Annotated in this window: 50 protein-coding genes and 1 pseudogene (2 of these 51 cut by a window edge); 27 read left to right on the top strand and 24 right to left on the bottom strand. The window is 33.3% G+C overall.

The window, feature by feature from the left end:
- From ACGK9U_RS13035 to ACGK9U_RS13005, 7 genes and pseudogenes are all read left to right on the top strand, one after another.
- Window positions 1-2,685, top strand: the 3' portion of a protein-coding gene (locus tag ACGK9U_RS13035; protein WP_394466822.1) for a DUF3857 domain-containing protein. Its footprint begins 1,065 nt before the window's first position; 2,685 of the gene's 3,750 nt are visible here — the last part of the coding sequence; its start codon lies beyond the left edge, outside the window; it ends in the stop codon at window positions 2,683-2,685.
- A 235-nt stretch (window positions 2,686-2,920) separates the two neighbouring features.
- Window positions 2,921-6,808 carry a two-component regulator propeller domain-containing protein gene (locus ACGK9U_RS13030; RefSeq protein WP_394466821.1) on the top strand — a complete coding sequence of 1,296 codons (3,888 nt, stop codon included), beginning with the start codon at window positions 2,921-2,923 and terminating at the stop codon, window positions 6,806-6,808.
- Window positions 6,809-6,919: 111 nt separating this feature from the next.
- Window positions 6,920-7,057 (top strand): hypothetical protein, encoded by a 138-nt coding sequence (locus tag ACGK9U_RS13025; RefSeq protein ID WP_394466820.1) that lies wholly within the window; start codon window positions 6,920-6,922, stop codon window positions 7,055-7,057.
- 100 nt (window positions 7,058-7,157) lie between these two features.
- Window positions 7,158-8,861 carry a hypothetical protein gene (locus ACGK9U_RS13020; protein WP_394466819.1) on the top strand — a complete coding sequence of 568 codons (1,704 nt, stop codon included), beginning with the start codon at window positions 7,158-7,160 and terminating at the stop codon, window positions 8,859-8,861.
- 116 nt (window positions 8,862-8,977) lie between these two features.
- The gene (locus ACGK9U_RS13015) at window positions 8,978-9,082 is read left to right on the top strand and encodes a T9SS type A sorting domain-containing protein (RefSeq protein WP_394466818.1); all 105 of its coding nucleotides are present in this window, start codon (window positions 8,978-8,980) and stop codon (window positions 9,080-9,082) included.
- Between the two features lie 42 nt (window positions 9,083-9,124).
- Window positions 9,125-9,190, top strand: a pseudogene (locus ACGK9U_RS13010) (hypothetical protein); the annotation flags it as partial.
- Between the two features lie 44 nt (window positions 9,191-9,234).
- Window positions 9,235-10,182 carry a hypothetical protein gene (locus tag ACGK9U_RS13005; RefSeq protein ID WP_394466817.1) on the top strand — a complete coding sequence of 316 codons (948 nt, stop codon included), beginning with the start codon at window positions 9,235-9,237 and terminating at the stop codon, window positions 10,180-10,182.
- Here ACGK9U_RS13005 and ribB read toward each other — a convergent pair.
- The 8 genes from ribB to tpx form a co-directional block, all read right to left on the bottom strand.
- The gene (gene ribB, locus ACGK9U_RS13000; RefSeq protein WP_394466816.1) at window positions 10,179-11,339 is read right to left on the bottom strand and encodes a 3,4-dihydroxy-2-butanone-4-phosphate synthase; all 1,161 of its coding nucleotides are present in this window, start codon (window positions 11,337-11,339) and stop codon (window positions 10,179-10,181) included. The genes ACGK9U_RS13005 and ribB overlap by 4 nt on opposite strands.
- A gap of 16 nt (window positions 11,340-11,355) precedes the next feature.
- The gene (locus ACGK9U_RS12995; protein ID WP_394466815.1) at window positions 11,356-13,326 is read right to left on the bottom strand and encodes an LptF/LptG family permease; all 1,971 of its coding nucleotides are present in this window, start codon (window positions 13,324-13,326) and stop codon (window positions 11,356-11,358) included.
- A gap of 55 nt (window positions 13,327-13,381) precedes the next feature.
- On the bottom strand, window positions 13,382-14,020 hold the full coding sequence (locus ACGK9U_RS12990) for an outer membrane lipoprotein carrier protein LolA (protein WP_394466825.1): 639 nt from the start codon (window positions 14,018-14,020) through the stop codon (window positions 13,382-13,384).
- 10 nt (window positions 14,021-14,030) lie between these two features.
- Window positions 14,031-16,421 (bottom strand): DNA translocase FtsK, encoded by a 2,391-nt coding sequence (locus ACGK9U_RS12985; RefSeq protein WP_394466814.1) that lies wholly within the window; start codon window positions 16,419-16,421, stop codon window positions 14,031-14,033.
- Window positions 16,422-16,519: 98 nt separating this feature from the next.
- Window positions 16,520-16,843 (bottom strand): hypothetical protein, encoded by a 324-nt coding sequence (locus ACGK9U_RS12980; protein ID WP_394466813.1) that lies wholly within the window; start codon window positions 16,841-16,843, stop codon window positions 16,520-16,522.
- Window positions 16,844-16,991: 148 nt separating this feature from the next.
- Window positions 16,992-17,942: a hypothetical protein gene (locus ACGK9U_RS12975; protein WP_394466812.1), complete on the bottom strand. Its 951-nt coding sequence runs from the start codon at window positions 17,940-17,942 to the stop codon at window positions 16,992-16,994.
- Window positions 17,943-17,959: 17 nt separating this feature from the next.
- Window positions 17,960-18,322: a diacylglycerol kinase family protein gene (locus tag ACGK9U_RS12970; RefSeq protein ID WP_394466811.1), complete on the bottom strand. Its 363-nt coding sequence runs from the start codon at window positions 18,320-18,322 to the stop codon at window positions 17,960-17,962.
- Between the two features lie 13 nt (window positions 18,323-18,335).
- Window positions 18,336-18,839 (bottom strand): thiol peroxidase, encoded by a 504-nt coding sequence (tpx, locus tag ACGK9U_RS12965; protein WP_394466810.1) that lies wholly within the window; start codon window positions 18,837-18,839, stop codon window positions 18,336-18,338.
- A gap of 172 nt (window positions 18,840-19,011) precedes the next feature.
- Between tpx and ACGK9U_RS12960 the strand changes: the two genes are divergently transcribed.
- Together ACGK9U_RS12960 and katG are read left to right on the top strand one after the other, a co-directional pair.
- Complete coding sequence (locus tag ACGK9U_RS12960; RefSeq protein WP_394466809.1) at window positions 19,012-19,590, top strand: fasciclin domain-containing protein; 579 nt, start codon at window positions 19,012-19,014, stop codon at window positions 19,588-19,590.
- Window positions 19,591-19,793: 203 nt separating this feature from the next.
- Window positions 19,794-21,998, top strand: coding sequence for a catalase/peroxidase HPI (katG, locus tag ACGK9U_RS12955; RefSeq protein ID WP_394466808.1), 2,205 nt, complete (start codon window positions 19,794-19,796; stop codon window positions 21,996-21,998).
- 115 nt (window positions 21,999-22,113) lie between these two features.
- Here the strand turns inward: katG and ACGK9U_RS12950 are convergent, their stop codons facing one another.
- The 4 genes from ACGK9U_RS12950 to nhaC all read right to left on the bottom strand — a co-directional run bounded on the left by ACGK9U_RS12950 (window position 22,114) and on the right by nhaC (window position 25,085).
- Window positions 22,114-22,371 carry a DUF6952 family protein gene (locus ACGK9U_RS12950; protein WP_394466807.1) on the bottom strand — a complete coding sequence of 86 codons (258 nt, stop codon included), beginning with the start codon at window positions 22,369-22,371 and terminating at the stop codon, window positions 22,114-22,116.
- Window positions 22,352-22,666, bottom strand: coding sequence for a thioredoxin family protein (locus ACGK9U_RS12945; protein ID WP_394466806.1), 315 nt, complete (start codon window positions 22,664-22,666; stop codon window positions 22,352-22,354). The genes ACGK9U_RS12950 and ACGK9U_RS12945 overlap by 20 nt, the downstream gene beginning before the upstream one ends.
- Before the next feature lie 92 nt (window positions 22,667-22,758).
- Window positions 22,759-23,403 (bottom strand): peroxiredoxin, encoded by a 645-nt coding sequence (locus ACGK9U_RS12940; protein WP_394466805.1) that lies wholly within the window; start codon window positions 23,401-23,403, stop codon window positions 22,759-22,761.
- Window positions 23,404-23,606: 203 nt separating this feature from the next.
- Entirely contained in the window at window positions 23,607-25,085 is a 1,479-nt protein-coding gene (gene nhaC, locus ACGK9U_RS12935) for a Na+/H+ antiporter NhaC (RefSeq protein ID WP_394466804.1), read from the bottom strand.
- Between the two features lie 92 nt (window positions 25,086-25,177).
- On the opposite strand from nhaC, the gene ACGK9U_RS12930 reads away from it, so the two are divergent.
- Window positions 25,178-26,200 (top strand): metal-dependent hydrolase, encoded by a 1,023-nt coding sequence (locus ACGK9U_RS12930; protein WP_394466803.1) that lies wholly within the window; start codon window positions 25,178-25,180, stop codon window positions 26,198-26,200.
- A 3-nt stretch (window positions 26,201-26,203) separates the two neighbouring features.
- On the opposite strand, the gene ACGK9U_RS12925 is transcribed toward ACGK9U_RS12930, so the two are convergent.
- The gene (locus tag ACGK9U_RS12925; protein WP_394466802.1) at window positions 26,204-27,403 is read right to left on the bottom strand and encodes an aminotransferase class I/II-fold pyridoxal phosphate-dependent enzyme; all 1,200 of its coding nucleotides are present in this window, start codon (window positions 27,401-27,403) and stop codon (window positions 26,204-26,206) included.
- A gap of 158 nt (window positions 27,404-27,561) precedes the next feature.
- Here ACGK9U_RS12925 and ACGK9U_RS12920 point away from each other — a divergent pair, with 158 nt between their 5' ends.
- The 4 genes from ACGK9U_RS12920 (at window position 27,562) to ACGK9U_RS12905 (ending at window position 30,153) form a co-directional block, all read left to right on the top strand.
- The gene (locus ACGK9U_RS12920; protein ID WP_394466801.1) at window positions 27,562-28,020 is read left to right on the top strand and encodes an Lrp/AsnC family transcriptional regulator; all 459 of its coding nucleotides are present in this window, start codon (window positions 27,562-27,564) and stop codon (window positions 28,018-28,020) included.
- A 136-nt stretch (window positions 28,021-28,156) separates the two neighbouring features.
- Window positions 28,157-28,657: a hypothetical protein gene (locus tag ACGK9U_RS12915; RefSeq protein ID WP_394466800.1), complete on the top strand. Its 501-nt coding sequence runs from the start codon at window positions 28,157-28,159 to the stop codon at window positions 28,655-28,657.
- A 3-nt stretch (window positions 28,658-28,660) separates the two neighbouring features.
- Window positions 28,661-29,365, top strand: coding sequence for a hypothetical protein (locus tag ACGK9U_RS12910; protein WP_394466799.1), 705 nt, complete (start codon window positions 28,661-28,663; stop codon window positions 29,363-29,365).
- Window positions 29,341-30,153: a sensor histidine kinase gene (locus ACGK9U_RS12905; protein ID WP_394466798.1), complete on the top strand. Its 813-nt coding sequence runs from the start codon at window positions 29,341-29,343 to the stop codon at window positions 30,151-30,153. The genes ACGK9U_RS12910 and ACGK9U_RS12905 overlap by 25 nt, the downstream gene beginning before the upstream one ends.
- 203 nt (window positions 30,154-30,356) lie before the next feature.
- Here ACGK9U_RS12905 and ACGK9U_RS12900 read toward each other — a convergent pair whose 3' ends face one another.
- From ACGK9U_RS12900 to ACGK9U_RS12890, 3 genes are all read right to left on the bottom strand, one after another.
- Window positions 30,357-31,058 carry an RluA family pseudouridine synthase gene (locus ACGK9U_RS12900; RefSeq protein ID WP_394466797.1) on the bottom strand — a complete coding sequence of 234 codons (702 nt, stop codon included), beginning with the start codon at window positions 31,056-31,058 and terminating at the stop codon, window positions 30,357-30,359.
- Between the two features lie 41 nt (window positions 31,059-31,099).
- Window positions 31,100-31,918: a 3-methyl-2-oxobutanoate hydroxymethyltransferase gene (gene panB / locus ACGK9U_RS12895; protein WP_394466796.1), complete on the bottom strand. Its 819-nt coding sequence runs from the start codon at window positions 31,916-31,918 to the stop codon at window positions 31,100-31,102.
- 98 nt (window positions 31,919-32,016) lie between these two features.
- Complete coding sequence (locus ACGK9U_RS12890; protein WP_394466795.1) at window positions 32,017-33,345, bottom strand: glycoside hydrolase family 28 protein; 1,329 nt, start codon at window positions 33,343-33,345, stop codon at window positions 32,017-32,019.
- 223 nt (window positions 33,346-33,568) lie between these two features.
- Here ACGK9U_RS12890 and dnaK point away from each other — a divergent pair, with 223 nt between their 5' ends.
- From dnaK to ACGK9U_RS12860, 6 genes are all read left to right on the top strand, one after another.
- Window positions 33,569-35,476, top strand: a complete 1,908-nt coding sequence (gene dnaK / locus ACGK9U_RS12885; protein WP_394466794.1) for a molecular chaperone DnaK — start codon at window positions 33,569-33,571, stop codon at window positions 35,474-35,476.
- Window positions 35,477-35,699: 223 nt separating this feature from the next.
- Entirely contained in the window at window positions 35,700-36,263 is a 564-nt protein-coding gene (locus ACGK9U_RS12880; protein ID WP_394466793.1) for a hypothetical protein, read from the top strand.
- A gap of 115 nt (window positions 36,264-36,378) precedes the next feature.
- Window positions 36,379-37,326, top strand: coding sequence for an NAD(P)H-dependent flavin oxidoreductase (locus ACGK9U_RS12875; RefSeq protein WP_394466792.1), 948 nt, complete (start codon window positions 36,379-36,381; stop codon window positions 37,324-37,326).
- 152 nt (window positions 37,327-37,478) lie between these two features.
- Window positions 37,479-38,474, top strand: a complete 996-nt coding sequence (locus ACGK9U_RS12870; protein WP_394466791.1) for a fasciclin domain-containing protein — start codon at window positions 37,479-37,481, stop codon at window positions 38,472-38,474.
- A 412-nt stretch (window positions 38,475-38,886) separates the two neighbouring features.
- Complete coding sequence (locus ACGK9U_RS12865) at window positions 38,887-39,876, top strand: aldo/keto reductase (RefSeq protein WP_394466790.1); 990 nt, start codon at window positions 38,887-38,889, stop codon at window positions 39,874-39,876.
- A gap of 20 nt (window positions 39,877-39,896) precedes the next feature.
- Window positions 39,897-41,558 carry a DUF5060 domain-containing protein gene (locus ACGK9U_RS12860; protein WP_394466789.1) on the top strand — a complete coding sequence of 554 codons (1,662 nt, stop codon included), beginning with the start codon at window positions 39,897-39,899 and terminating at the stop codon, window positions 41,556-41,558.
- Between the two features lie 133 nt (window positions 41,559-41,691).
- Here the strand turns inward: ACGK9U_RS12860 and ACGK9U_RS12855 are convergent, their stop codons facing one another.
- Window positions 41,692-42,693: an NADP-dependent oxidoreductase gene (locus tag ACGK9U_RS12855; protein WP_394466788.1), complete on the bottom strand. Its 1,002-nt coding sequence runs from the start codon at window positions 42,691-42,693 to the stop codon at window positions 41,692-41,694.
- Window positions 42,694-42,696: 3 nt separating this feature from the next.
- Window positions 42,697-43,503 carry an SDR family NAD(P)-dependent oxidoreductase gene (locus ACGK9U_RS12850; RefSeq protein ID WP_394466787.1) on the bottom strand — a complete coding sequence of 269 codons (807 nt, stop codon included), beginning with the start codon at window positions 43,501-43,503 and terminating at the stop codon, window positions 42,697-42,699.
- A 133-nt stretch (window positions 43,504-43,636) separates the two neighbouring features.
- Between ACGK9U_RS12850 and ACGK9U_RS12845 the strand changes: the two genes are divergently transcribed.
- The gene (locus ACGK9U_RS12845; RefSeq protein ID WP_394466786.1) at window positions 43,637-44,014 is read left to right on the top strand and encodes a winged helix-turn-helix transcriptional regulator; all 378 of its coding nucleotides are present in this window, start codon (window positions 43,637-43,639) and stop codon (window positions 44,012-44,014) included.
- 151 nt (window positions 44,015-44,165) lie between these two features.
- Here ACGK9U_RS12845 and ACGK9U_RS12840 read toward each other — a convergent pair whose 3' ends face one another.
- Window positions 44,166-44,738 carry a GNAT family N-acetyltransferase gene (locus ACGK9U_RS12840; RefSeq protein WP_394466785.1) on the bottom strand — a complete coding sequence of 191 codons (573 nt, stop codon included), beginning with the start codon at window positions 44,736-44,738 and terminating at the stop codon, window positions 44,166-44,168.
- A 110-nt stretch (window positions 44,739-44,848) separates the two neighbouring features.
- On the opposite strand from ACGK9U_RS12840, the gene ACGK9U_RS12835 reads away from it, so the two are divergent.
- From ACGK9U_RS12835 to mnmE, 6 genes are all read left to right on the top strand, one after another.
- Window positions 44,849-45,274: a PaaI family thioesterase gene (locus ACGK9U_RS12835; protein WP_394466784.1), complete on the top strand. Its 426-nt coding sequence runs from the start codon at window positions 44,849-44,851 to the stop codon at window positions 45,272-45,274.
- A gap of 3 nt (window positions 45,275-45,277) precedes the next feature.
- Window positions 45,278-46,393, top strand: coding sequence for a chorismate-binding protein (locus ACGK9U_RS12830; protein WP_394466783.1), 1,116 nt, complete (start codon window positions 45,278-45,280; stop codon window positions 46,391-46,393).
- Window positions 46,394-46,444: 51 nt separating this feature from the next.
- The gene (menD, locus tag ACGK9U_RS12825; protein WP_394466782.1) at window positions 46,445-48,205 is read left to right on the top strand and encodes a 2-succinyl-5-enolpyruvyl-6-hydroxy-3-cyclohexene-1-carboxylate synthase; all 1,761 of its coding nucleotides are present in this window, start codon (window positions 46,445-46,447) and stop codon (window positions 48,203-48,205) included.
- Between the two features lie 105 nt (window positions 48,206-48,310).
- Window positions 48,311-48,652 carry a DUF2853 family protein gene (locus tag ACGK9U_RS12820; protein WP_394466781.1) on the top strand — a complete coding sequence of 114 codons (342 nt, stop codon included), beginning with the start codon at window positions 48,311-48,313 and terminating at the stop codon, window positions 48,650-48,652.
- A 247-nt stretch (window positions 48,653-48,899) separates the two neighbouring features.
- Window positions 48,900-49,730: a S1 RNA-binding domain-containing protein gene (locus tag ACGK9U_RS12815; protein ID WP_394466780.1), complete on the top strand. Its 831-nt coding sequence runs from the start codon at window positions 48,900-48,902 to the stop codon at window positions 49,728-49,730.
- 1 nt (window position 49,731) lies between these two features.
- Complete coding sequence (gene mnmE, locus ACGK9U_RS12810; protein ID WP_394466779.1) at window positions 49,732-51,129, top strand: tRNA uridine-5-carboxymethylaminomethyl(34) synthesis GTPase MnmE; 1,398 nt, start codon at window positions 49,732-49,734, stop codon at window positions 51,127-51,129.
- 142 nt (window positions 51,130-51,271) lie between these two features.
- Here mnmE and ACGK9U_RS12805 read toward each other — a convergent pair whose 3' ends face one another.
- The 5 genes from ACGK9U_RS12805 to ACGK9U_RS12785 all read right to left on the bottom strand — a co-directional run.
- Complete coding sequence (locus ACGK9U_RS12805) at window positions 51,272-53,323, bottom strand: beta-N-acetylhexosaminidase (protein WP_394466778.1); 2,052 nt, start codon at window positions 53,321-53,323, stop codon at window positions 51,272-51,274.
- A 26-nt stretch (window positions 53,324-53,349) separates the two neighbouring features.
- Complete coding sequence (locus ACGK9U_RS12800) at window positions 53,350-53,799, bottom strand: lipocalin family protein (RefSeq protein WP_394466777.1); 450 nt, start codon at window positions 53,797-53,799, stop codon at window positions 53,350-53,352.
- Window positions 53,800-53,802: 3 nt separating this feature from the next.
- Complete coding sequence (nagB, locus tag ACGK9U_RS12795; RefSeq protein ID WP_394466776.1) at window positions 53,803-55,731, bottom strand: glucosamine-6-phosphate deaminase; 1,929 nt, start codon at window positions 55,729-55,731, stop codon at window positions 53,803-53,805.
- Window positions 55,732-55,823: 92 nt separating this feature from the next.
- Window positions 55,824-57,401, bottom strand: a complete 1,578-nt coding sequence (locus ACGK9U_RS12790; protein WP_394466775.1) for a RagB/SusD family nutrient uptake outer membrane protein — start codon at window positions 57,399-57,401, stop codon at window positions 55,824-55,826.
- A 4-nt stretch (window positions 57,402-57,405) separates the two neighbouring features.
- A protein-coding gene (locus ACGK9U_RS12785) for a SusC/RagA family TonB-linked outer membrane protein (protein ID WP_394466774.1) crosses the window boundary here: on the bottom strand, window positions 57,406-57,671 show its 3' end. 2,845 nt of this gene lie beyond the right edge of the window; 266 of the gene's 3,111 nt are visible here — the last part of the coding sequence; the start codon falls outside the window, past its right edge; its stop codon occupies window positions 57,406-57,408.

The following is a 57,671-nucleotide window of genomic DNA, read 5'->3' as shown; positions in this document are numbered from 1 at the left end:
AGTTACTGCTTGGTAAACACGTATTTAAGAAATTCAAAATACGAAGAAGCAAAAAATGTTTTAAAGCCATTCTATGACAAGTATCCTAAAAGTTCTTTAATAAGAAAAATGCTGATTCAAGCTTATTCAGTAGAAGGTGACGCTACATCTTTTAATGAATTGAAAAAGAATATGGAATTGGATGATCCAGATTATTATTTACCACTTGTTTATAAAGTTATAGATTTTAGCGAGTTAAACAGAATGACTTTAACTGAGCTGAAAAGCTTTTTAGAAAAGTTTAAAAATTCAGTAGATAATAAAGTGCTTGCACACATGTCGGACTTTGTATATAATTCAAGGAAAGAAGATTTGGAGGCATTAAAACAAAATTTAGAAGACTTACTTATAGTCTCTAAAGATAATGTGAGGATGTTATTACGTTGCGCCCCATTATTCGGGTCTCTTTTAAATGAAGATGATAAAACAGTAAAACTACTTGAAGAAATAAACTCTAATTATTTTAATTATTCAGGGATAACTACCTTATCAAAATATTACGCCAATAGAAAGGAGAAGGATAAATCTTTAAAAATTATTTCAAAAGATATAGAGAATTTGTCTTTTGATAATACTTATATCATTCCAATAATTGAAAAACTACACACGTATCAAAAATACTCAGAGTCCTTAGAATATATAAATATGGGTCTAGAAAATTTCCCATATTCATTTAAACTAATGGAATTAAAGGGTGATGCTCTTTTAAAATTAGATGATAAAAAAAGCGCCTTGTTAGCCTATGAAAACTCATTAAAACATGATAGTGCCAATAGTACGCTAAGAAATAAGATTAGAGATTTAAAAAATGAAAGCAATGTTTTAAACGAAATTTCTTTTAAAGATGCCTACAATTTCATCAAATCTAACAGAGGGAAAATATCAACTAATAATTACGGCTATAATATTTTAAGTGACGATTCTAATTTAGAGTTGTTTAACGAGGGCGGGGGGAAATTTCGTTTTATTTACCTGTACGAAGTTACCTCAAATAGCGGTATAGAGTTTTTTAAAGAATATGATTTAGGTCTATCGGGTAACTACCATTTTATAAAATCTGAATTAGTTAAAACAGATGGTAGCATTGTACCTGCCGATAAAAGTGGTTCGAATTTGGTGTTTAAAGGATTGTCTATTGGAGACGTTGTTTATATAGATTACGAAGGATCATTTTCCAGTACAGGACGTTTTTATAAAGATTATACTGATAGTTTTATGTTCGATTCGTTCCACCCAATATTACAATCTTCATTAAAAATTATAGTGCCAAAAAACCACAAGCTGTTTTACAAGTCAGTTAATGGTAAGTTAGATCCAAAAATTTCCAAGTTGGAAAATTATGACTTGTATGAATGGAAAGTAGAAAATTTACCAGAAATACCACAAGAAGAATATTATATGCCAAATACGGTTGACGTTGCTAAATATTTACATATTAGCACCATTCCTAGTTGGAATGATATATCTATTTGGTATTCCGATTTGGTAAGATCTAATATAGAGGTAGATACAAGAGTTAAAGATGTTTTTGAGACATTGTTTCCAAAAGGCTATAAGCACCTAAAAGATGAAGAAAAAGCCAAAATAATTTATAATTACATAAAAAACAATTTCACTTATAGCTCAGTGAGTTTTAGGCAAAGTGGCTATGTACCACAAAAACCTTCTAAAACAATTAAAACTGGTTTGGGTGATTGTAAAGACTTTTCAACTTTGTATGTAACCTTGGCAAATATGGCAGAGCTTAAGGCTAACTTGGTGCTTGTATTGACTTCGGATTATGGTAGAAATGAAATGGTGTTGCCAAATACAGATTTCAACCATTGCATTGCTAAAGTTGAAATTGATGGAAAAGAACAGTTTTTAGAACTTACTGATAAATATTTACCATTTAAGTCGTTGCCTGTATCGTTACGAGGTGCATCTGTTTTAGAAATTCCATTTAATTTTGATGAAAACAAAAAATACGATTTATTTAAGTTAGATAATGTACTTAGAGAACCATCTGTATTTACTAATGATGTTACAATCAATATAAATAATGATAAAGTTACAATGGGCATCAACACTAAATTTACGGGTCATATTAACTCATATTATGCAAGTGTTTTTGATGAACCAAACTTAGAAGTTGTAAAAAAATCTATTCATGACGATTTAAAAAATCAAATTAAAGATGATTTTATTTTAGACGAATTGATAAACATAGAAAGATTGGACAATGACAAAATTATTCAGTACACCTCTAATATTTCATTGGATAAGAAGATAAATAAAATTGGTTCTATAAATATCTTTCAATTGCCTGTAGTTTCTCATCCATATACAAGTGATATTGTAAGTTTAGAAAATAGAAAATATCCAATAGAGTATATCCAATACGAAAATTTAGACGAGTATTTTAATACCTATAATTTGTTTATAAATGAAGGAATGAGTTTTGTTGAAATTCCAAAAAATCAAAAATTTACTTTCAAAGAACATCTATATGAAATATCTTATTCTAAAGTAAAAGAAAACCATTTGCAAATAAACATGCATGCAAAACCATCTTTAGAAGAAGTTAATATTGAAGAATATCCAGCGTTCAAAACATATGTGAAGTCAATTTTAGATGCTGAAAATGAGTTTATTGGGTATAAGTAGTATGACAATTAAACGAAGTTTATAAATCTTTAAATCATCTAAATCTGGATGCAAATATCAAATCTTTTGAATGATTTAAATGTTTATTGGTAAAAATATTTCCTGTTTAATAAAACTATCTTGGACAGAAGAGCATCTAAAAGAACGGACAAGCAAGATGGTTTCCATTATAGAATCATTAGTAATTTCGTAATTAACAATTTTTATTACCTTTAAAGGAGTAAATTGTTTGTTAATGAGTCGATTAAAAATATTATTTTTTTTTCTTTTGCCAATAGTTGTTTATTCGCAAACTGGTAAAAAACAATTTGCTTTTGGATCACTTAGCATAAAAGAAGGACTTTCTCAAAATAGTGTTATAAGTATAGCCCAAGATAGTATAGGTTATTTATGGTTGGCAACACAAGATGGATTAAATAAATATAATGGTAAGAGTTTTACAGTTTTTAATAAGCAGTTTGAAGATATAACCAGACCTACCTTTAGTAAGTTGGGGAAAGTTTATATAGACAAGAAAAACCAACTTTGGATTGTAAGTAATTCGGGAGTTTTAGAGTATTTTAACGTTGAGTCAAAGAACTTTATAAAAGTATTGGGTATACAAAATGCCAGTACTGTTTTTCAAGACAAGCAATTAAATCATTATATAGGAACTTACAATAAAGGGCTCTTCAAAATTAATGCTGTTTCAAAAGATACTATACAGGTGTTTAGAGGAGAGGACCGAAACAAAACTGTTTACGATTTTTTAGAACATAACGATACGTTATATGTTGCTTGTTCCGAAACTATTTTTGCATTTTCTAAAAACACAGATTATAAAAAAGTAAAAATCCATAATGCTAAAAACGTTAATTTTAGTTGTTTGGAACAATCAAAAAATGGAACGCTTTGGGTTGGAACTTATGGTCATGGGCTATTTTTTAAAACCAAAAACAGCAAAGGTTTTAAGCCAATTTCAAATAGTGGTTTACCTTCAAATTTAAATATTGAGGATTTACTTGTAGATAGTAAAAATCGTCTTTGGATTGCAACCTACGGCAACGGTGTTTATCTGTATGACCTTAAAACAGGTGTAGTTTCAAACTTTTTAGCAAATAAAGAAAACCCCTTTGATTTACATTACAATGATATATTAACTCTATTTGAAGATAATACGGGGGTTATTTGGATTGGATCTGATGGGGCAGGAGCTAGTTATTACGACGAGCATCTTATTAAATTCAATGTATTAACAAACAAGCAGTTGTCTAAAAATGTTAATGTAGATGTGGTAAGAAGTATTACCTCTAACAATGAAAATCTGGTTTGGGTTGGTACATCTGGAAAAGGACTTACCTATATGGATATTGCGTCGCAAACCTATAAGACATTTACTGAAAGTAATGTTATTGGTTTAAATAGTAACCGTATAGTAAGTCTAAACTTTTTTAATCAATCTTTATGGATTGGGCACCAAGGTTTTGGACTCAATATTTTTGAAAATGGGATTTATAAAAATTATCCAGAAATTTCTGATTATACTATTTGGCGAATAATAAAAGCTTCAGATACTTCAAGTTGGTTATGTACAGAACGTAATGGTTTAGTGCTTTTTGATAAAGAAAAGGGTATTTTAAAACAATTTAACAATAGTAATTCTAAGCTTACCTCAAATAACATTAGGGCTATGGTAAAGGGTGAAAATGGAACACTTTGGATTGGCACTGAAAATAACGGACTTTTTAAATTGCAAACAGATACTGGTTTGATTATTAAGATTAACGAAATAGCAGACCCTATTAAATCTTTATTATACCATAAGGGTGTACTTTGGGTTGGAACATACGGTAAGGGGCTTAAAAAGTATGATTTAGCATCGCAAACAACAAAAACTTATACTGTTGAAGATGGCATGCCAAACAATGTTATTTATGGCATTCTGTGTGATAATGAAGAGAATTTATGGTTAAGTTCAAATTACGGGCTAAGTAAGTTTAATACCAAAGCAGCTTCAAAACCTGTTATAAAAAATTATACCGATGCCGATGGTTTGCAAAATTTAGAGTTTAATACTGGAGCTTATTATCAAGATGCGAATGGCATTATTTATTTTGGAGGATTGGATGGAATTAATTGGTTCGACCCAAATCAATTAACATTTAATTCAACAAAACCTAAAACCGTAATATCTAAGTTCGAAGTTTTTTCAAAACCATATGAATTAAAGGAAAATCAAACATTGAATTTTAACGAAAATACAGTTACTTTTACCTTTTCATCTTTACTTTTTTCAGCACCTGATCGAAATCAGTTTAAATACCAATTGGTAAATCACGATTCTACTTGGGTTGATGCGGGAAATAAACATATGGCACATTATACCAATTTACCTTCAAACAAATACACGTTTAAAGTTCTTTCCAGCAATTATGATGGCGTTTGGGCTGATGTTCCTGCAACCTACCACTTTACTATTTTAAAGCCTTGGTACAAAACCAATACAGCTTTGACGCTATATTTAATTGGTTTTATAGGTTCTTTTGTTTTATTGTATAGATATCTTAAATGGCGCTGGCACTTAAAAAACCAATTAAGATTAGAACACGAAGAAACTATACGTTTAAAAAAGCTGGATGAATTTAAAACAAAACTATACACCAATATTTCACATGAAATTAGAACGCCTTTAACATTAATTCTGGGGCCCGTTGAAAACCAATTAAATAAAAAAAATATTTCAAAAGAAGATACCAAAGAATTATTGTTGGTTAAGCAAAATGCCAATAGGTTATTAAATTTGGTAAATCAAATGTTAGATTTATCAATAATAGATTCTGGTCAAAAACGCCTTAAAATATCAAAAGGAAGTTTAACAATGCTGTTAAAGCAAATTGTTGAAGCATTCCAATATAAAGCTAGCGAGAAGAATATTGCAATCCAACCAGCCATCACACCATTAGAAAATGTGTGGTTTGATACCGATATTATAGAAAAAGTAGTTTCAAATTTGTTGTCTAATGCTGTAAAGTATGCGCCAAATTCAAGTAAAATAATATTTGATGTTCAAAAAACTAATGGAACTATGGTTGTTTCAGTAATTAATAAAACAAACCAAACAACCGTTTCTAATCTTAATAATTTATTTAACCGTTTTTATAGAGATAATGAAGGTTCCGATGGCGTAGGAGTAGGTCTGGCATTGGTAAGAGAGTTGGTTACCCTTTCTAAAGGGAACATAATAGCCAATAATTTAGGTGTAGATAAAATACAATTTACGGTTACATTACCCATTGAAAAAACAGCTTTTAATGAAGATGAATTGGTTATAGAAACCAAAAAAGAAGTCCAGGAAAGTAAAGTTAATGCAAACGTTGATAAAACAACAGAAAAACCACTGGTGTTAATTGTTGAAGATGATCCCGAAATTCGAAATTTTATAGTTTCTATTTTCAAAGACACTTATAAAATTATAGAAGCAGAAGATGGTCAAGAAGGGTTGAGTAAAATATTAAAAGCATTGCCCGATTTGATAGTAAGTGATGTAATGATGCCTAATAAAAGTGGTATAGAACTTTGTAATGATATTAAAACCAATACGCTTACCAGTCATATTCCAGTGGTTTTGTTAACAGCAAAAGTGGGCGAACAAAACGAGATAGAAGGCTATAAAACAGGTGCCGATGCTTATGTTACTAAACCTTTTAGCAACGAAAAACTCAAGTTAATAGTTGAGAAACTTTTAGAAACCCGACAAAAACTGAAAATACATTTTAGTAAAACTTTTAGTATTAATCCAGAATTGGCTATAACATCTACTGAAAACGATTTTTTAAAACGCGTGCAAACGGTTTTAGATGAACATATTACCAATGCAACATTTACAAGTGAAGCTTTTGGTGAATTAATGGGTATGAGCCGAACTCAACTTCATAGAAAACTACATGCCATTGTAGGCATGTCTACAAGCGAATTTATACGGTCGCAACGGTTGAAGTTAGCAGTTAAGATTTTAGAAACTACAGATATTACCATTGCTGAAATAGCCTATAGTGTTGGTTTCAATACACCTTCTTATTTCAACAAATGTTTTAAAGAAACTTACGGTTGTACACCTAACGAATACCTCTTAAAAGATACATAATCTCATATCTTTTCACTCAGTAACATATGTTTTATGATTTGAAACATTTGTGATATACTTCAAAAAATAAGTAATCTACTTTTATAAAAGCTAAAATAAAAACAGCTTTTTATGGATCCCCTTTCTAAAGAAAATCCAGAAAAAAACAAAATATTTTTAAGTGTAGATCATTTAAAAACAGGAATTTACGAGCTTAATATACTTTTAAAAAATAAAGTAATAAAAACGGTGAAATTAAAAAAGAAATAATTTTTAGACAATATTAAAAACGCTATTAATCAATGTAAAAGGGAAGACCAAATAGTTATTTGTAACTTAAAAGTCTTCCTTTTTTTTTTAAACTAAGGCCATGAATTTAAAGCTTTTATTAATTGGGATGTGTTGTGTTTTTATTACCGTACCTACTCAAGCACAACTACTTAAAAAACTTAAACAAAAAGCGGGAGAAGCTGCCGAACGTACTCTACTACGTAAAACCGACGAGGTTGTAACCAAAAAAACAGAAAAAACCATAGACGATGCCACAACACCAAAAGGCAAATCTAAAGAGGAAAATGAAAATGGGGAGAATCAGGATGAGGAGTTAAGCGAATCTTCAAACTCGGCTTTAAATATTCATACAGAAGCCAAAAAAGCGTTCTTCAAAGAAGATGTTGTGATTAAAATTCATGAAAACGGTAACCATAACCAAACGCAGTATTTTGACGCAGACCAAGTGGCTGTAAGATTAGACCAAGCGACAGAACCTAAACCAGGCTACATAGATAGCGAAGGGTTTATGTATGGCTATAATGAAAGAGAGGGAATGTATAACAAATCATCACTTGTAGCATTACAAAGCCAAGGAATGATGGTGCCTACTATGTTGATTGAAGGCTATAAGTTGCCTCCAGAACCTTTTATGGCAAATTTACAAAAACAACAAGATTTAGGTGTAACTGCCAATCCGTTTAACGGCATTGTAGAATTTGCTTTTGTATATGAACCAGAACATTTTAGATATGAAGATTTTAAAGAAGTGAAAAGAAACATTAAAGGTAAAAGCTATACTAAATTCGAGTTTCTAAACGAACCAGGATATGAAGGCAGTTATGTACTTTTTGATGATAAAGATAGATTGGTAGAAATATATACAAATAAAACTAAGACAAGTCAGCCAACCAATGGTTTTCAAATGGATATGATGCCTCCTGGAGAAAGTCAATTTGTTTACGATTACAAACCTGTTGATGTAAAGTTGCCTCCTGCAATTGAAAAAAAAGCAGCAGGTCAAGATATGATGGCTATGGTTTTTGGGTCTTTTAAAAAGGATAAAAACCCAGAAGATATTGATGAAGACGATTATGATACTAGCAATTCTAAAGGGCAAGTAAAATCTGTTAGAAACGCAATAAATAATCATAAAGTATCTGCTGCAGATTTGCCTAATACCTATGAATTTGATTGGATATATGAAACAGAGATGTTAATTGGCGACAAAAAGAAAGATAAAATAGGCATGAATTTTTTAATAAAAAAAGGGGTCACTTATCAAGCAACACAAATGGTTGATGAAAAATCTAAAGACATGGGGAACATGACTATGTTGTTTGATACTGATCTAAACACCATGGTAATGTTTACAGATGGGCAAGGGCAAAAATTTATACAAACGTATCCAATTCCAGAAGTAAAGAACAAAAGCGAAAAAGTGGATTTCAAAATCTCTGAGCTTTCGCCAAAAGAAATATTGAATTTCAACTGTAATGGACTTCAAATGGAAGATGACAGATATATTATAAAAGTATACCATACATCTGAAGCACCAATAACGTTGAACAATTTTATGAACTTCGGTGGAGCAAAAAACATGGAAATACCAGATATAGACCCAAGAGTACTATCTCAATTTTCAAATGGATTAATCATGGAAATGCACATGGAAGATAAAAAGAAATCAAAAAACAATATGGTCATTACTGCAAAAAACTTAACAAAGCAGCCTACGATTATAAAACCAAAAGACTACCAAAGTATGAATTTATTTTCTGGTGCAGGGATGTTGAAAAATTAATATAGACTAATCTTAATCAATTTTTAATCATGAAAAAAAAATATACTGTTAATAAGTGTTCTTATGATTAGTGTTCAAGCTGTAGGAGGTGCTTCAAACTCCACTTTCAAGATAAGGTGAAAATTTATCCCAACCCAGTTTCAAACACTTTAAATATTTCAACGGTAAGGCAAATTGAATCTGTAAAAATGTATGATATTTTAGGGAAACTAGTATTTTAAAGTGCCGCAATCAATCAAATACATGTAAGATAATTCCAATCAGGAATATACATTTTAAAAATTTTATATGATAATAAAAATACAACACGAAAAATGATTATTGAATGATACAATTATAATTAATGCGATTAACCAAATAAATTTTTTAAACTATGGATAACAAAATAATAATAATACTTATTTTAATAGTAAGTTCTGTTTTCTTTTTTAACTGTAAAAACGAAAAAAAAGCCGAAGCTGTTGAAGAAACAACAGAAATTAAAAATCCCTTAAAAGTTATAAATATTGTAACCCGAAGTATGGAATTTCAAATGCAAGACACTATTGCTTCTGGTTGGAATACCTTTAAATATGATAATCTGGCTAACGAAACCCATTTTTTTAGATTTGTAAAACTCCCAGAAGGTATAACTATAAAGAATTTTATTGAAGAGGCCGATCCTGTTTTTGAGGAAGGTATGGATTTAATTAATGCCGGTAAACCAGAAGAAGGATTTGCGGCTTTTGGAAAAATGCCAGAGTGGTTTAGCAAAGCGGTTCCTAGTGGCGGTTCAGGATTAATTGCACCTAAATCATCAGCAATTTCTACCCTTTACTTAGAACCTGGTCTTCATAGTGTTGAATGTTATGTTAAGATGCCTAACGGAAAATTTCATTCCACTATGGGTATGGTTAAAGAGGTCTATGTTACAGTGGCTAAAAGTGAGCAAAAGCCTCCAATAGCTTCAGATACTATTACTATCAAAGAAGATGGATTCCATTATAATCCAGATATTAGAACTGGCAAGCATACGTTTATGGTCAACATTGAAAGTCAGAAACTTCACGAAAATTTTGCAACCACCGATGTTCATCTTGTTAAGTTGAGTGAAAATTCAAATATGGATAAACTGGAAGCTTGGATGGTTTGGTACGATCCAAAAGGATTTATTACACCTGTTCCAGCTGGCTTAACTTTTATGGGCGGTTATAATGATGACAATGAAGGAAGTGTTGGTTATTTTGAGGTTGATTTAAAGCTAGGGAATTATGCATTAGTTGCAGAAGTGCCTAATGCAAAATCTAAGGGCTTATTAAAAACTTTTGAGGTTATTGATTAGTATTTTACATAATCTACTATTTCTAAGCCATAACCAATAAGACCAACACGTTTGGTTTGTTCGGTATTAGAAATTAAACGCAGTTTGTGTATGTTTAAATCGTGTAATATTTGTGCACCAATACCAAAATCGCGCGCATCCATATCTACTTTTGGAGCTTTGTATACGGTATTCGGTTGTTGGTTTTCTTTTAAAACAGCTAATCTGCTTAATATGTTCATAGATTGTGTTTCTTGATTAATAAAGATGATAGCACCTTTACCTTCGCTATTAATCACCTTAAACATATTATCTAATTGGGCATCAACATTATTGGTTAGTGTACCTAAAATATCATTGTTTATTAAAGTGGAGTTTATTCTGGTAAGCACCTCTTCATTATCTTTCCAAGTACCTTTTGTTAAGGCTATATGTATTTGATTATTAGTGGTTTGTTTGTAAGCCCTTAATCTAAATCTTCCAAAACGGGTTTCGATTTCAAAATCTTCTTTTTTCTCAATCAAAGAGTCGTGTTGCATTCTGTAAGCTACTAAATCTTCAATAGAAACTATTTTCATGTTCAATTTTTTGGCAACTTTCATCAGTTCTGGTAAACGCGCCATGGTACCATCTTCATTCATAATTTCCACAATAACACCCGCAGGTTTTAAACCAGCAAGTCTTGCAAAATCTATGGCAGCTTCAGTGTGTCCTGTACGTCTTAATACACCACCTTCTTTGGCAACTAGAGGGAAAATATGTCCTGGTCTAGCTAAATCGAATGATTTGATATTTGGATCTGTTAATGCTTTTACGGTTTTAGCTCTATCACTGGCCGAAATTCCTGTTGATACACCTTGCCCTCTTAAATCTACCGAAACTGTAAAGGCTGTTTCCATGTGGTCGGTATTATTGCGTACCATCATGCCTAATTCCAATTCTTTACAGCGGGTTTCGGTAAGTGGGGCACATATTAAGCCTCTACCTTTGGTAGCCATAAAGTTTATCATTTCAGGCGTTACTTTATCGGCAGCAGCTACAAAATCACCTTCATTTTCACGGTTTTCATCATCTACAACTATAATAACTTCACCATTTCTAATGGCTTCAATAGCATCGTGAATGGTATCAAGTTTAATCTCGGTATTTGTATTTTGTGTCATGGTATCATTAATCATTGTGCAAAGATATTGCTTATTTTAAAGATTCTAAACAATTTTGCTTTAAGTCTTTGCTCATTTTATCGTTTAGGAATAGGTGTGCAATAAAATATAAAGGGATTCCTGTCATTATGAGAAATAGGTTCGGCTTTTTCTCAATTTTGTTGATGTGGTTGTAAAAATGGAACGAGTTAATCAGTGATTTCACATAGTAAATTAAGTATAGGGCGAGTGATACGATACTAAGTTGTATAGAAGCTGAAGCTAACGAAGGCATTTTGTTATTCTTAAAAACAAAGTGGAGAACAAGCAAAACAATACCAATGCCATACAGAGTTATGGCAAACTTTGAATGGTCTCTATAGTTCTTTGTTATAAACTCAGAATCACTATAATTGGTATTTATATGCAAACCTTCTTCACGCAATTGGTTGGTGCTTATACCACGTTCGTTTAATATGTTTATGGCTTCATAACGACAATCTTCAGAAAGACCAAGGGTTTCGTAGTTATTGATAACATCTAGCAGCCTTTCATTTTTATAAGATGAGAGAAACTTATAATCAACATCATCTTTCTCTTTTATGTTGAATACTTTTTTAATGGGCTCAATAAGACCATCAAAATCAAACAATCCTTTATCTGCAGTTGCACGTCTAGTTAAAAAGATACCAAGTGGCAGCATAATAAGTGTTGAAAACCAAGCTGCCAATACGGGGTTGAAACTTCCGGTTTTTGCACTGTTTGTGGCAAAAATACCAATAAAGTGGTAGGTTAAAAATAGCACAATAGCAATAACCATGGGCAGTCCAATACCTCCTTTACGTATTAAGGCACCAAGAGGAGCACCCACAAAAAACAGGATTATACAGGCAAAACCTAAAGCAAACTTTTCATGCAGAGAAATGATGTGTTTATTGAGCCATTCTTTAGAAAGTTTTCCAGTAGCTTGATTGGTAACAATAAGCTGTTTTGTGCTGGACATTGTTTTTAATGAAGCATCAACTACTTCTAGTTTTTGCTTTGTGTTTAGCACATCTAAAATAGGTTCTAAGTATGTGGAATCGGTGGTTACTTGGTTTCCTATTTTTTTATATGGTATGACGTTGGAACGTTGAAATAAATTTTTAGCTTGAATTTCTTTTGTAGTAATTTCTTTTTTAGACAAAGAATCGATGGTTTTGTGCAAACCAACAACATTTAGCATGTTGTATTTATCGGTTTGTGATTGTTCATCAAAATCAACGTTGTTCATTTGGGATAAATCGATGTTTATCGTGTATTTTTCGAAAGTACTTTTAGCAAAGGGTTTTTTGTTTCTGGATTTTATACTGTTTGGATTAATATCGGTATAATAATTGCCATCAAATAGGATAAGCTTTAAGACATTGGAGTTTTCTTCACTGGCAAGTTCTCCGCTTTTAGCCTTAATAGTGGTAGCATTTGTTCTTCCGTCGTTGCCTCTTACGTGTATGGTTACGTTATCTAAATATTGGTCTTGATCACCATGTTTATTATCAAATTTAATATTATAATCGGTTCCTTGAATTTCATTAAATTGTCCTTTGGCAAGTAACATGGCAGGTTTGGATTTTGCTATGTTGGTTCTAAGGTTAAAAGATTTTAATTCTGCCCAAGGAATCACGTTATTGGAAAAGAAAAAGGTAACGATACCCAATATGACTATGAAAATACTAAGTCCCGACATAGCACGTTGAAGTGAAATACCTGTAGATTTCATGGCAGCAAACTCGTAGTTTTCAGCAAAACTACCAAATACCATAATAGATGCCAAAAGGATGGTTAGCGGTAATACTAACGGTATAAGTTTAGGCATGAAATAAAACAAAAACTTAAAGATGACACCTATGTCTAAATCTTTTCCTGAGAGCTCTCTAATGTATAGCCAAATGGTTTGTAAAACAAAAATCAGCATGAGTATGATAAACACGCTGAAAAAAGTTTTAAGGTAAGTGGTTAGTATGTATCGGTCTAGTATTTTCACCCTTTAAATTTCAATAATATAATTACTACCTTATTTGAAATTTTAACCAACTTAATTAAAGTTTGTTAATGTAGTAATCTTTGTATTTATTGGCGTCAAAGGTAAATAAGCTTTTTGATAAAGGCTCATTTGTTTTGAAAGAATTAACGGTAAGGGTTGTTTTTGTACCGTTTTTACCAATTTGCATTAAATTATAAATGTGTTTTGTTTGAACATCAACACCTAAAAGAATGTATTTTATCTCAGATTTTGAGTCTATTGGAGTTAGTTTTACCAACTGTATTTTTCTACCGTTTATATTTTGCTCTAAGTCCATAGCATAGGTATAACCATCTTCATAAAAAGATAACATTTTACTAGGGGTTATAGCGCCTTCTTCGTCGTTTGTTTCAGTAGAAATGGTTACTTCTTCATCTTCACTACTAATGCTGTACAGTTTTTTACCATCAAAAAGACGTGTAACACCAAGGATGTTTAGTTTATACTTTTCGCCTTGCATGATAACATCGCCTTTGGTTTCTTGTTTTATTTTTTCGGCAGTATTTTCTAAAACATATTTAAATTCAATAGAAATATTGTTATAACTTTTTACTTTTTGGGATACTTGATTTAATAGTGTTTTGGCTTTGTTTTGAGCAAAACCGGTAAGTGATGTTGTTATTACTAATGCTAATATGATGTTTTTAATTCTCATTTTGTTTTTGTTATAAAGTTTCATTTTCTAGATGTTTGTCTAAAGCTGTTAGGTCGGTTATTAGTACTTGTCTGGCTTTACTGCCTTCAAACGGCCCAACAATACCCGCAGCTTCTAATTGGTCTATTAACCTGCCGGCTCTATTGTAGCCTAATTTTAATTTTCGTTGCAGTAAAGAAGCAGAACCTTGTTGTGCTGTCACTATAACTTCAGCAGCTTCTCTAAATAATTTATCGCGGTCTTCTATGTCTATATCAAGACTTGTGCCACTTTCCTCACCAACATATTCAGGCAACAAATAAGCATCTGGATAGGCTTTTTGGGAACCAATATAGTCGGTTATTTTTTCAACTTCAGGGGTGTCAACAAAGGCACATTGTACACGAATTAAATCGTTTCCTTGTGTAAAAAGCATATCACCACGACCTATAAGTTGGTCGGCACCTGAGCCATCTAAAATAGTTCTAGAATCAATTTTGGAAGTTACCCTAAATGCAATACGCGCTGGGAAGTTGGCTTTAATAATACCGGTTATTACGTTAACTGACGGGCGTTGTGTAGCAATAATCAAATGGATACCAATAGCACGTGCCAATTGAGCTAATCGGGCAATAGGTGTTTCTACCTCTTTACCGGCAGTCATAATTAAATCGGCAAACTCGTCAACCACCAAAACAATATAAGGTAAAAATTGGTGGCCGTCGTTAGGGTTTAACTTACGTGCTTTAAACTTAACGTTGTACTCGGCAATGTTTCTACAAAGTGCATTTTTTAACAACTCGTAGCGGTTATCCATTTCAATACAAAGTGAATTTAATGTATTGATTACTTTGTTGTTATCAGTAATAATAGCATCTTCACTATCGGGTAATTTTGCTAAATAGTGGCGTTCAATTTTATTAAAAAGGGTTAACTCCACTTTTTTCGGGTCTACTAAAACAAACTTAACCTCAGCAGGATGTTTTTTATAAAGTAATGAAGTTAAAACGGCATTCAATCCTACCGATTTACCTTGTCCTGTAGCACCTGCCATAAGTAAGTGGGGCATTTTAGCCAAATCTACCACAAAAGTTTCGTTGCTAATGGTTTTACCTAAGGCTATAGGTAATTGCATATCGGACGTTTGAAACTTTTTAGAAGCAATTACAGAACGCATCGATACGATGGTAGAATTTTTATTGGGCACCTCAATACCAATAGTACCTTTCCCAGGAATGGGCGCAATAATACGAATACCAAGTGCAGAAAGCGATAACGCAATATCGTCTTCTAGATTTTTAATTTTTGAAATACGAATACCAGCATCTGGCACAATTTCATAAAGTGTTACTGTTGGCCCAATAGTAGCTTTTATACTGGCAATGCCAATATTGTAGTTTTTTAGGGTATCTACAATTCTATTTTTATTTTCTTCTAATTCTTCTTGGTTGATGGTAATGCCTTCAGAATCATATTTTTTAAGAAGATCTAACGGTGGAAATTGGTATTTTGACAATTCTAAAGTCGGGTCGAATTGTCCAAAATCTTCCACCAATTTATTGGATAAATTGTCGCTTTCCGATTGTTCCTCGGCTACCTTTTCAACTTCAATTTCTATATTATCTTCTTCAATTTCTTCTTTCACAGGTGTTTTTACAACCAACGGCGCCGCTTCAACAACAGGTTTGGTTACCTTTTCTACAACAGGTTCTTTGTTTTCTAATGTGATATCGAAAGCAGATTTTATGGCTGCTGCTTCTTCCGATAGGTTGTTGTCGAAAGCCACAATAGGTTCGTCATCCGGATTATTGAAATCGTCTTTAATATTGCTTTTAGCAGATTTGAATATGTTAGCAATGTTTTCGAAAGTAAGTTTAAATCGAACTGCTAAATAGGTAATTAAACCAAATAGAAGTAGGAGTGATGTGCCTATTTTACCTATATAATCTTGAAGGTACATATTCACTTCAAAACCAATGGTGCCCCCAAGAATACCATAAGAATTTCCAAAAAAACCAAATAATATGGATAGCCAAATAACAATAAGCATACCCCAAAACCAATGTGTTCTCAGTTTGGCCTTGCTAAGATTCATTAACACATAAATACCAGACAGAAATATAAGTCCAGCAATTATAAAGGAGGATACACCAAAGCCGCGTTGAATAAAAAAGTCGCTTAACCAAGCTCCGGATTTGCTTACCCAATTTTCGGTTTTTACATCGCGTGATGCAAAATCGGAGACACCGCTTTGATCGGCTTCACCAGTAAAAAAGAATGAAAGAAATGCCATAAAAAGGATGAACCCAAATATGACTAAAAAGCTGCCAAAAACCAGCTTTTGCTGATTGGACAACTTAAAACTTGGCATTTTAAATTGTTTTCTAGGAGATTTGTTGGTGTCGTTTTTTTTCTTCGCCATTAATGCGCTGTTAGTTTAAACAAAAATACAAATTACTAACGTTTAATTTATAAGTTATAGTATTAAAAAAATGGTTTATATAGTGTGTTGTGTAGTCTTTATTTTGTGAATTTATTATATAATTTCGTATAGTTCTTTGAAAAATGAATATCTGTTTTTTTCTTTAGCTGTTTATGAACTACGGCATAAATCCGTAAAGTGTCATTTCCTTTTTTTGTCCACCAAGAATAAATTTTAAAATCAGAATCTTTTGGAAAATCTTCAACTCGTTCTTTAATTTCTGGTCCATTAAAATTTAAGTGGTCAAGTCTGCTATCAAAAATGATATTTTCAAATTCAAATCTTGCATTATCAACCAAGTCGGATTCCTCAATTTTACAAGAGAAAAATATCAAAAAAATTAATGTAATTTTAAATTTCATTTAGTTTTTATATTGCACATATCGTCTCGGCTATGAGTAGTAGCGTGGGTTAGCACTTAACTTTGCAAGTACATACCAAGCTGATAATCCGAAAGGATTTTCAGAAGTAGGAGTGTAGAAGCAATTACTTGTCATTGTTGTTCCTCGTTTATTCGAAAATACATTCATTTCTTACTTTCACTCCTTTCGTTTCTAATCTCTTTTTCATTTCCAACCAAGTTTTGTCTCTTAATGTTCCTGCTGGATAAAGTTTATTTCTAAAATCATTTGTTATAACTCTAATACAGTTTGGTTGTTTTCCTTGTGTTTCGAAAACAACCTCTTTTATATCAGAAAAACTATAAACTTTCATTTTCCAAATAAAAATGTGATTGCGAATTATTAAGAAATTTTTTGTTAGTTCAAAATAGTGCATTAACCAAGAATGCAATATAAACCAAAAAGTACCAAAAAGACTAAAAAATATTACACCTCCTAATTTCATACTTGTTTCTTTGCCAATGAATAGAATAGTAAAAAATCCTATTAGTCCCCAAAGCGAAATTCCCCTCAAACTTGTCAACTGATTTCCTTTAAATACTTCTGTGTTTTCAAATCGAAATTCACTACTGTTAACTTTCTTAGGTGTGTTTATTTTAAATTCTTGCTTGTTAATAATAACTTGTTCAAGAAATGATTTCACTTCGTAACTATTCGCATACATATCATCGAACAAAATTTTATCCCTACCATCTTTAAATAAAATTGCCATTCCTTCCATTGGAAAGTTTATTATAAAGCGAAAAGGCATTTTGCCTGTTAATATTACGTCTTTAATACTGCTTAATCTAAATGTCCCATTTCCAATTTTTAAATTATTCTTGTCAATAGTAATTTTTGGTGAATTTTTCCAATATGAATAGACCATCCAAATCGCTAAAAGACAAACTAAACTACCAAAAATTGGCATAATAATATGTTTGCTTTCAGCTTGTTCATTTGATTCATTATCTAAACCAATAAAAATCATGAATGAACCTAATGCAAATAAAAAAAGAAATCCAAATGCTAATGTAGCATAGAATTTTAATGGATGTTTTTGGGTTTCAATTATATTCATTCGTTTTTTTAAATGAATTACAACTTAGGAATATAAATAATAAGTCCAATAATAATGGCAAAAATAGAAGCAAAAAACACTGCACCTGCTGCAATATCTTTTATTAAACCAATTTTATTGTGATGTTCAGGATGAATAAAATTAGCTATTTCTTCAACAGCAGTGTTGATGCCTTCCATACTCATAACCATTCCAATGGCTAAAAGTTGAATGGTCCATTCGGTTGAAGAAATGTTAAAAAAGAATCCTGCGGCTGTAACCAACAGCGCCATTGTAAATTGAACCTTTACACTGGCTTCCTTCTTTAAAAGAATGATAGCCCCTTTAAAGGCATAACCTATACTTCTTATTCGGTTAACAACGAAAGATTCTTTTTTCATTTATAATAATGGATTAAGCGTGCAGAGCCTCTAACGCCGCTTTATAGTTTGGTTCTTCACTTACTTCTTCTACTTGTTCTGTATATATTATTTTGCCGTTTTCATCTAAAATAATAATAGCACGGGATAGCAGGCCTTTTATTGCACCATCCGTATAAAGCAAATTATAATCTTTTCCAAATTGACCATCCACATAATCAGATAGCATTTCAAGGTTTTTAATGCCTTCAGCATCACAAAAACGGGTCATGGCAAAAGGAAGGTCTTTAGAAATACATAATATTTTAGTGTTTTCCAATTCACTTGCTTCAATATTAAATTGTCTTGCAGATGCGATGCAAGTTCCAGTGTCTATACTATGAAAAATGTTTAATATCACCCTAGAACCCTTATAATCATTTAAAGTTACCGTGGATAAATCTGTTTTAACAAGCTCAAAGCCTGGTGCGGTTGTTCCTACTTTAGGTAATTCTCCTAGAGTATGTATTTTGTTTCCTTTTAATGTTACTGTTGCCATGGTATTGTTTTTTAAATTATCGGATAAAAATAGTAATTATTACCTGTTAAGTTGAGATTGAAGTTATAATTTTTTAAGCTATTTGTTAATATTTTGTTAAAGGATTGATTTTTGAAAACCGTCCTTCTTTAAGATTCGTTTGTAGGGTATAAACAAATAAAAAAATATAATCATGAAAGAATCAAATCTATTTACTGCTACCGTTTTTGCAATCACACTTTTTGTTGGTCAAGGTTTAACTGCCCAAAATAAAATGATGAAAGAAGATACTAAAATGGTAGGAGGTGCTGCCATGTACCCAAGTAAAAACATTGTTGAAAATGCCGTAAACTCTAAAGACCATACCACCTTGGTTGCTGCTGTTAAAGCTGCCGAATTAGTAGATGTTTTAATGGGTGAAGGTCCGTTTACCGTATTTGCACCAACAAACTCCGCTTTTGATAAATTACCTATGGGAACCGTAGAAAATTTATTAAAGCCAGAAAACAAGAAAACCTTGCAGACTGTTTTGACCTACCATGTGGTTTCGGGAAAATGGAATGCTAAAGATGTTTTAAAAATGATTAAGGATGGAAACGGAAAAGCCAACATTAAAACCGTAAGTGGTGGCACTATTACAGCATGGTTAAAAGGTAAAGATGTATATATAACAGATGAAAACGGAAATTCAGCTATGGTTACTATTGCCGATGTAAATCAGTCAAATGGCGTAATACACGTTATTGATACGGTGTTGTTACCAAAATCTTAAAAATTCATAATTTGTTTGGTTAGGTTGTTAAAAGGCTGCTTCATGTATTTGAAGTGGCTTTTTTATGTTTTTATAGGATTTGTAATTTTTTGAAATAAATTTTATCAATTATTACATAATATATATAAATGGAGTTGTGATATTTTTTAAATAGTAATTCTTAACTTTAGGGTATTCAGAAAAACATATTAAAAATTTAAATAATGGAAAACAGTAATCACTCAAGTACATCGGGAGGAAAGTGCCCATTTTCGGGAGCAGCTCCAAAGCAGACATCAGGCGGCGGAACCAAAAACCACGATTGGTGGCCCAATAGGTTAAAGTTGAATATTCTACGTCAACACTCATCTTTAACGAACCCTATGGGAGATGATTTTAATTATGCAGAAGAGTTTAAAAAATTAGACTTAAAAGCGGTAAAACAAGATTTAACAGCTTTAATGACCGATTCACAAGATTGGTGGCCAGCAGATTTTGGTCACTATGGTGGCTTGTTCATTCGTTTGGCATGGCATAGTGCAGGTACGTATCGTATTGGTGATGGTAGAGGTGGTGCCGGAGCAGGCCAACAACGTTTTGCACCGCTTAACAGTTGGCCAGATAACGCTAGTTTAGATAAAGCACGTAGGTTGTTATGGCCTATAAAACAGAAATATGGTAAAAAATTATCGTGGGCAGATTTGATGGTGCTTTCGGGTAATGTTGCCTTAGAATCCATGGGTTTTAAAACGTATGGTTTTGCAGGAGGTAGAGAAGATGTTTGGGAACCAGAAGAAGATGTGTATTGGGGTTCTGAAACAAATTGGTTAGAAGATAAACGTTATTCAGGTGAACGTGATTTGGAAGATCCATTAGCTGCGGTGGTTATGGGATTAATTTATGTGAATCCTGAAGGACCAAACGGAAATGGCGACCCCATTTCGGCTGCTGTAGATATTAGAGAAACATTCAAGCGTATGGCAATGGATGATGAAGAAACTGTTGCGCTTATAGCTGGTGGGCATACTTTTGGTAAAACGCATGGTGCCGCAGATCCTGGAAAATATGTAGGAGTAGAACCAGAAGCAGCATCTATTGAAGAGCAAGGTTTTGGTTGGAAAAATAGCTTTGGGACTGGAGCTGGTGCCGATACTATTACAGGAGGTCCTGAAGTTATCTGGACGCAAACACCTACGAAGTGGAGTAATCTTTTCTTTGAAAATTTATTTGGTTACGAATGGGAACAAACCAAAAGCCCTGCTGGAGCTATACAGTGGGTTGCCAAAGATGCGGAAGCAACCATTCCAGATGCTTACAATGCGTCAAAAAAGCACCGTCCAACGATGTTGACTACTGATTTATCGTTGCGTTTTGACCCTGAATATGAAAAAATATCAAGACGTTTTTATGAAAATCCAGATGAATTTGCGGATGCTTTTTCCAAAGCTTGGTATAAATTAACCCATCGTGATATGGGACCAATAGCACGCTATTTGGGGCCAGAAGTGCCAAAAGAAGAACTTATTTGGCAAGATCCTATTCCTGCTGTAAACCATAAATTGGTAGATAAGAACGATGTTTCAGCGTTAAAAACTAAAATATTGGATTCAGGTTTATCCGTATCTGAGTTGGTGTCTACGGCATGGGCGTCTGCATCAACATTTCGTGGGTCTGATAAACGAGGGGGCGCTAATGGTGCACGTATCCGTTTGGTGCCGCAAAAGGACTGGGAAGTAAACAACCCACCACAATTGGCAAAAGTTTTAAGCGTGCTTGAAGGCATTCAAAAAGGATTCAACCAAGGTGATAAAAAAATATCCTTAGCCGATTTAATCGTATTGGCAGGTTGTGCGGGTGTTGAAAAAGCTGCTAAAAGCGCAGGACATCCTATAGAAGTGCCATTTACACCTGGCCGTATGGATGCTTCGCAAGAACAAACGGAAGTAGACTCCTTTAAATATTTAGAACCTTATGCTGATGGTTTTAGAAATTATAGAAAAACAAAATTTGATGTTTCAACCGAAGCCTTGTTGGTGGATAAGGCCCAATTACTAACCTTAACAGCACCCGAAATGACCGTTCTGGTTGGTGGTATGCGTGTATTGGGCGCAAACTACAACCAAGATAAACATGGTGTATTTACTTATAACCCAGAAACGCTTACAAACGATTTCTTTGTGAATTTATTAAGTATGGGTACCGAATGGAAAAAAGCATCGGATTCGGATGAAGTTTTTGAAGGACGTGATAGAAAAACGGGAACACTTAAATGGACAGGTACACGCGCCGATTTAATTTTTGGTTCAAATTCTGAGTTACGTGCCCTTGCAGAAGTTTATGCTTGTGAAGATTCAAAAGAAAAATTTGTAAACGATTTTGTTACTGCTTGGAATAAAGTTATGAATTTAGATAGGTTTGATTTGAATTAAAAAAAATTGATTGCCCGTAATTACAAATTAGGGACAATCATAAAACTCATTTTTAAGCATAAAAAAGCCACTTTTCTTAATCTGAAAAGGGGCTTTTTTATATAAAGTAATTTGATTATTTATCAATAGAACCTAAAACCCTGCTCATAAAATTATTTAAAGCTTCTTTTTTAGGTGTACCTTCTTTTATCATTTTATTTACTTCGACAGCGCCATACATATTGGAAATAAGTTCTCCAATAACATCCAATTCTTCATCTTTTAACGATGGAACTTCGGTTAAGGCTTCTAAAGTTTCAATGGTTTCGATTACAAAATCTTCATCATTGTCTTCAATAAATTGTGTTAAATGTTTAATTACTGGTAACTTCATCAACTAATTCTTTTAAAACTTCAAATTTATTTGTTTGAACCTGATTTACAAAGGCACCGTTTTTAAAAGTAGCAAACGTAGGTAAGTTGTCTACCGTTGCTAATTTTCTAGATTCCGGAAACTTTTCGGCATCGGCCATAACAAACGTAATGGTTTCGTTTTCTGTTGCTAACTTTTTGAATTTTGGTTTCATAATACGGCAATTACCGCACCAGCTAGCAGAATACTGAACAACTACCGTATCGTTACTTGATACTAATTCTGTTAAGTTATCTTGTTCTAATTCTTTTACCATAATATTTTTTTTAGATTCCAGAGAGGAAAACCCCAAATCCCAATTGGGATAAAACCACTATCGGAATTTGGAATTTAAGATTTGGTTTTATTTTAATTCAAATGAGCTTTTAAGTACTCAGCAGTTCCTTTAGCATTCGCTTGCATTGCTTGTTTACCTTCTTCCCAGTTAGCTGGACAAACTTCACCTTTTTCTTGAACATGCGTTAAAGCATCGATGATACGTAAATATTCATTAACGTTTCTACCAAGTGGCATGTTGTTGATGCTTTCGTGTTGTACAGTACCTTCTTCGTCAATAATATAAGTAGCTCTGTAAGTTACATTGTCACCTTCAACAGTAACTACGCCAGTTTCTTCGTTGTATTGCTCGTTTGTGATATCTAAAATACCTAAAGTAGAAGCTAGGTTTCTGTTAGAATCTGCTAATAATGGGTAAGTAACACCTTCTATACCACCATTATCTTTTGCAGTGCTTAACCATGCAAAGTGAACTTCAGCAGTATCACAAGAAGCGCCAATAACTACAGTGTTTCTTTTTTCAAACTCACCTAAAGCAGCTTGAAACGCGTGCAACTCTGTTGGACAAACAAAAGTGAAATCTTTTGGGAACCAAAATAAAACTACTTTTTTCTTATTGTTAACTGCTTCTTCTAAAACGTTTACTTTAAAAGTATCGCCTAAATCGTTCATTGCGTTAACGCTTAAATTTGGAAATTTTTTTCCTACAAATGCCATATGTTAAATTTTAATAATTAATAATTTATTTGATGCAAATTTAAGCGTAGTTTTCGCATTTAAAAGTGTTTGTCAATTAATAAAACTTATAGAGTAATAGCCTTTAGAAATGGATTCAAAATTGTAGGCCGTTTTTTGTTAATTTGGTAAAATTAATAATCAAATTATATCAACTTGACAAAATATTGGGAAATAGTATGAGTTTAGTAAATTACTTTTTTTGCCAATTCTTTTATTTTTATTCCAAGGGCAGCAAAAAGTAATGTTGTAAACGGGCTTAACCAGTTAAAGACGGCATAACCCGCATAATGAAGCGTGTCTACACCCAACACACCACTTTGGTAAGCGCCACAGGTATTCCAAGGGATTAATACAGAGGTAACCGTACCTGAATCTTCTAAGGTTCTACTTAAGTTTTCAGGAGCTAAATCTCGATCTTCATAAGCTTTTTTAAACATTTTACCTGGTATTACAATGGCTAAATATTGATCGGATGCAATGGCATTTAATCCCAAACAACTTATTACGGTACTTGCAAAGAGTCCGAAAATGGTAGTGGCCACAGAAAGTAAGGCTTTGGTTATTCTAGCTAAAGCACCAATACCGTCCATGATACCTCCAAAAATCATAGCACAAATAATTAAATAAATGGTCCATAACATGCCTTCCATTCCTCCAGCGGAAAAGAGGTCGTTTAATTTTTCGTTATCAGTGGTTATTTGTGTGTCGGTAAGTATAGAGGATGTTATGGATTTTAATTTTGAATCGGATAGATGTGCTAAAATTTCCGGTTGAAATATAAAAGCAAAAACAGCAGCCAATAAAACGCCTGTACCCAAAGCAATTAAGGGTTTTGTTTTCAAAAGAATTAATGCAATCACCACTAAAGGCACTATGAAAAGCCAAGGTGAAATGTGAAATGTTGTGTTTATGGTTGATAGTAGGTTACTTAAATCGGCACTGCCCGATGTTTCAATATTCATGCTTATGATGCTAAAAACAATCAACGTTACCACTAGCGTGGGTATCGTTGTAAGTGTCATGTATCGGATATGTGTGAATAAATCGGTACCAGCCATGGCTGGCGCTAAGTTGGTTGTATCGCTTAAAGGCGACATTTTATCACCAAAATAAGCTCCAGAAATTACGGCGCCTGCAATCATGCCGGTATTTATTCCTAAAGCGGTGCCAATACCAACCAGTGCAATACCTACCGTTGCCGATGTGGTCCAAGAACTGCCAGTAGCAATGGAGATAACAGCACAAATAATAACCGAAGCCGGTAAAAATATAGTAGGGCTTAAAACCTGTAAACCATAATACACCATAGCGGGAATAACGCCACTAATTAACCAAGTACCTGCCAATGCGCCAACTAAAAATAAAATCATGATGGGAATAAAAACACTTTTTAGGTTTTCCCAAATTTCTTGTAACATGCGTTCTATAGTCACTTTATTAAAAAGGCCTAGGGTTGTAGCAACCAATCCACCAAGAAGTAAAATAATTTGGTTGGTGTAAGTTCCAAACCATTCTTGACCTTCCACAAAAAAGATATTGTAAGCCAACATGCACATTAAAATAACAACTGGAATTAAAGCTTCCCAAATGTTCAGCTCGATGTTTTCAATAATATTTTGGTTTTCAATTTCTATTTTGGAAATATTCTTGTCGTCTTGCATTGTGCGGAATTAGTTTTGTAATGTTACGATTTTACAAGAATTTATGCAAATGGATTTAATGTGTACTTTTGTTTTTTCAATTTAAAAAAAGAATGGATTCATTAACACAAATTGTTCTTGGTGCTGCTTGTGGAGAAGCGGTTTTAGGAAAAAAAATAGGCAATAAAGCGTTGTTGTTTGGAGCTATTGGTGGCACCATTCCAGATTTAGATGTTTTTATTGGAAACATTATTTACAACCACGAAATTGATGCTATGTTGTTCCATAGAGGTTTTATGCACTCCATTTTGTTTTCAATTTTAGCTGCTTTTATATTGGGTTGGGGTGTTTATAAATTGTATAATTCTGGAAAACGATTGGAGACTACCACCCAAAAAGATTGGATGCTATTGTTTTTCTGGTCCCTATTCACGCATCCTATTTTAGATTGTTTTACACCTTACGGAACACAGCTTTTTGCACCATTTAGCCATTATAGAGTGGCTTTTAATAACATAGCTGTTGTAGACCCCGTTTACACACTGCCATTTTTGATTTGTATGATTGTAGTGATGTTTTTCAAAAGAAAAGACCATAGAAGGCGATTTTGGTTGAAATTAGGCATCGGCATCAGTTCTGTTTATATGGTTTTAACGGTAGTAAATAAACTTTATGTTGATGCGCTTTTTAGGAAATCTATTGCTGAAAGTAATATACACATTAAAAGATTCAGTTCACAACCATCCATTTTTAATAATATTTTGTGGTACGCTATAGCTGAAGCTGATTCATCCTATTATGTTTCGTATTATTCGTTGTTGGATACTGAACATAGATTTAAAAATTTTAAGGAATTGCCTAAACAGCGTGATTTAAGTCCTGAAGAATTTAATGACATCAAAGATTTAGCATGGTTTAGCAGTCAGTATTACAGTGTTTACAAAATAGGAGACAACAAATACCAATATAACGATTTGAGGTATCCTATTTTAGATGAAAACAACCCAAACTCTTCGGTGTTTAGCATGACGCTTTTTAAAGAAAATGGACGCTTGAACATGAAACCTTTTGAAACTAGAAGTGATAATTTCAATGCAGCCATGTCTAATCTTTGGATGCGTTTAAAAGGGATTTGATATTTATAGAATACCAAGCTCTTTCATACAACCATGCATCATTTGATAGGTGCGTTCAATATCATCATCCAACCCTATAGAAAAACGGATTAAACCATCGCTCAGTCCCATGGCTTTTTGTTCATCTTCAGGAATTTCAGAAGATGTTGATGTTCCTGGAGCGCTAAACAAGGTTTTATAGAACCCTAAACTAACGGCCAGATAGCCCAAATTTCGGTTTTGCATATGTTCCATGAGTTCATTGGCTTTTTCTAAAGTTCCCACATCTATAGTAAGCATACCCCCAAAACCATATTGGGAGTTCATCATACTTTTAAAAAGCTCGTGGGATGGATGCGATTTTAGTCCAGGGTAAACGGTTTTCAATCCATCAGCTTCAAATTTTTGTGCTAGAAACAATCCGTTTTTGCTATGTTGTAGCATTCTTATGTGCAGCGTTCTTAGGTTTTTTAGAATAGAGGCAGCTCTTAAACTATCCATAGTAGAGCCTAATAGCATGGAAGCACCGTTGTTCACGTTCCGTAAATTATTTATAAATTCCTGAGTGCCACAAACCACACCGCCCACAGTATCGCTAGAACCGTTAATAAATTTGGTTAAACTGTGAATCACCACATCGGCACCCAAAATTGCAGGAGAAATGGATAGCGGAGAAAACGTATTATCAACCACCAATTTTAAATGGTGTTTTTTAGCTAAAGTGGCTAGTTTTTTAATATCAGCAACTTCTAAAAGCGGGTTACTTACCGATTCGCAATATAAAACCTTGGTGTTTTTTGTGATGGCAGCTTCAATCGTATCTAGTTTTGTAATGTCTACAAACGATGTTTCAATTTGAAAACGCGGTAAAAAGTTTTTCAAAAAGGCATATGTGCCTCCATAAATAGTTCGGCTAGACACAATATGGTCGCCAAAGCCACATAATTGCATTAAAACGGATGTAATGGCACCCATACCCGAAGCAGAAACGTTAGCGGTTTCGGTACCTTCCATGGCCGCTAAAGCTTCACCTAAATATAAATTGGAAGGCGAGGAGTGGCGCGAGTATAAATAGCACCCTTCAGCATTACCTTCAAACGTATCAAACATGGTTTTGGCAGATAAAAAGGTGTATGTTGAAGAATCTGAAATGGAAGGATTGACGCCTCCAAATTCACCAAAATATTGTAAATCCTGTATGTTATTTGCGGGTTTGAATTTCATAATGTGCATGTTGGGTATATAACAAATTTCAACATTTATAGATAATAAAACAATGCATGCTTATTTATTTAGATAATAAAACTAATATATATTGATATTTTAGAAAATATAATTGTAACTTTCTGAAAAGTTGGTATTTCAACGAAAAATTTTCAATTATGATATTTGATGACATTGATAAAAAACTGTTGACTTATTTGCAAACGGACAGTAAACAAACCAATAAAGAACTTTCAAATAAGTTGAATTTATCTGTTACAGCCGTTTATGAACGTATTAAAAAACTTGAAAGAGATGGAGTTATAAATAAATATGTGGCGTTGGTTGATAAGCAGCAGGTTGATAAATCGTTTGTAGCCTTTTGCCATATTAAGCTTATTCAACATACCCAAGATTATGTGGTAAAGTTTGAAAATGAAGTAGCCAATTTAACCGAAGTCTTGGAGTGTTACCACATAAGTGGTGATTATGATTATTTACTTAAAATCATGGTAAAAGATATGGCTGCTTTTAGAGAATTTTTGGTAAAAAAGTTAACATCTATCAACCATATTGGCAGTACACATAGTATGTTTGTAATTAATGAAGTGAAGCATACTACAGCACTTAGTATTTAATACATTTAGTTTATGGTTAACCACAACTTGTATGAGGTGTAAGATATGTTTTTCAACATAGTTGTCAGGTGTTCTTACATTTTAAATCTTTTTTACTACTTTTAAACGGCTATTATTAACTAACTAAATTTATAATATGAAAAACATAATCTACCTCATTCTAGGAGCAATTATTGGTGCGTTGGCAACTTACTATTTTTGTCCGAGACTAATAGATGATAACCTGACGAAAATTGTTAAACCTAGCGGTGTTATTTCGGTTGAACAAGCCAAAGAATTAAATGCTAATTGGACATTGCATAGAAAAGCGGCAGTAGATTCGGCGGCACAAAAACAGGGAAGAGCGCAGGATGACAGATCAACCTATTGGTCTTTAGATGAAATTGAAAATTATTTGGGCTACGCAAAAAATCAGGCTGATAGTTTGGGTTATAATATGACAGGAATTCGTGTTTATTTAGGTGTTTACGGAAAAAATGCAGGACAAACCAAAAAGGATTTAACTACTATGTTTATAGTGCCTACAGGCAAGCAAAAAAAGTCTCATGCTAGTAGTGTAAATTTATTTAATTTTCAAGATGTAGATGTACCACCATTGAATAGAGGTACAGGAGGTGATAGAGGATATCCCCAATAAAAAATGAACGAATTTTTGCTAGAATATAAAAATACACTAACGTTTAGTGTAGAAATATTAGCAGCTGTTACAGGTTTATTACTTTATAAAAAGTACAAACTAACAGCTGCTAAATATTTTATATGGTTTTTGGTGTATCTATCTATTTGCGATTTTTTAGGGAGTTATGTAAAATATATTAAAAATGATGGGTTTTTAAGTTTTTTAAAAGATACTGTTTTTGTTAGAAATTATTGGTGGGCAACACTATTTTGGGTAATTGGCGCTATATTGTTTTTTGTTTTTTATTACAGCAAGATTCTAAAAACCATAATATTTAAAAACTTTATAAAATATAGCGGTTATACTTTTTTTATCTTTTCATTTACATATATCGTTTTTAATTGGGACGATTATTTTAAGCGCTATTTTCTTGTTTTAGATGTTTTGGGAGCTACCATTATTTTTCTGTGCAGTATATTTTATTTTATAGAAACGTTACAAAGCGATAAAATATTAACTTTTTATAAATCCCTTAATTTTTATATTAGCTCCGCAATATTTATTTGGTGGCTCATTACAACACCTTTGGTGTTTTATGATGTTTATAATTCAAATTCCGATTGGAATTTTATATTTCTGAAATGGCAAGTTTATTTGTTTGCCAATATACTCATGTATTTAACCTTTACATTCGCATTAATATGGTGCAAACCGGAGAACGATTAGCTAGTACAGCATCAGAAAGATATTTATTAGTGTATATGATTGCTGTTTTGGTAATTATAACATCACTTGTGATACTGTTTTTTGTGGTTTTTTTGAAACGCAAAAACAAGTTGTTATTAGATAAAATAGAACAGCAACAAGCTTTTGAATCAGAAATAGCACAAGCACAAACGGAAACTCAGGAGCAAACGTTAAAAAATATTGGTTGGGAGTTGCACGATAATATAGGGCAATTGCTATCATTTGCTAATATGCAATTAAGTATTTTAAAAATGCAAGTGGCAGACGATGTGAAAGAAAAATTTAAAGACACATCCGATGCACTTAAAGAAAGTTTGGCAGAAGTACGGGCACTTTCAAAAACATTAAATAATGAAGTACTGCTTAATGTAGGTTTTGAAAAATCAATTACCAATGAATTAAACCGTTTGAAGAAAATGAAATTTGAATCGGCTGAACTTCAAATAATAGGTGATAAAGTAGATTTTAAAGACCGTAAGCATGAAATTATTATTTTTAGAATTCTTCAGGAATTTTTGTCAAATTCCGTTAAATATTCCGAAGCAAAAAACATACATATTATCTTAAATTATCAAACAAATAGTTTAATAATAACCGCAAAAGATGATGGAAAAGGTTTTGATGTAACAAATGCGGAAAAGGGTTCAGGATTGCTTAACATGAAAAGTAGAGCGTCTTTAATAAACGCTAATTTAGAATTAATATCTAGACCAAATGAAGGTGTAGAACTAGAATTAAATTACCAATATAATACTGTTATTAAGTAAAGAAAAAAAAAATTTTTTTTGAGAGTTGAAAAATGATTTTTATAACGAAAGCGTACTACCAATGCTATCCAAAATGTTTTTCATAAAGACATGGAACATTCTTGATTTATAATACTAAACAATTTAAAAAAAAAAAGAAAATAGAGAAGAGAGAAAAGAATCTAGAGGCTTAGAAACTTTGAATCTTTGCAACTCTGAAACTTTTAACCATTGCAAGCATCCCAAACAGGATCATTTGGTAAAGGTGCTGTAATATTTATAGGTTCGTTCTTTACGGGGTGAATAAATGTGATGTGTCTTGCATGTAGATGAATACTGCCGTCAGGATTGCTTCTGTCAAAGCCATATTTTAAATCGCCTTTAATGGGGCAGCCCATAGTAGAAAGTTGAGAACGGATTTGGTGGTGTCTACCCGTTTCTAAATTAACTTCAAGTAGAAAATAATTGTCTAACTTTTTTAGTAGTTTATAATGAAGAACGGCTTTTTTACTATCTTTTACTTCTTTTATATATGCAGAAGATTTATTGTTTTTCGGATTCTTTTTTAACCAATGTGTTAATGAATCCTCCGTTTTGGGAGGCGTGTTTTTCACAATGGCCCAATAGGTTTTATCAATATCCTTTGAAACAAAAAGGGCATTTAAACGCGGCAATACTTTGCTTGTTTTCGCAAAAATAACTAGTCCGGTTGTGGGTCTGTCTAACCGATGCACCACACCTAAATATACATTTCCAGGTTTATTGTATTTGTCCTTTATATAACTTTTTACAACTTCACTTAATGGTTTATCACCCGTTTTGTCTCCTTGTACAATATCGCCAGCACGTTTGTTTACTATGATGATATGATTATCTTCAAATAAGATTTGAAGGTTGTTTTTATTGGAAAGTATTTTTTCTGCCACTAATTCACGAATATTATTTTGCCTAATGCCTAATGCCTATATTAATATTGCTCAGAATCATTAGGAAAATCTATTGTTTTTACATCATCTACATATTTAGAAATAGCATTGGTCATTTCTTCATATAAATTCATATAGCGACGTAAAAAACGAGGATGAAACTCATGTGTCATTCCCAGCATATCGTGTAGTACTAAAACTTGTCCATCAACACCATTACCGGCACCAATTCCAATAATGGGGATGCTAACACTTTCGGCGACTTCTTTGGCAAGTTTAGCTGGTATTTTTTCAAGAACAATGGCGAAACAACCAATACGTTCAAGTAATTTGGCATCTTCAATTAAATTGGCAGCTTCTTGTTCTTCTTTGGCACGAACTGTATAAGTGCCAAATTTATATATAGATTGTGGTGTTAAGCCCAAATGCCCCATCACAGGGATGCCTGCATTCAGAATTCGTTTTATAGATTCTTTAATTTCTTTTCCGCCTTCCAATTTTACAGCATGCCCACCACTTTCTTTCATAATTCTAATGGCAGAACGCAGTGCTTCTTTAGGGTCGCTTTGGTAGCTTCCAAAAGGTAAGTCTACAACAACTAAAGCACGGTCTATGGCACGAACTACCGAGGACGCATGGTATATCATTTGGTCTAAAGTAATTGGCAAGGTGGTTTCGTGTCCAGCCATTACGTTGCTTGCTGAATCGCCTACCAAAATAACATCTATACCAGCACCATCAACTATTTTTGCCATGGTATAATCGTAAGCAGTTAGCATTGATATTTTTTCACCATTGGCTTTCATGTCAACCAAGGTTTTTACGGTAATGCGCTTATATTCTTTTTTTGCAGTAGACATATTTTGTTTTTTCTGATAGTAAGCAAAAGTAGTAAAACAAATTCGGAAGATGTAAAAATGAAATTTACAATGTGCTAAACCTTTTTACCGAATTATAATTATTTGATTAATTCACCATTTACTTCAACATTATTAAAAGTAACGCCATCAATAATACTCTTGTCAAAAGTTCCATCTTTAGCTTCAATTTTTAAATTTTCGAATGTGAAGTTTGAAAGTTTGTCATATTCTGTTATTTTCATATCATAAAAAACATCACATTTTAAGTCAATATTTTTCATGGTAATATGATTTGAATATGATAATGGGACATCTTTTCTGCCTTTTAAGTCGAAAAATTGTGTCCATGGTTTAATATAAATAAAGCTATGTGCTTCCCCTGTAATGTTTTCAACGGTAATGTATTCGTAATTTTGTGCTGTATCTGGGCGCATTTTAAGCCATAACAAGCGCTTAGCTTCTTTTACAACACAATTACGCATCAATATGTTTTTGTTATGTATAGCTTCACTTCCGTTAGTTAATGCGGCATGACAAAAACCGAATTCACAGTCTTCAATGATAATATTGGTGTTTTCGCCATTGCTGGCATCTTTGTCTGCCCATGGTCCTTTACCTCCTTTAAGAGCAATGGCATCATCGTTAACAGCCATATAGCAACCTTTAATTAGCATATTATTACATACATCAATATCAATAGCATCGGTGCTTGGGGCTTTTATTGGTTGATGTGGTGAAGTAATGCGTAAATCTAAAATTTTCACATTATTACATTGGTAATAGTGACTGCTCCAAAAACCAGAGTTTCTCAAATGTACATCTTGAACTTGCACATTATTACATTTCCAAATAAATACCAAACGCGGTCTTGATACTTCTAAATTGGTACACTTTGGGTTTTCTTCGCGTCTATGCCAGAAAGCTTTCCAAAATTCCAAGCCATTACCATCAATAATTCCTTTACCTGTAATAGTAAATCCATCAACAGCGGTTGCATTTACTAAAGCAGCAAAATACTCAATACTTTGTCCTTCAATTCTAGAAGGAATAAAAGGATAATCATCAATATTATTAGAACCTTTTAAAACACCGCCTTCAGCTACATGTAGATGTGTATTCGGTTTGAAAAACAGGGCACCACTTAAAAAAGTACCCTTAGGAATTACAACAACACCGCCTCCATTTCTGTAAGCTTCGTTTATGGTTTTCTGTATAGCTTCAGTTTGTACTAAGGTGCTATCATTCGTTACTCCATAATCTGTAATGGTATAAAAAGTACCTAAATCGGCAGGGTTTATTTTAGAATAGTCTAAAAACCAATCAGGAATTTTAGTTCCGTCAGGAAAAAAATTGGTTTCAACAATTTTAGCTTCTTGATTGCAGGATAATAGTAGTGCTGTAATAATTAGTAAATAAATGTTTTTCATTGCTTTTATTAATTTGTCGGTATTATTAAGAATGAAAATGAATATATACATTTTCAAGTTTGGTAAAAGTAATAAATAACTAATTAGCGGTGAATTTTTCCTAAGATAGATTATAAATCATCACTAAAACTGACACTGTGTCAGCATTTCTTTATTGGCATAATCATTGACTTTTACATATCGAATTTAAAAATGAATTTTCAAAACAAATAAAAAATATATTATGAGTAAAATTATTGGAATCGATTTAGGAACAACCAACTCTTGCGTTTCGGTGATGGAAGGTAATGAGCCAGTAGTTATTCCTAATGCAGAAGGAAAAAGAACAACGCCATCTGTTATTGCTTTTGTTGAAGGAGGCGAAATTAAAGTTGGTGATCCAGCGAAAAGACAAGCAGTAACGAACCCTACAAAAACGGTTTATTCGATTAAACGTTTTATGGGAAATAAATTTTCTGAATCTAAAAAAGAAGCGGATCGTGTACCTTACAAAGTAGTAAAAGGTGATAATGATACACCACGTGTAGATATTGATGGTCGTTTATATACACCACAAGAATTATCGGCTATGATTCTTCAAAAAATGAAGAAAACTGCTGAAGATTATTTAGGAACTACAGTAACTGAAGCGGTTATTACAGTGCCAGCATATTTTAATGACAGTCAACGTCAAGCTACTAAAGAAGCGGGTGAGATTGCTGGTTTAAAAGTTCGTAGAATTATAAACGAGCCTACTGCGGCGGCTTTAGCATATGGTTTAGACAAAAAAGGAAAAGACCAAAAAATTGTGGTATTTGACTTTGGTGGAGGAACACATGATGTATCTATCTTAGAATTAGGAGATGGTGTATTTGAAGTATTATCAACAGATGGTGATACACACTTAGGTGGTGATGATGTTGATGAAAAAATCATAAATTGGTTAGCAGATGAGTTTAACGCTGAAGAAGGCATGGATTTAAGAAAAGATCCTATGTCTTTACAACGTTTAAAAGAAGCTGCTGAAAAAGCGAAGATCGAGTTATCATCTTCTGCTCAAACAGAAATTAACTTACCATATATTACAGCTACTGCAAGTGGACCAAAACATTTAGTACGTACTTTAACAAAATCTAAATTCGAGCAATTAATTGACGATTTAGTAAAACGTACTATTGCACCATGTCAAACAGCTTTAAAAGCTGCTGGTTTAACAATTAAAGATATTGACGAAGTCATATTAGTAGGTGGATCTACACGTATTCCTGCTGTACAAGCAGCCGTTGAGAAATTCTTTGGAAAAGCGCCAAGTAAAGGTGTGAATCCAGATGAAGTAGTATCGTTAGGTGCTGGTATTCAAGGAGGTGTGTTAACGGGAGATGTTAAAGATGTATTGTTATTAGACGTTACACCATTATCGTTAGGTATTGAAACTATGGGTAATGTCATGACGAAGTTGATTGAAGCCAATACTACGATTCCTACCAAGAAATCGCAAGTATTCTCAACAGCTGCCGATAACCAACCATCTGTAGAAATTCACGTATTACAAGGTGAAAGAGCCATGGCTGCCGATAACAAAACCATTGGACGTTTCCACTTAGATGGTATTCCTCCAGCAAGAAGAGGAACACCTCAAATTGAAGTAACGTTTGATATTGACGCGAATGGTATCATTCACGTAACAGCAACAGATAAAGCTACAAACAAAACACAAGATATTCGTATTGAGGCATCTTCTGGTTTAACTGAGGAGGAAATCCAAAAAATGAAAGCTGATGCAGAAGCAAATGCTGAAGCAGATAAAGTAGCAAAAGAAAAAGCTGAAAAATTAAACGCTGCTGATGCTATGATTTTCCAAACTGAAAGTCAGTTGAAAGAATTTGGTGAAAAATTATCAGATGATAAAAAGAAACCAATTGAAGAAGCATTAGAAGAACTTAAGAAAGCTTACGAAACTAAAGATATCGCGGTTATTGACCCAGCTTTAGAAAAAATAAACGAAGCTTGGAAAGTAGCTAGTGAAGAAATGTACAAAGCACAAGCTGAAGCACAACAAGGTGAAGCTGCTCCTGGACCTGATGCAAGTCAAAACGGACAGTCCACTGAAAGTAGTGATGTTGAAGATGTAGACTTCGAGGAAGTGAAATAATTTTATCTGCTACACTAATTTAGTTTTAGCAATTTATTAAATAGTAAAAAAATGCAATCGTATAGATTGCATTTTTTTATTTACTCATTTTCTACTTAAAACATATAATGATATCACATCGTAAATTATTTTTTATAGTGTATTATTTTGAGTTAATAAATTATTAAATTAGTAAAAACTATTAAATCGACTGATTATGAGAGCTTTAAATCTTTATTGTTTGATGAGCATTCTATTTTTGGCTATGGGATGTTCAAATGATGATAATTCTGTATCATCTACTGATGATTTGTTAATTACTGATGATTTTTTAATTGGTGATTGGTTTGTTACCAATGTGTCTGTGCAAGGGAAAGTATCTGCTTTAGAAAAAAATTCTGAATACTGGGGGTGGGTCTTTTATCCTTATCCTATTCCAGTGACTTCATCAAAATTTGAAACAGAAAACTATGCAGTTAATTTTTCGAATTCACCTAAGCAATTAACATCTATTGGTAGATTAAAAACGACTTACGTTTTAAATGTTCATGATTATTTGAACAATGATGTAATTTCTAAGGTTATTGAAGATGTTGATTTTTTAAAGCAGGGGAATTGGCATTTAAATAATACTACTATTATGGTGAATAACAGTGACCAAAATGAAAACTATTATATTAAAAAGGTTTCAGATAGTGAAATCATGCTATTAAAATTATTAAAAGATGGTATTACTTTAAACAGTTTTGATGGAGAAGTTAAATGTGAAGCCGATTTAGATATGTGGGTTACATTACAAAAGAAATAAAAACAATGTTAAAGAGTGACTAAACCAGTAAGCTTTTTTTATTATCTGTAACAAGTTTTAATTATTTGAAAAGGCATGTCTAATATTTATTATATTTAGAGAAATCAATTTAAGCATGCATAAAAAACTTACTCAGGTTTTAGATATTAAACATCCGATTATTTTAGCACCAATGTTTTTGGTTTCTAATACAACCATGGTTATTGAAGCTATGAAGGAAGGCATTGCCGGATGTATTCCTGCACTTAATTACCGAACTTTAGAAGAATTAAAAGCGGCTATTTTAGAGTTAAAAGAAGCTAAAGTTGAAGGAGGGTCTTTTGGTTTTAATTTAATAGTAAACAAATCGAACATAAAATATAAAGAACAATTGCGTGTACTTTGTGAGGAAGGTTGCGATTTTATAATCACATCATTAGGAAGTCCAGAGGAAACCATCAATTTAGCTCATAAAACTGGTATAAAAGTGTTTTGTGATGTGGTCGATTTAAAGTTTGCTCAAAAAGTAGAAGCTTTAGGAGCCGATGCTGTTATTGCAGTGAATAATCAAGCAGGAGGCCATAGAGGAAATCTTTCACCGGAAGCATTGATTAAAGAGTTGGTATCTCATTGTAATATTCCTGTTATTTCAGCTGGTGGTGTTGGTATTAAAGCTGATGTTGATAAAATGTTAAGTTATGGTGCCGATGGTGTTTCAGTAGGAAGTCCGTTTATAGCATCGTTTGAAGCCAATGTAACTGACGAATATAAACAAGCTTGTGTGGACTATGGTGCTGAAGATATTGTAATGACCAATCGAATTTCCGGTACCCCATGTACCGTTATCAATACACCATATGTTCAGAAAATAGGTACTAAAACCACTTGGTTAGAATCTGTTTTAAATAAGCATAAAAAACTGAAAAAATGGGTTAAAATGATTCGTTTTTCAATTGGAATGAACGCCACAAAAAATGCAGCAACTAAAGCCACTTATAAAACGGTTTGGGTTGCAGGACCTAGTATTCAGCATACGGATAAAATTCTTCCCACAAAGAAAATTATTGAACGTTTGGTGAAATAAATTCACCCTTTTTTCTTAAAAATGATGTAAACAGTTTGTTGTTTAACTGATTTTTTGCGCTTTTAATCTTTTTGTTTAACAAAAAATATAAAAAATTAAACAAAAATCATTATGTTTGAATTATTCTAATAATCGTTAAACAAAAAATCAAAATGAAATCACAAATCAGTACATCGAAACCCCAAATTTCATTCTTTAAATTACCTATGTTACTTTTATTTGCCCTATCTACCATGATATTTTCATGTAATACGCAAGATGCAGATATTATTGACAATGAAGGATTCCAACCTTCTATTGTTGAAGTGTTAGAATCTTATGGTTCGGAATCTGGAAGTACTGTATCTAAATCTGTTGATTCTAAAGTTAAAAAGCCAACTTTTAAAACCTTAAGTGTAGCTTTGGCTCAAACCCGTTTAGCAGGAACAGTATCTTCTAACATGCTTACAGTGTTTGCACCAACAGATGCGGCCTTTGCTAAATATGGTCTAAACCAAAAAAACGTTAGCGCTTTTCCAGGAATTGTTGATATTTTGTTATACCATGTTGTAGCAGGCAAAGTATTTAGCACAGATTTATCAAATAGTTTTGTAACAACTTTAAATGGAGCTGCTGTACAAGTGAACTTGGAGTCTGGAGTTATGATTAATACATCAAATGTTGTTATTGCAGATGTAGAAGCTCGTAATGGTGTTATTCATGCTATTGATGATATTCTATTTCCACCAACCCAAGATTTAGTGACTTTAGCAAGTAGTTTTGATCCTGAGTTTTCAGTGCTTTTAGCAGCAGCTACAAAAGCTGGTTTAGCAGAAACCCTAATGAACGATGGCCCTTTTACAGTTTTTGCTCCAACCAATCAAGCATTTATAAACTTCTTAGAAGTGGCTGATGTTGATGCAGCTATTGCGGCTGTTAATGGACTGCCAGCAGAAGCGTTAGCTCCTATATTATTATATCATGTGGTGTCTGGACGTGTATATTCAAGCGATTTATCAAGTGGTCCTGTAACTACATTAGATGGCGATTTTGAACTGGATTTGGCTACATTGACAATTGATGGAAACGCGCAACTAATTCCTAGTTTACTAAATGTACAGGCTACTAACGGTGTTATACACGTTATTAGCGAAGTATTGGTACCCTAATGGATAAACAATTATAAAGTAATTAAGCATGACATTAAACTATAATGTCATGCTTTTTTTATAGTATTTGTATTGATTTAAAAAAAATCAGTAGAACGCAATTATAATACTTAAAACCATTTTGTAATGCCAGTATCATAATTTTTATATTATAGGTTATAATGCTAAAGTTATACTAAATTGGCTAATAGAGTAATTCTTAGTATAATTATATTTTTCATTCTTTTAAGAAATAAACAAAAACTGGCAAAGTTAATTCTTCATTATGCTTTTTTAAGCACACAAGTAGTTCCATATTTTTGGTAATGTGAATTATAACAATTTAAAATTGTTATATCTTCGTTTTTTTAATATTTAAATGTTAAAGTAAGTTTTTGAGGTGATTTACACCCTATAAATTTTCAATTGAAAGATGATGAAAAACAGAAAATTAGGAGTTAGCGGATTTGTTGTAAGTGAAGTCGGTTTAGGTTGTTGGCAATTAGGAGCCGATTGGGGTAAAGATATTTCAAAACAAACCGCTTTTGATATTTTAAGCGAAGCAGTTAAAAGTGGTATTACTTTTTTTGATACAGCCGATGTTTATGGAAATGGTAAAAGTGAAACCATTATTGGAGAATTTTTAAAAACTTGTGAAGTTCCTATTCGTGTAGCAACAAAATTTGGTAGGGCAGGAGATGCATTTCCAGATAAATATTCAAAAGAAGTTTTAAGAAAATCGGTTGAAGGTTCTTTACAGCGTTTAGGGGTTGATTCGCTAGATCTGTTACAACTTCATTGTATTCCAACTCATTACTTAAAAAAGGGTCATGTTTTTGATTGGTTACGCGATTTACAGCAAGAAGGACTTATCAAGCATTTTGGAGCCAGTGTAGAAACAGTAGAAGAAGGTTTAATCTGTATAGAACAAGAAGGTTTACTATCACTTCAAGTCATTTTTAATATTTTCAGACAAAAATTAGTTACCGAATTATTTCCGCAAGCGGAAGCAAAAGGCGTTGGTATTATTGTGCGTTTACCTTTAGCAAGTGGATTGCTATCAGGAAAGTTTAATAACAAAACTACTTTTCCAGAAAACGACCACAGAAACTATAATAGAAACGGAGACGCCTTTAATGTAGGTGAAACTTTTGCAGGTTTACCATTTGAAAAAGGTTTGGAATTTGTAGATATTATTAAAAATACCATATTGCCAGATAATTTGACCATGGTACAACTGGCTTTACGTTGGATTCTAGATCACCAAGCCGTTAGTTGTATCATTCCAGGTGCTAGCAGTACAAAACAAGTAGTTTCAAATGCTCAAGTTTCTAACATTAAATCCCTATCAAATGAAGCACATAAAGCTTTGATTGATTTATATAAAAATGTAATTCATAAAGAAATACGCGGAGGTTATTAAGTTATAAGCAAAAATTTAAAATGAGAGTAAAAACGTTATTTTATCTAATTGTGCTATTTATAACTTTAGGTTGTAATAAAGCACAACCATTAATCGAAGTAGGTTTGTATCGCACGTTCGAACACGCTATAGAAAACAAAAATACTTATGCTAATAAGTTTAACGATGTTCAGTTAAATACAACTTTCATTTCTCCATCAGGAAAAAAGACTAAGTTTTTCGGATTTTATGATGGTGATGGAAAAGGTGGAGGCGACTTAGCAACCGGTACTATTTGGAAAATGCGTTTTATACCAAATGAAGTTGGAAAATGGACATATGCATACACTTGGAGTGATAATGCTAAAGGGGGAGAAGGTATTTTTGAATGTACTGAAGCTAATGCAGGAAAAGGCATCTTACAAGCCTATAAAGAAAATCCGCGTTGGTTTGCATATAACGGAACAGAACCTGTTTGGTTAAAATCGTATTATGAAAGTGGTCATGGGTCTATTGCACAACCTTTTGATTGGGTAAAGGAAAACGTATATCAGCCAATTATCAATAGAGGGTATAACCATTTACAAGTTAATTGGTTATTGTCCTTGTGTTGTTTTGAGCAATATTATCATGATGGACCAAAACCTTCTACGCAAGATTTAACCTTGTATACGGAAGGTAAAGCTTCAAGTACCATGCGATTGGATGTTTGGCAAATGATGGAAACTCATGTAGATTGGCTTAACACTAAAAATATTGGATTGCATATGTTTCTTGGTTTTGATGGTAGTCAAAACGATGGTCCTAAATGGACAAGTTTAAGTGAAACCGAAAAAGATTTTTACGTGCGTTATGTGGTTGCTCGATTAGCGCCTTATGCAAACATTGCAGGTTGGAGCTTTGTTTGGGAGGTTCCGGGAGATAGACAAGATAACGAACTTGGTTGGGCACAATTAGTTAAAAAATACGATGTGTTTAGTCATTTAAGAACTTATGAAGATGAATATCCCATTGATAATGAATACCACCGTGAAGCATATAATTTCGCTGCCATAGAAAACCATTATATATTTTCTGAAGAAAGGGATTTAGATAGACCATATTGGAAAGAAGCTTGGACGCATCACGAAGCCTGTTTAGCAGCTTATGTACCAGGTAAACCTGTATACATGATTGAAGGTAATGCACTTTGGAGGCGTTTTTGGCAAAAAAGAACTCAAGCGACATTAGATGATTTACGTCAATCTGCCTGGGCTTGTGTAACTGCTGGTGCTTCATTTAATTGGTGCGGACAAGCAGGTGAAGATGAATTGGTAGCTTTTGGACCAGAAGGTTTGCCATTTTTTGAATCGGATAATCCGTATTTAGCTTCATCCAAGGAAATGGATATTTTAAGTGATGTTATGACGAAAGAAGTTACTTTTCACAGTATGATTCCAACCGATAATTTACTCTCAAATCATGACAACAAAAAAGTGTGGTGTTTATCTGAAAAAGGGAAGCAATACTTAGTGTTTTCTTCAAACGGAAATGCTTTTGAATTACAATTGGCAGCAGGCAATTACATAAATAATAAATGGCTTAATGCAAAAACGGGAGAAATTCAAGAAATACCAGAAATTACGCTTATTGATAATCATGTAAGGAAGTTTAGTCCACCAACTAAAGATACCGATTGGGTTTTGTTAGTAACTGGCAAGTAATTTAATATATTAACTATTGGTTTTTTTAGTAAGAAAATTCTAATTTCGCTTATCGTATGATATAAAACATTAAAACGATTTTATATCATATAGTTAGGAGCTACTTTACCGACACCCTACATTGACAGCCAAACTACTTGACTTTAACGACAACTTTTCCTTTGGCGCGACCACTTGAAACATAGGACATTGCTTCGTTCATTTGTTCAAACGAAAACACTTTATCAACTACAGGACGAATGACACCTGTTTCAATAAGCTTTCCGATTTCAGACAACTGCTTTCCGTTGGCTTGCATATAAAGAAACGAATAATCAACACCGAGTTTTTTTGCTTGACTTCTTACTTTCCTACTCAAAAAGAAAATTGCTGTTTTCATAAACCACGACAAACCAACTTCTTTTGCAAATGCAGGATCGGGCGGACTTGAAATAGAAACGACTTTTCCGCCTGACTTCAATATTTTCATGGATTTCTCAAGCGTTTTTTCGTCCTGATTATTAAGCACCAAGTCGTAATCTTTTAGTATCGTTTCAAAATCTTGTGTTTTGTAATCAATCACAATATCGGCACCCAAACTTTTCACCAAATAAAAATTACCGGCACTTGCTGTTGTGGCAACAGTCGCACCCAAATGTTTTGCCAACTGAATAGCAATCGTCCCGACACCACCTGAACCTGCTTGTATAAAAACTTTCTGACCTTTTTTGAGTTTTGCTTTTTCAACAAACGCTTGCCAGACCGTTAAAGCAACCAATGGAATGGAAGCCGCTTTTTCCATTGAAATGTTTTTTGGTTTCAAAGCGGCATCGTTTTCATTGATAGTAATGTATTCCGCAAACGCACCGATTTTGAAATCGGCAGGACGAGCAAAAATTTCATCACCAACTTTGAAGCGACTAACTTTTGAACCCACTTTTGTAATGATTCCTGCGACATCGTGTCCTAAAATCAACGGAAATTTATATGGAAGTAACAACTTAAACTCACCACTTTTCAGTTTGACATCTAACGGATTTATACTTGCTGAATGGACTTGAACCAATACCTCATTTTCCTTAACAACTGGTTCGGTAACTTCTACAAGTTGCAATTTATCTTCCTTGCTGTAACGATTTATTGTATATGCTTTCATTTCTTATTTTTTAAATTTATTTATATTTTTTATGATGGAATTTTCAAAGGTTTTAAATGAAAAATATTGTATAGCAGGGAATAACGAAGACCCCTTGCCTACGGGATTGTTAAATTTGGGACTTTCATTTTCAACCAATTTCAACAGCGTTTCAACAACGGCAGTTGGCTCTTCGGATTTTGATAATAAATCTTTTGTATAATCTTCAAGTGTTGTTCGATATTCATCATAATCACTTATTTTGTTTTCTGCAACTTTCGAGTTAGTGACTATATTGGTTTTAGACCACATTGGTTCTACCATACTTACTTTTATATTAAATTCATTCAGTTCAAAACGAAGGGCTTTGAAATAACCTTCTAAAGCATGCTTGGATGCAGCATAATACGCCCCGCCTGGAAGACTGATTAAACCCATAATTGAACCTACTGTAACTATCTTACCAAAACGCTGGTTTCTAAAATAAGGTAACAGTTCATTGGTTAGCATAACAGTTCCCCAAAAGTTGGTTTCAAATTGTTGTTTGCCTTGAGTTATGGTAGTTTCTTCGGCAAGTCCAGACAAATAAAATCCTGCATTATTTATCAAAACATCTAATTGTTTTATTTCGGTAAAAAGTTGTTTTCTAAAAGATTTGATTGATTTATCATCAGTAATATCCAATGCTAACATTTTGAACGGCAATGAAGACTGATTTTTATCAGGGTTGCGGCTTGTGCCAATTACATTGTAACCCCTTTTGTGTAGCTCTTTTGCGAGTAACAAACCAAAGCCCGAAGATGCTCCTGTTACTAAAATTTTCTTTTTCATTTTTACTTATTTTGTTCTTTTATTTGTAAATTTGCTTGCAAATTGCAAGTACAAATATACAAACAACTTTCATAATGCAAGTTGTTTTTTAATTTATTTTATGAAAACAAGTAAAAAAAGATCAGACTGCCCATTGAGTTGTTCACTTGACATATTTGGCGACAAGTGGTCATTACTCATTATTAGAGACTTAATATTCGGAAATAAGTGTACCTACAACGACTTTTTAAAATCAGCAGAAGGTGTTGCAACCAATATTTTAGCAACAAGACTGAAAGACCTTGAAGAAAATGGTATAATTGAAAAATCTGCACACCCAGACAGTAAGGCAAAAAAATTGTACCGATTGACACCAAAAGGAATGGATTTATTGCCTATACTTATGGAAGTGTACGTTTGGTCTGAAAAATATTATGAAGTGCCAGCTGACCTAAAAGCAACAATCAAAGAAGCCAAGAAGGACAAAGACAAATTTATAAAACAAGTAATGAAAGAATTGAAATCAAAATGACGAGAAAAAGCAGCAGCTATCAATGGGTATAAAACATAGGGCGGATAGTGGTTTTCGCAAGTTTGGGGTTTTTAGTAAGCATAGTCTCGGTGAACAAGTACGCAGCTCCGAAATGCCCTTCGTTTCATATCTGAGACCGATAAGCATAACCCTAAAACCCTCCAAAAACATTCCGTTTAATACCATCCCACTCATCTTTCAAAATCCCATAACAACAGGTGCTTCGTTTAAAACCACCAAGCATTAACGTGTCTTTTCGTAAAATACCTTCTAGTTTTGCGCCTAATTTCTCTACCGCTTTTCTTGAGATTATATTACGTTCATCAACTCGAAATTCTACTTTATCAAAATTTAACGTTTCAAAAGCATATTCTAGCATTAAAAACTTCATGTGTTTATTAAGTCCGGTACCTTGAAATTGGGTCCCAATCCAAGTCCAGCCTATATGTAGCACCTTGTTTTTCCAATTAATCAATCCAAAACGTGTAGAACCCGCATAAGTATTGGTCTGCTTATCAAAAATAATAAAAGGAATAGCCGTTTTATGGTAAAAACAGTTTACGGCATCTTCTGTATATTCCTTTAAATCATCGGGGGTATCAATTTTACTCGGCGAGTACTGTACCAAATTAGGTTGCCTTGCAATATCCAATAAGTGTTTATAATTGCTCAAATCTAAAATAGATAGTTTAACTCGCTGGTTTTCTAAGGTTGTTATTTGCATATTTTTTTGTTGTGTTTGAGTAGAAATCTTTTTAATTGAAACCATTTTTTTATAGTCTTTCCATACGTATTTTGTACTTTTACCTACGCGATTAAAAATACACTATTTCTATGCAATTATCTAGAGAAGTTATGTTGGAAAAGTTTAGCGACATGGCAAAAAACACCTTGTTGGAAACCTTGCAAATAGAGTTGGTTGACTTTGGTGATGACTTTTTAATATTGAAAATGCCGGTAACTTCTAAAGTACATCAGCCAGACGGTGTGTTGCATGGTGGCGCAACTGTGGCTTTGGCCGAAACTACCGGAAGTTTTGCCGCTGAGTTGTTATTGGATACAAAACAATTTTTTGTGCGCGGAATAGAAATTTCTGCAAACCATGTTAAAAGTGTAAGAACGGGTAATGTGTTTGCTAAGGCAACTTTTATTCATAAAGGACGTACCACCCAATTATTTGAAATTAAAGTGACAGATGATAGCGATAACCTCATTTCGTTATGTAAGTTAACTACCATTTCACTTCCAAGAACAAAATAAAATATGACTTTGGAAGATTTTTTTACCCGTATTGAAACCCAATACAAAAACAAATTACCTTTTGCAGCTTATAGAAAGCCTCGTGAAATCAAGTTAAGCGCATTATTACAAGAAAGCAACCATTTGCATATTGTTAACGATTTTACCGAAAAAGGCTTTGTTTTTGCCCCGTTTGATGATTCTGAAACTTCGGTACTGATACCTTTTGAGGGTTCGGAGTTTGTTTCTTTATCGGTTGAAGTGTCAAATCCGATTGAGACTTCTAGGCATAATAGTATTATGAATGTAGAAGAGAAGCTTCAGCATAAAAATCTTGTAAATAAAGGTGTTGAGGCTATAAAAAAAAATGAATTTGAAAAGGTAGTGTTATCAAGAAAAGAGCAGGTTTCAATACAAGAAAACAATCCCATAATTATCTTTAAAAAGCTTTTAAACACATATTCTTCATCCTTTATTTATTGTTGGTATCACCCCAAAGTGGGTTTATGGTTAGGTGCAACGCCCGAAACGCTTATAAAAATTGAAGGGACTCAATTTTCCATCATGGCATTAGCAGGAACGCAGGTTTACAAAGGGAATTTAGATGTTACTTGGCAAGACAAAGAAATAGAAGAACAAAAATTTGTAACCGATTTTATTGTTGATAGTTTGCAATCATCGGTGGATAGTTTGAATATTTCGGATACTGAAACCGTAAAAGCTGGGAATTTAGTACATTTAAAAACCATGATTTCGGCTCGATTAAAATCCGATTTAAAACTAAAAGAAGTTATTGGTAAATTACATCCAACACCAGCTGTTTGTGGCGTGCCAAAAGAAGCATCAAAACAGTTTATTTTAAATAATGAAAGCTATAAACGTGAGTTTTACACTGGTTTTTTAGGTGAATTAAATTTTGAAACCAAAACAGCACCACGTTCCGGTAGAAGAAATATAGAAAATAGGGCATATGGCATCACCAAAAAAAGCACACAATTGTATGTAAATTTGCGGTGTATGCAGATAAAAAAAAATACAGCAATTATATATGTTGGTGGGGGTATTACCGCTAACTCAAACCCTGAAAGTGAATGGGAAGAAACTGTATCAAAATCTTTAATTATTAAAAATGTGCTGTAATTAGCTTATATTAAGCCCTATTTATTACTTTTACATATCGATTTGAATTATATGATTTACCCAAAAATCCCTCTCGCACAAACAGTTATAGAGCTTTTTAAAGCAAAAGGAATAAAACATATTGTTATCTCACCGGGTAGTAGGAATGCCCCGTTAACCATTGGTTTTACTAATAATCCGTTTTTCACATGTTACAGCATTGTAGATGAGCGTAGTGCAGCTTTTTTTGCACTAGGTATAGCACAGCAATTAAAAGTACCAACAGCGGTTGTGTGTACTTCAGGAAGTGCCTTGGTTAACTATTATCCAGCAGTTACCGAAGCTTTTTATAGCGATATTCCGTTGGTGGTTGTTTCGGCAGATAGACCAAAACACTTAATAGGAATAGGAGATGGGCAAACCATCAATCAAAAAAACATTTTTGAAAACCATATTTTGTATTCCGTAAACTTAAAGTTGGATATAAAAGATGAAAATAACATTCCGGAAAACGAAGAACTTCCCATGTTAAAAAACTTAGAGGGCAAGTTGGAACGCTTTTTAGGACTACAAAAAGACATTCAAACGCATAACGAAGAAGAAATAAACGAAGCGTTAAATTTTGCGTTAGTAAAGAAAGGTCCTGTTCATATTAATATTCCATTTGATGAACCTCTTTACGAAACCGTTGAAAAATTACGGGTAAATCCTAAAGCCACTAAACCGGTTTTGAAAACAAAAGTTATTGAAGATTATGTTTTGAATGAGTGTTTGGAAGATTGGAATTCGGCTTCAAAAAAAATGATACTTGTAGGTGTTAACCACCCTAATGAAATTGATCAAAAGTGGTTGAATGAATTGGCAGAAGATGATAGCGTTGTAGTATTTACCGAGTCTACATCAAATTTATACCATGAAAGTTTTTTCCCATCCATAGATCAAATTATTGAACCTTTAACTATTGAAGAAAAAAAAGCGCTTCAACCAGAAATCCTACTCACTTTTGGAGGGTTGATTGTTTCCAAAAAAGTAAAAACATTTTTACGTAAATTTCAACCTAAATATCATTGGCATGTTGATGAAAAAATGGCTAATGATACATTTTTCTGTTTAAGCAATCATATAGATGTAACTCCAAATCAGTTCTTTTCAACCTTTTTACCTAAAATCACCCATTATGTAAAGAGTAATTATAATGCCAATTGGACTGCCGTAAAAAACAATCGTTTAAAGAAGCATGATGACTATTTAAAAACCATTCCTTTTTCCGATTTAAAAGTGTTTGACATCTTGTTTAAAAACATTCCTAGCGATAATGTTTTACAAATAGGTAATAGTTCGGCAATTCGTTATTCCCAATTGTTCAGTATTAATAAAAACCATACGGTATTTTGCAATAGAGGTACTAGCGGGATAGATGGAAGCACATCTACCGCCATAGGTAGTGCTTTGGTGAATGGCAAACCTACCACACTTATAACAGGCGATTTAAGTTTTCTATATGATAGTAACGCACTTTGGAACAACTACATTCCTAAAAATTTCAGAATTATTGTAATTAATAACCAAGGTGGTGGCATTTTTAGAATTCTTCCGGGTCATAAAAACACAAAGAATTTTGAAACTTTTTTTGAAACCACCCACAACTTAGATGCAAGACATTTATGTAGAATGTATGGCTTCTCATACAAAAGCGTTTCAAAAGAAAAGCCTTTAGAATATTACTTAAAAGAGTTTTTTGTAGATGATGATCGTCCTAAACTATTGGAAATTTTTACGCCAAAAGATATAAACGACGAAGTGCTATTAAACTATTTTGAATATTTGAAGTAAGGTGCTTTGTGACTTTCTTTTTTTAATTGTGTCTAAAAAAATAGCTATATTTAGACAGTTATCAATTTAAGTATTTTATAAACACATTAAAAACAAGAATTTATTATGAGTAAACGTGATGAACTTATTGCAAAGTATGCTGCCGATTTAAAAGAAAAATGTGGTGTAACAGCAGATATGGATTTATTAACCAAAGTAACCATTGGTTGTGGTCCTTCAATTTACAATGCAGACGCTTCTACGGTTTCCGGATCGGATGAAGCTGAACTTGCGACTGTAAAAAACAATTTCTTAATTAAAAAACTAGGATTAAAAGACAGTGCCGATCTAGATAAAGGAATTGAAGCTGTTATTGAGCAATATGGTAAATCTAACCGCAATAAATACAGAGCGGTTGTTTATTATTTACTAACAAAACATTTTAAAAAAGAGTCTGTTTATAAGTAAAAACAGATTTAATGATAATTAAGCGTTACAATTTATATTGTAGCGCTTTTTTTTTTGAGTTTAACTTTAGAATAATTCCATTTTAACGGTTAGGTGTTTTGCCAGCAAATATGCCCGCGTTAGGGAGTGTACTGTAAAGCCCACAGCGACGCAGGAGCGAGGACTTGCAAGGGAACGCCCGACCCGATAGGGGAACGCCCAAATACATTTATTTAATATTTATGGTGAATATTGTTACCTTTGCGACATGATAAAAATTGGGCAAGTTAATACATTGGAAATACTACGCGAAACCGACCATGGCGCGTATTTGGTAGACACAGAAGATAATGAGGTTTTATTACCAAATAGATATGTTCCGGAATCTTTTAAAATTTGGGACAAGTTAGACGTTTTTGTGTATTTGGATAATGAAGAACGCCCAGTGGCAACTACAGATATGCCACACATTATGGTGGGTGATTTTGCTTTATTGCGTTGCAGTGCCGTTACCGAATATGGCGCTTTTTTAGATTGGGGCTTGGTAAAAGAATTATTCTGCCCATTTAAGGAGCAAGCTTTTAAAATGAAACCGAAAGGTTGGTATTTGGTGTATTGTTATTTAGATGAAAAAACCGGAAGACTTGCGGCATCTAGCAAAACCAATAGTTTTTTAAGCAATAAAACACTAACGGTTAGCCAGTTTGATGAAGTTGATATTATAGTGTCGCATCCATCGGATATTGGTATGAATGTGATTGTGAATAAAACGCATACGGGATTAATTTATAACGATCAGATTTTTACCGATTTAAGTGTTGGAGATAGATTAAAAGGTATTGTGAAAAAGATTAGACCGGGTAATAAGTTGGATATTTCGTTAGGACAAATTGGTTATAGAAATATAGAGCCTAATGCAGAGCGTATTTTGCACGAACTTCACGATAATAGTGGTTATTTAAACCTTACCGATAAATCGGATCCGGAGGCGATTAAAGACATCCTTCAAATGAGTAAAAAGAATTTTAAAAAAGCTGTAGGTTCTTTATACAAACAGAAACAGATTGAAATTAAAGAAGACGGTATTTACTTAATTTAAAATGATGCATCAAGATACCATAGTGGCGTTAGCAACACCATCTGGAGCAGGTGCCATTGCGGTTATCCGTTTATCTGGAAAGGATGCTATTGCTATGGCCGATAGATGTTTTAAATCGGTAATAAACCAAAAGAGGCTTAGCCTTCAAAAGACACATACCATCCATTTAGGACATATTATGGATGGCGATAAAACCATTGATGAGGTGTTGATGTCTGTTTTTAAAAACCCAAATTCTTATACAGGTGAAGATGTGGTTGAGGTGTCTTGTCATGGTTCCAATTACATCCAACAGGAAATCATTCAGTTATTCTTAAGGAAAGGATGCCGAATGGCAACAGCTGGTGAGTTTACATTGCGAGCCTTTTTAAATGGTAAGTTGGATTTAAGTCAGGCTGAAGCCGTTGCCGATTTAATTTCATCGGATAATGAAGCGTCGCATCAAATAGCCATGCAACAAATGCGTGGCGGGTTTTCATCGGAAATTGCAAAACTTCGTGAAGAACTGCTCAATTTTGCATCGTTAATAGAGTTGGAGTTGGACTTTGCAGAAGAAGATGTTGAGTTTGCCGATAGAACCCAGTTTAAAGAGTTGGTAGAGCGTATCAGTTTTGTTTTAAAACGGTTGATAGACTCGTTTGCGGTTGGTAACGTGATAAAAAACGGAATTCCGGTGGCTATTGTTGGTGAGCCCAATGTTGGAAAATCGACACTTTTAAATGCGCTTTTAAATGAAGAACGCGCCATTGTTTCGGAAATAGCAGGAACTACTAGAGATACGATTGAAGATGAAATTTCAATAGGAGGGATAGGGTTCCGTTTTATTGATACCGCAGGTATTCGTGAAACAAAGGATGTGGTTGAAAGCATCGGTATCAAAAAAACTTTTGAAAAAATAGACCAAGCCCAAGTAGTGGTTTTCCTTGCCGATAGTTTGAATTTTAAAGATGACGTGTTCATCAATTCATTTAAAATTGAAATTGAAAAAATAAAGAACAAATATCCTTTGAAACCTTTATTGATTGTTGCTAACAAAGTTGATAAGTTGGATGATAATCAAGTTAAATCCATTAAAAATGAAATCCCACAAATTCATTTTTTATCAGCAAAGCAGGGTATAGGTGTTGATGAACTTAAAAACAAACTTTTAAGTTTTGTAAATACAGGGGCTTTAAGAAATAATGATACAATTGTTACTAATTCAAGACATTATGACTCTTTATTAAAAGCTTTAGATGAAATTGAAAAAGTGAAACATGGATTGCAATCTGGTTTGTCTGGCGATTTGTTAGCGATTGATATTAGGCAAGCTTTGTATCACTTCGGTGAGATAACCGGTGAAATAACCAATGATGATTTGTTGGGGAATATCTTTGCTAATTTTTGTATCGGGAAGTAACAATCATTATTAAACAAATAATTAAAATTTAATGAAACACTACTAAAGCCTTATTTTAAAGGCTTTTTTGTTGCTGTATTATTAATAAGTATTGTCGGTTTGTAAGGTGTAAATCTGTATCTTATTTGCATCTTTGGAGTGATTACGGTGTCACATAATGTTGTTCACAATAATCCACCAGTTTATTTAAGGGTTCATAAATAACTATTTCAACATCCACATGGGGTTGGTTTAAAGTGGTTAAAGCTTCTTTTAAAATGTTTAATTCATTTTTATCAGTTTTTTTACGAGTTAAAATGTCCATTAAAAGTTGTGAAGTTTTCGATAAATTTATAGATAATGGTTTTATCGGTTTTAACTTTGGATTGCTTTTAATTTCGCTGAATAGTTTATGGTTTCCAGACCATTTTTCTAAATATTTTAATAGTCTATTTAAGGGATCTTCGTTTTGATTTTCCAAGAACTCATAGACTGAAGTATTAAATATATAAGCATCTTCAGCATCGCTAGAACAGGCATCTGCAAATAGGGTAAAAGGGGAGAATGTTTTGTATTCTATGCCATCTTTATTTCTTTGGTAAATTTTTAAAGGTTCGCAAATTTTCAATAAATCTAGAAGGGGCGTAATATCTTGGTTATTGGTGATGTTTCTTAAAATAACATCTCTGTTTTTAAGGTGTGTTATTCCAAGCTCTTCCAGTTTATAGCTAACATCTTTTAATCGAAGTTTCATGTTTTCAATATTATTTATGCCTTTTTTAGACCAAAATCGTTCAGCAATGGCTGCTGTTCTGGGCCAAATTCGAGAATCAATTGTTAGCGGAGTAGCCAATTCTGTCCACATAGTAGCTTCCCCTCCTAAAATATTGGCGCGTTCTTCAGCAGTTAAAAGGATATCTCCAATGGGTTCAATACTATAATGGTAGTCTACAGATTGCATTCTATCTATATAGAAACCATTGGATAGTACGGTTTTATAACCAGCTTTTGCAGCATTTATTAATGTGCCTCCTTTCGGTAAGCCTTCGTTTTCACCTCTCCAGGAATGAATCAAAGCTGTTGTAGGCATATTAGGTGTCATAATTTCATCCCAACCCATTAATTTTTTTCCTAGTTTATTAAGAATCTTTTCCAGTTTAATATTAAAATAGGTTTGCAAATCGTGGTTGGTTTTTAAGTTGTGCTTTTGTTTAAATGCTTGAATGTTTTTGTTTTCATTCCAATGTTTTCCTTCGTTTTCATCGCCACCAATATGAAAATAGTCATCAGGAAAAAGAGGTGTCATTTCTGTAAATAAGTTCTCAAGAAATTGATATGTTATATCTTTTGTAGGGTCTATAGTTGGGTCGAAAACACCTGAAAACCGTTCAATGGCATAATTATATCCATCTTTGCTTCCAAGTTCGGGGTAAGCGGTTAAAATTGCAGAAGCATGTCCAGGAACATCAAATTCAGGGATCACGCGAATGCCTAAATTTGACGCATAATTTACCACATCTTTTATTTGATTTTGGGTGTAGTACAATCCGTCTGAAGCCAGTTCTTGTAATTTTGGATATGTTTTTGATTCTACCCTAAAACCTTGGTCGTCGGTTAAATGCCAATGAAATACATTCATTTTTACCGAAGCCATAGCTCTTAAATTGCGTTTTATAACATCTACTGGCTGAAAATGGCGTGCAGCATCAATCATTAATCCTCTCCAAACAAATCTGGGAGCATCGGTAATAGTAACTCCAGGAAAATAGTAGTTGGTTTCGTTATTGGTTGTTAACTGTAATAAAGTTTCTAAACCTCTTAAAATACCAACATCTGTTTTTGCCGTAAGTTGAATATTTTGTTCGTTTATATTTAAAGTATATGATTCGTCATCATCAATAGACAATTTTGCTATGGTTTCAAAAGAAATTTTAATAGATCCTTTACCGGTTTTAATAGGAAATCCTTCATTTATAAAAACACCTGTTCTATTGGTAAGGCGTCGTAAAAAATTAACAGAGGCATTACGAACTCTTCCTTGGTCTTTACCAATTATCGAGATCGTAATGGCACTATCAATCAAAAACTTAGCATTGCTTTCAGTAATTTCATTTGGCCATGGCATTAAATTATAATGTTGTTTTAAGTTGTTTTGTGCAAAACAGCCTAAGCGAAATAATATAAATAGGATGATGATTATAGATGTTTTTTTCATTATTTAATATTCTTTTAAAAAGCAGACTAATTAATTCTAATATACTTTTCAATAATTTCTTGCTTTATACCAGCCTTTTTAACTTCTTCAATACCAGATTGAATTAAGGTGTCTCCTGCTATTTTAATAGTGAATGTGAATACATGATTTCGTATAGCTTCAGCGGAAGTATAGATTAGAGTTTCAACATATTGATTGCCCTTAACTGAATAAGTTCCTGCACCTCCATAACTATTTCTAGCGTCTAATTCATCTTGATTAAAAAATGAAAAATGACTGTTGTTTATAATTTTTATAAAACTCGATTTCGATAAATTTTTTACTTCTAAAGAATCGTTTTTTTTAATTTCAGCATAAATCATTTTCCAAGTACCAACTATATCATGTTGTACCTCGCTTTCTTTATTAGTAGAAGTTTTTTTATTGCTACAACTCAAACATAAAAAAGCAATTATAAGATAGGGCAGGGGTTTCATTCCTTAAAAATGGTATCTTTTAAAAGCTTCAATAGCTGCATAATCGGCTAAACCTAAAACGTTGTATTTTTTCGCGGTAAGCCTATTTCTGTCTTCTACACGAACCCAGAACTCTCGAGAGTCATTTCCTTGAAACATCACACCGTCTTTTTGGGATTGGTGGTAAAATATAGCATGTCGCTTTCTTAAAACCTGATCTGGACTCATAGGAACCGCCATTTCTATTTCGTAGGATTCCCATTCGTGCCATGCGCCACGGTATAGCCATACCCAGCAATCGTCCATATACTTGTTTGGTTTTAATCTTTCTAACGATTCAAACAAGGCATCTAAACACACTTTGTGCGTTCCGTGTGGGTCTGCTAAATCGCCCGCAGCATAAATTTGATGTGGTTTAATGCGTTCAATTAGATTGCACATAATATCAATGTCGACTTGCGACAGATTGTTTTTTTTAATAGCTCCTGTTTCATAAAATGGCAGGTCTAAAAAATGCACGTTACTATCTGTTAGTCCTAAATATCTTGTTGCTGCTAAAGATTCGCTTCGGCGTATAAGTCCTTTTAATTTGCGTACTTCTATTGAATCTATGTCATTACCCGTTTTTTCATTTAGGGTTTTTATTACTGTATCAGACTCTTTGCAATCTGGACTAAGCACCTTGGATATTTCTGCAAATTTTAAAGCTTCTTCATCTGAAACTGCAATATTTCCAGAGGTTTGATATGCGATGTGTACTTCATGTCCTTGTTCTACCAATCTATCAAATGTGCCTCCCATTGAAATGACATCATCATCCGGATGCGGACTAAAAATAATAACACGTTTTTTAGGAATACTGGCGCGTTCGGGTCTGTTGGTATCATCGGCATTTGGTTTTCCACCTGGCCATCCTGTAATGGTATGTTGCAGGGTATTAAACATTTTAATGTTTAAATGATACGCAGAACCTTCTTCTGCCAATAAACCAGACATACCGTTATCGTTATAATCTTTGTCTGTTAATTTTAAAAACGGTTTACCTGTTAACTCGCTTAACCAAACAACGGCTTTTAACTTTAAAGTATCTGTCCACACACATGAGGTTACAATCCATGGTGTTTTGATACGCGTTAATTCAGATGACGCACCTTTATCCAATACAAAAGTAGTGTTGTTATGCTCTTGTAAATAGGTAGCAGGTACATGAGAAGTAATGTTACCTTCAATAGTTTTTTTTAGTATTTCGGCTTTACTGATTCCCCAACCTAATAACACAATGCGTTTCGCACTTCGTACCGTGCCCACACCCATAGTAATGGCTTTTCTTGGTACATTATCAATGCCTAAAAAAGAAGGTGCAGCATCCACGCGGGTAATATGGTCCAGTGTGATACTTCTGGTTCCTGAATTAAAATGGGACCCTGGTTCGTTAAACCCAATATGCCCCGTTCTTCCAATTCCCAATAATTGAAAATCAAGACCACCAAGGGATTTAATTTTTATTTCATAATCTATACAGTACTGATATAAATCTTCAAGGCTTACTGTACCATCTGGAATGTTAATGTTTTCAGGTAAAATATCAACATGATTAAAAAGATGTTCATGCATGAAATAGTAGTAACTCTGAATATTGTTTTTATCCATTGGATAATATTCATCCAAATTAAATGATATAACATTGGAAAAACTTAAACCTTCCTCTTTATGCATTCTAACAAGTTCTTCGTAAACTTTTATAGGTGAAGATCCTGTTGCTAAACCAAGTACACAATGCGATTTGGAAATTTGTTTAGCTTTGATTAAATCGGCTATTTCTTTTGCTACAATTAATGAACCCTCGGTTGAAGACTCTACAATAACATTATGGATTTTTTCATAACGTGTTTCTTCAAATTTGCCAGGTTCTTTATAACTTATATCCAAGTAGTTAGGAATATCTACACTCATAATATATTTTTATTTGATTTTTTTAAAACAAGCGGAAAGTGAATTTCCGCTTGTTTTGGAAACTAAACTAATAGTATGAAAAACTATTCTTATTAAAAATTTGATCCAGCTTTATCCCACCATAAGCGAGTTCCACCAGTATCTGGGCCACCTAAAAAACCAACTGCAGCGGCTACATTAGCCCCGTTAGTATTTAATTCGTTTTCAACAAAATTGATTCTTCTAATTTGAATATTGGTATCAATTTTTCCTGCACTATTATTAACTACTACAGGAAAAATCCTTGGGTATCCCGTACGTCTAAATTCACTCCAAGCTTCCTGTCCATCAGGGAACATAGCAATCCATTTTTGAGTTATAATTTGCTCTAATTGCGCTTCGTTACTTCCTGCATCATTGTATGCTATTTTTACATTGCTCGCATAGGCGATGTTGTTTGCAGGATTCAAAGCATCAACAAAAGCAGCGGGAGTGCTTGTGTTATCAGTTAAATAAGCTGAAACACCAGACACATTATGTTGTGCAAACGATGCTGTTACACCAGCTTCGTAGTTTGCTTTGGCAGTTCCTGCACCAGACCACCCTCTTAAAGCAGCTTCAGCTTTTAGAAACAATACTTCAGCTGAAGTCATCCATGTTAGAGTTTGTCCATTGATAACTTTTCCAATAGAAGAATGATCACCATACTGACCTTTGGCACTAATATCAATCCCCATTCTAATACCTTTATAATCTCCAGCTAATGAAGCATCGGCAGAAGGGTTAAAATAAGTTTCAATTCTTCCATCGTTATATCCGGTTAGTATGGATTCCATTTCAGCACTCATTCTAATATCTCCCCAAGACCCACTAATTTCTGCAATTGGGTGAGGGAAACCTGTGTTGATAACCATATTTTCAGAAGTCAATAGGCCTGCATTACTCGCTAAAGCCAATTCTCCTTGTGTTTTGGCTAAAGTTGGATTTACTTTTACAACACGCATTGCTAAACGCAACCTTAAACTATTAGCAAATTTTCTCCATTTAGCGATATTGCCACCAAAAGCAGACATATCGAAAGGTTCAAATTGTACATCTGTTACAAAAGGTTCTAAACCATCTATTGCGGCAGCTAAATCATCAAAAAAGGCTTGATAAGCAACATCTTGTGGATCGTATTGTCCTGTTGTAGCAAAATCATTAAATTTTGTATAACGAATAGGACCATAAATATCAGACACACGATGCATTGCTGTCACCTTAATAATGTTTGCTAAATGAACAAATTTGATTCCATTAGGATCTCCACCCAATTCTACAGCATTTTTAACATTTAATGCTTGTGGCATTACATTTCCATAGGCATCGGCCCAAGGAAATCCATTCCATCCATTTACTAAAGCATATGTCATGTTATTTACATTTCCTGCAAAAGGGGTTGGAGGCGTCATATAACCCGAGTATACATCGCCAATAAGGTTTTGTTGTAATTGGTAATTCCATGCTGGTGTTACATTGAACACATTTAAAAACATGGGGCCAAATTCATTACCAACGTTGTTGTTCATTTGTGTTAAACTCTCTTCGGTAATTCCGTGCGGATTGGTGTTGATGGCTTCAAAGTCGCCAGTACAATCCACTAAACCAACTGATGCAAGAGCTATTAGAAAGTATTTTAATATATTTTTCATTTTCTTAGAAATTTACGTTTATGTTTAATCCTATATTTCTAGTAGATGGTTGTCCATAAATATCAACACCTTGTAAACCAATACCTGTACTAGCCGCAATATTAGGATCGAAAGGCGCATCTTTATAAATAAAGAATAGGTTATTAGCAATTAATGACAATCTTACAGATTCGAAATATTTTCCGGGGTTAGGCAAGGTGTAAGCTACAGAAAGCTCTCTTAAACTAATGTTTGTAGCATCATACACATACTCACCTAACAAACCTGCTC

This window comes from Mariniflexile sp. HNIBRBA6329, from assembly GCF_043558645.1.
Lineage (GTDB): Bacteria > Bacteroidota > Bacteroidia > Flavobacteriales > Flavobacteriaceae > Mariniflexile.
This window is presented reverse-complemented; position numbering and strand designations above follow the sequence as displayed.

Coding starts and splice junctions, on each gene's coding strand:
- ACGK9U_RS13030 (WP_394466821.1), top strand. CDS start 2,921: ATGAGTCGATTAAAAATATTATTTTTTTTTCTTTTGCCAATAGTTGTT.
- ACGK9U_RS13025 (WP_394466820.1), top strand. CDS start 6,920: ATGGATCCCCTTTCTAAAGAAAATCCAGAAAAAAACAAAATATTTTTA.
- ACGK9U_RS13020 (WP_394466819.1), top strand. CDS start 7,158: ATGAATTTAAAGCTTTTATTAATTGGGATGTGTTGTGTTTTTATTACC.
- ACGK9U_RS13005 (WP_394466817.1), top strand. CDS start 9,235: ATGGATAACAAAATAATAATAATACTTATTTTAATAGTAAGTTCTGTT.
- ribB (WP_394466816.1), bottom strand. CDS start 11,339: ATGATTAATGATACCATGACACAAAATACAAATACCGAGATTAAACTT.
- ACGK9U_RS12990 (WP_394466825.1), bottom strand. CDS start 14,020: ATGAGAATTAAAAACATCATATTAGCATTAGTAATAACAACATCACTT.
- ACGK9U_RS12985 (WP_394466814.1), bottom strand. CDS start 16,421: ATGGCGAAGAAAAAAAACGACACCAACAAATCTCCTAGAAAACAATTT.
- ACGK9U_RS12980 (WP_394466813.1), bottom strand. CDS start 16,843: ATGAAATTTAAAATTACATTAATTTTTTTGATATTTTTCTCTTGTAAA.
- ACGK9U_RS12975 (WP_394466812.1), bottom strand. CDS start 17,942: ATGAATATAATTGAAACCCAAAAACATCCATTAAAATTCTATGCTACA.
- ACGK9U_RS12970 (WP_394466811.1), bottom strand. CDS start 18,322: ATGAAAAAAGAATCTTTCGTTGTTAACCGAATAAGAAGTATAGGTTAT.
- tpx (WP_394466810.1), bottom strand. CDS start 18,839: ATGGCAACAGTAACATTAAAAGGAAACAAAATACATACTCTAGGAGAA.
- ACGK9U_RS12960 (WP_394466809.1), top strand. CDS start 19,012: ATGAAAGAATCAAATCTATTTACTGCTACCGTTTTTGCAATCACACTT.
- katG (WP_394466808.1), top strand. CDS start 19,794: ATGGAAAACAGTAATCACTCAAGTACATCGGGAGGAAAGTGCCCATTT.
- ACGK9U_RS12950 (WP_394466807.1), bottom strand. CDS start 22,371: ATGAAGTTACCAGTAATTAAACATTTAACACAATTTATTGAAGACAAT.
- ACGK9U_RS12945 (WP_394466806.1), bottom strand. CDS start 22,666: ATGGTAAAAGAATTAGAACAAGATAACTTAACAGAATTAGTATCAAGT.
- ACGK9U_RS12940 (WP_394466805.1), bottom strand. CDS start 23,403: ATGGCATTTGTAGGAAAAAAATTTCCAAATTTAAGCGTTAACGCAATG.
- nhaC (WP_394466804.1), bottom strand. CDS start 25,085: ATGCAAGACGACAAGAATATTTCCAAAATAGAAATTGAAAACCAAAAT.
- ACGK9U_RS12930 (WP_394466803.1), top strand. CDS start 25,178: ATGGATTCATTAACACAAATTGTTCTTGGTGCTGCTTGTGGAGAAGCG.
- ACGK9U_RS12925 (WP_394466802.1), bottom strand. CDS start 27,403: ATGAAATTCAAACCCGCAAATAACATACAGGATTTACAATATTTTGGT.
- ACGK9U_RS12920 (WP_394466801.1), top strand. CDS start 27,562: ATGATATTTGATGACATTGATAAAAAACTGTTGACTTATTTGCAAACG.
- ACGK9U_RS12915 (WP_394466800.1), top strand. CDS start 28,157: ATGAAAAACATAATCTACCTCATTCTAGGAGCAATTATTGGTGCGTTG.
- ACGK9U_RS12910 (WP_394466799.1), top strand. CDS start 28,661: ATGAACGAATTTTTGCTAGAATATAAAAATACACTAACGTTTAGTGTA.
- ACGK9U_RS12905 (WP_394466798.1), top strand. CDS start 29,341: ATGGTGCAAACCGGAGAACGATTAGCTAGTACAGCATCAGAAAGATAT.
- panB (WP_394466796.1), bottom strand. CDS start 31,918: ATGTCTACTGCAAAAAAAGAATATAAGCGCATTACCGTAAAAACCTTG.
- ACGK9U_RS12890 (WP_394466795.1), bottom strand. CDS start 33,345: ATGAAAAACATTTATTTACTAATTATTACAGCACTACTATTATCCTGC.
- dnaK (WP_394466794.1), top strand. CDS start 33,569: ATGAGTAAAATTATTGGAATCGATTTAGGAACAACCAACTCTTGCGTT.
- ACGK9U_RS12880 (WP_394466793.1), top strand. CDS start 35,700: ATGAGCATTCTATTTTTGGCTATGGGATGTTCAAATGATGATAATTCT.
- ACGK9U_RS12875 (WP_394466792.1), top strand. CDS start 36,379: ATGCATAAAAAACTTACTCAGGTTTTAGATATTAAACATCCGATTATT.
- ACGK9U_RS12870 (WP_394466791.1), top strand. CDS start 37,479: ATGAAATCACAAATCAGTACATCGAAACCCCAAATTTCATTCTTTAAA.
- ACGK9U_RS12865 (WP_394466790.1), top strand. CDS start 38,887: ATGATGAAAAACAGAAAATTAGGAGTTAGCGGATTTGTTGTAAGTGAA.
- ACGK9U_RS12860 (WP_394466789.1), top strand. CDS start 39,897: ATGAGAGTAAAAACGTTATTTTATCTAATTGTGCTATTTATAACTTTA.
- ACGK9U_RS12855 (WP_394466788.1), bottom strand. CDS start 42,693: ATGAAAGCATATACAATAAATCGTTACAGCAAGGAAGATAAATTGCAA.
- ACGK9U_RS12850 (WP_394466787.1), bottom strand. CDS start 43,503: ATGAAAAAGAAAATTTTAGTAACAGGAGCATCTTCGGGCTTTGGTTTG.
- ACGK9U_RS12840 (WP_394466785.1), bottom strand. CDS start 44,738: ATGCAAATAACAACCTTAGAAAACCAGCGAGTTAAACTATCTATTTTA.
- ACGK9U_RS12835 (WP_394466784.1), top strand. CDS start 44,849: ATGCAATTATCTAGAGAAGTTATGTTGGAAAAGTTTAGCGACATGGCA.
- ACGK9U_RS12830 (WP_394466783.1), top strand. CDS start 45,278: ATGACTTTGGAAGATTTTTTTACCCGTATTGAAACCCAATACAAAAAC.
- menD (WP_394466782.1), top strand. CDS start 46,445: ATGATTTACCCAAAAATCCCTCTCGCACAAACAGTTATAGAGCTTTTT.
- ACGK9U_RS12820 (WP_394466781.1), top strand. CDS start 48,311: ATGAGTAAACGTGATGAACTTATTGCAAAGTATGCTGCCGATTTAAAA.
- ACGK9U_RS12815 (WP_394466780.1), top strand. CDS start 48,900: ATGATAAAAATTGGGCAAGTTAATACATTGGAAATACTACGCGAAACC.
- mnmE (WP_394466779.1), top strand. CDS start 49,732: ATGATGCATCAAGATACCATAGTGGCGTTAGCAACACCATCTGGAGCA.
- ACGK9U_RS12805 (WP_394466778.1), bottom strand. CDS start 53,323: ATGAAAAAAACATCTATAATCATCATCCTATTTATATTATTTCGCTTA.
- ACGK9U_RS12800 (WP_394466777.1), bottom strand. CDS start 53,799: ATGAAACCCCTGCCCTATCTTATAATTGCTTTTTTATGTTTGAGTTGT.
- nagB (WP_394466776.1), bottom strand. CDS start 55,731: ATGAGTGTAGATATTCCTAACTACTTGGATATAAGTTATAAAGAACCT.
- ACGK9U_RS12790 (WP_394466775.1), bottom strand. CDS start 57,401: ATGAAAAATATATTAAAATACTTTCTAATAGCTCTTGCATCAGTTGGT.